Here is a 47735-nt window from a genome sequence, read left to right on the forward strand (position 1 = left end):
GCGAGGGTCGGCAGGAAGTGGGCGGTCGTCGCGCCGTCCCGGCATTAGACGACGGACTCCGTCCTCGCCGGGCCCTGCGGGCGGCCGTCCACCTGCCAGGCGTCCGGCGAGCGGCCGACCCGGTAGCCGAGGCTGCCGAGCCCCTCGGCGAACCCCTCCGTGTCGTCCGAGCGCAGGGGGCGCACGAGGGTCGTGACACCGTCCGCCGCTGCGGCGAGGAAGAGGGCGCGGGCGGTGAGGGACTTGGAACCGGGGATGTCGACGAGGGGCATGCCCCTCATGATCTCGCGGAGGGGGTGTCGAGGGTGGGAGCGTCCAGGGGGTGGAACGAGAGTTTGTCAGGTCAGTGGCCCTCAGGTACGTCGCTCTCAGGTAGGTAGCTCTCAAGGAACCTCCGGGCCCCTCGGGGCATTTGCCCTCATCGTCGCCGGTGCCGCCTGCTGGGGTCTCTCCAACGTCCTGACCCGCAAAGCCGCCCCGCCCGACGCCCTCAACTTCATATGCCCGTGAAGTTGACGCCCCAGACGGCGGCGACGAGGACGGCGAGGAGGAGGAGGAGGAGGTGTGCTGGTCGCATGCGTCGAGGATCCGCTGTACGGACCGTGTAGCACCAGCGATGATTGCTGCACGACAGGATGAAGCAACGCTTACCTTCGGGAGCCCGGTCATGCTCGACCTCCAGCGCCTGCGCGCCCTGCACGCGGTCTCCGTCCACGGCACGGTCGGCGCCGCCGCTGCCGCGCTCGGGTACACCTCCTCGGCGGTGTCGCAGCAGATCGCCAAGTTGGAGCGGGAGACGCGGACGGTCCTGCTGGAGCGGGAGGGCAGGGGGGTGCGGCTGACCGACGAGGCGTGGGAACTCGCCGGTACAGCACAGGAGTTGCTGGCGATCGTCGAGCGCGCGGAGACCGGCCTCGAAGAGCGCCGGGGGCTGCCGGCGGGGCGGCTGACCATCGCCGTGTTCGCGTCGGCGGCGCGCGGGCTGATGCCGTCCGTCCTGGCGGACCTGGCCCGCCGGCACCCCGCCCTGGACGCCCGGCTGACCGAGGTCGACCCCCATCTGTCGGTGGACCTGGTGGCCAAGGGCGCGATCGACCTCGTCGTCGCCCACGACTGGGACATCGCCCCGCTGCCGTCCCCTACGGGTCTGGAGCAGGTGCACCTCGGGGACGACCTGTGCGATCTCCTCGTACCTGAGGACCACCCCCTCGCGGGTCATACGGGGGTGCGGCGCGAGGAGTTGGGCGGTGAGCGGTGGATCTGCCAGCCGCCGGGGCGGGTGTGCCACGAGTGGCTCCTGCGTACCCTGCGCTCTGCGGGCCACGAGCCGGACGTCGTCCATCAGGCGGACGAGAACCCGACGCTGGTGGCGTTGGTCGCGGCGGGGCTGGGGGTGGCCCTGATCCCTCGCCTGGGGCGTGGGCCCCTCCCGCCGGGCGTGGTCGAGGTATCCCTGGACCCGGTACCCGTACGCCATCTGTACGCCTTGTGGCGGAAGGGGGCGGCGCGGCGGCCGGCGATCGCGGAGACGGTGCGGACCCTGCGGGAGCAGTGGCCGAGGGTCACGGCTCGGTGAGGGAGCGGGCGTCGAGGGCGAGGGTCAGGGGCGCCCCCTAGGGGGAACCGCCCGCGCAGGAGGGAACCGCGCGTGCCCTCGCCACGTCCAATCCGAAACTGCCGGACGACACATCGTGGTGCGGTGTCGGAACTCGCGGCTGGCCGTGATCACCGACGCACCCTCTCCGCCGCACCGCAGCCGGCAGCGTGCCGTCATCGGCGTGCCCCCCTCCAAAGCGCCGATGGCGGCCCCCTGGTACGTAACTCCTCATGTCTGTAAGGCCGGTCGGCGGATTCAAGGCCGCAGGGTGGGCCGCTGCGCGCGGGGATCGGGGTGTCGACATCGAGGCGGCCCGGTCCACCGCTCCCCCACTGACGACGCCGGGTGTCGATGCTGGTCGCGGGGCATCGGCTGGTGGTGCGGGAGAGCGGGTGAGGGAGTGGAGGGGGCGGTGCGGGCGTGGAGTTGACGGGGCCGGTTCGGGAATCAGCGCCCCCGATGCCCTCTGGTGCCACGGCCGTCGCTCCGATACGTTCCGCCGACACGTCAACTTCACAGGTATGCAGGGAGGGTGCACGCGCATGCGCAAGGCGCTCAGATGGCTGCTCGCGCTCACGGTGCTGATAAGCACGCTGGGCACGGCGACGGCGGCGACCGCCGCCGGACCGGAGGCCACCGACATCAAGGACCGGCTGCTGGCGATCCCGGGCATGAGCCTGGTCCAGGAGAAGCCGTACCCCGGTTACCGCTTCTTCGTGCTGAACTACACCCAGCCGATCGACCACCGGCACCCCTCCGCCGGGACGTTCGAGCAGCGCATCACGGTGCTGCACAAGGACGTGAGCCGGCCGACCGTCTTTTACACAAGCGGTTACAACGTCTCCACGAACCCGGGCCGCCGCGAGCCCACCCAGATCGTGGACGGCAACCAAGTCTCCTTGGAATACCGGTACTTCACCCCGTCCCGGCCCGCCGAGCCCGCCGACTGGAGCAAACTGACCATCTGGCAGGCCGCGAGCGACCAGCACCGCATCTTCGAGGCGCTGAAGCCGGTCTACTCCAAGAAGTGGCTCTCCACGGGCGGTTCGAAGGGCGGCATGACCGCCACGTACTACGAGCGCTTCTACCCGCGTGACATGGACGGCGTCGTCGCGTACGTGGCCCCCAACGACGTGGTGAACGACGAGGATTCGGCCTACGACCGGTTCTTCGCGACGGTCGGCACCAAGGAGTGCCGTGACCGGCTGAACGGGGTGCAGCGGGAGGCGCTGGTGCGCCGGGAGCCGCTGGAGAAGCGGTACGCGGCGTACGCGGCCGACAACGGGTACACCTTCACCACCGTCGGCAGCCTCGACAAGGCGTACGAGGCCGTCGTCCTGGACTACGTGTGGGGCTTCTGGCAGTACAGCCTGCTGTCCGACTGTGACACGATCCCGGCGGACGCGAAGAACGCGACCGACGACGAGATCTGGAACTCGGTCGACACGATCTCCGGCTTCTCCTTCTACACGGACCAGGGTCTCGACCAGTACACCCCGTACTACTTCCAGGCGGCCTCCCAGCTCGGGGCGCCCACCATCCACTTCCCGCACATCGAGCGGAAGTACGTCCGGTACGGGTACCAGCCGCCGTCGAGCTTCGTGCCGGCGAGCGTGCGCATCCCGAGGTTCGACCGGTTCGCGATGGCCGACGTGGACAACTGGGTGCGGCACAACGCCCGGCAGATGCTCTTCGTGTACGGCCAGAACGACCCCTGGGGCGCGGAGCGGTTCCGGGTCGGCAAGGGCACGAAGGACTCGTACGTGCTGACCGCGCCCGGGCTGAACCACGGCGCGAACGTCGCCGGTCTCGTCCCCGACGAGAAGGAGTTCGCCACGGCCCGCATCCTGGAGTGGGCGGGTGTCCCGGCCGGTGCCGTGGAGGCGGCGAAGCCGCTGGCGAGGTTCGACGCGAAGCTGGATGTACGGGACGTGGAGCGGGAGCCGGCGCTGCGTCCGTGACGGTGAGTACTGGACGGTGAGTACTACGGGATACCCGTAGTACCTGAGAGCCACCCCGACGGCCGACCGGCCCACATTCCGGTCGGCCGTCGTGTGTCGGGACTGACCGTCCGACCCTCTTGAACAACTTGTTCAACATAAGGAGTTGACGTCTCTTTGTTCAACTCCGATGCTGGAGCCATGACTTCGGATCCCTTCACCGCACCCGACCCCGAACAGGCCCGCGCCCAGCGCGTGTACCCCTCGCTCTTCCGGATAGCCGAACGGCATGCCGCCACGGAGGCGCAGCGTGCCCGGCAGACCAACCCCGCGATCCTCGCGCCGCACGAGGCGGTGCGGCTGGTGGCGTTCCTGCTCAGCGGGGCGGCACTGAAGGAGGACGGGGAGGCGGACGTCGACCGGGCCGACATCACCGCCGCGCTGACGCTTCTGCCGCTCGTGCGGGCCGAGTTGGACGAGTTGGAGGCCGGGCTCCTCCAGATGTCCCGGGGACGTGACATGACCTGGCAGGAGATCGCGTTCGGCCTCGGCCTGGGCACACCGCAGGCGGCCCGGCAGCGGTACGAGCGGCTGGCGAGCCGGGCGGAGGACGGGGGCGAGTAGGCGGACGTGAGCCTACCGGCCCGGCACGTCGACACCGTCCCCCCATCCAGCACGCCAACGCCGCCGCCAACTCCCCGTGGATCAGGCTCCGTTGCCCTCAGGGCCCGAAACGCTGCCCTCCGCTCGCCGGGCAACCATCAGGACAGGCACCCGACTTGGCGGCCCGTCAGCACAGGATCCAGCCCGACTTGACCTGGCCGCGCCCCACTTGCCCCTCCACCCGCACGCATCTGTGTCCCGCGTGGACCGTGACGGCCGGGGAGGTGCGGGTGTCGGTCCAGCCGCGGCGCACGGGGGCGTTGCCCCGGGCCTGGACGGTGACGGAGATGCTCTGCTTCACCCCGGGGCGTGCGGCGAGGGTGACCGCGCAGACGTACCCGGGGCGTTTGTAGACGAAGACCGTGCCGGTGGAGAAGGGGAGCGTGCGGACCTTGCGGCCGGAGCAGGCCGTGGGGACGGGTGGCTTCGCGGCCGTGCCGGGGGCCGCCGCCGCGACGGTCGGGGTCGCCAGGGCGAGCAGCCCCGACGCCGTGAGGACGGCCGTCACCAGTGCCAGTCGTCGTCGTGCCGCGCGTTTCTCCATGGTCCCCACCCGCGAGTCGTCCGCCCGTACTGATGTACGGACGCACGGCGTGTGTCGTACGGTTGCACGACCGTCACGAGAACACGGTGTTCCGGTTCCCTCACGTACCCCCTGAGGGGGACACCCGCGGCTCCCTCCGCCGGGGTAGGTCACGGGGACACGGCGTCGGCCGGTTCGCCGACGAACGTCCGCCACAGCACCGCGTACCGTCCGCCCCGGGCGAGGAGTTCCTCGTGCGTGCCGTCCTCCGCGACGCGTCCGTCGGCCATCACGACGACCCGGTCGGCGCGGGCCGCCGTGGTCAGCCGGTGGGCGACGACGAGGGTGGTACGGCGCCCCGCGAGCCGGTCGGTGGCCTGGTTGACCTGCGCTTCCGTGGCCAGGTCGAGGGCCGCCGTCGCCTCGTCGAGGAGCAGGACGTCGGGGTCGACGAGTTCGGCGCGGGCCAGCGCGACGAGCTGCCGCTGCCCGGCGGAGAAGTTGCGTCCGCGTTCGGCGACCTCGTGGAGGTAGCCGTTCTCCAGGGTGGCGATCATCTCGTGCGCCCCGACGGCCCGCGCCGCCGCCTCCACCTCGGCGTCGGTCGCCTCGGGCCGGCCGTACGCGATGGCGTCGCGGATCGTCCCCTGGAAGAGGTACGCCTCCTGGGGGACCACCCCGAGACGGTGGCGGTACGACGTGAGGTCCAGGTCGCGCAGATCGGTGCCGTCGGCCAGGACCCGCCCGGACGTCGGGTCGTAGAACCGGGCGACGAGCTTCACGAGCGTCGACTTCCCGGCGCCGGTCTCGCCGACGAACGCGACGGTCTGGCCCGCCGGGATCCTCAACGTGACGCCACCGAGGGCCTCTTCGTCGTCGGTGTAGGCGAAGTGGACGTCCTCGAAGGCGATTTCACCGCGCAGCGAGCGCACGCCGAGGGGTTCGTCGGCGGACTTCGTGGACGTCGGCTCCTGGAGCAACTCCTGGATGCGGCCCAGCGATACGGATGCCTGCTGGTAGCCGTCGAAGACCTGGGAGAGCTGCTGCACGGGCGCGAAGAACAGGTCGATGTACAGCAGGTAGGCGACGAGCGCGCCGGTCGTCAGCGTCGCCGCCTCCACCCGGCCCGCGCCCGCGACGAGGACGGCAGCGGCGGCGGCGGACGACAGGAGCTGCACGAAGGGGAAGTAGACCGAGATGAGCCACTGTCCGCGCACCCGGGCCTCGCGGTAGGAGGTGCTGCCCGCCGCGAACCGGGCCGCGCCGTCGTCCTCGCGCCGGAACGCCTGGACGATCCTGAGGCCGGCCACCGCCTCCTGGAGGTCGGCGTTGACGGTGGAGATCCGCTCCCGGGCCAGCTCGTAGGCGCGCACGCTCGCCCGCCTGAAGTAGTACGTGGCTACCACCAACGGGGGAAGGGTCGCGAAGACGACCAGCGCGAGCTGCACGTCGATGACGACGAGGGCGACCATGATCCCGAAGAAGGTGACGACGGAGACGAACGCGGTGACGAGCCCGGTCTGCAGGAACGTCGACAGGGCGTCCACGTCCGTCGTCATCCGGGTCATGATCCGGCCGGTCAACTCCCGTTCGTAGTAGTCGAGTCCGAGCCGCTGGAGCTGGGCGAAGATCTTCAGCCGCAGGGTGTAGAGGACGCGTTCGCCGGTCCGCCCGGTCATCCGGGTCTCGCCGATCTGCGCGGCCCACTGCACGAGCACCGCGAGGAGCGCGAGGAGCGACGCCGCCCACACCGCGCCGAGCGCCGCCTCGGTGACGCCGCTGTCGATGCCGTGCCGGATCAGGACCGGCAGCAGCAGGCCGACGCCCGCGTCCGCGGCGACGAGTCCGAGGCTGATGAGCAGCGGCGTGCGGAATCCGCGCAGCAACTGCCGTAGTCCGTAGGACTGTTCGGGGGTGACGGCGCGTGCCTCGTCGATGCCGGGGGTGTCGGTCGCCGGGGGCAACGCCTCGACCTGGGCCAGGAGTTCAGGGGTGGAGGGGGCGCCCGAGAGGGCCGCGTCGGCGGTGCCGCGCTCCCCCGCCCACAGCCGGGGTGTGATGCCGCGCTCGGCGTCGAACTCGGCGTCCAGTTCGTCGCGGACGGTCGTGTCCTCGACGGTCGAGGCGGGCTGGGTGTGGCCGGGGCTGACGCCGCCGAGGCCGTCGGGGTCGGTCAACAGGCGCCGGTACAGCGGGGATCGGCGTTCCAGCTCGTCGTGCGTGCCGATGTCGGCGAGGCGTCCGGCGTCCAGGACCGCGATGCGGTCGGCGAGGTTCAGGGTGGAGCGGCGGTGGGCGATGAGCAGGGTCGTACGGCCGCTCATGACCTGGGCGAGCGCCTCGTGGATCTCGTGTTCGACGCGGGCGTCGACGGCCGACGTCGCGTCGTCGAGGACGAGGAGGCGGGGGTCGGTGAGGATGGCGCGGGCGAGGGCGACGCGCTGGCGCTGGCCGCCGGAGAGGGTGAGGCCGTGTTCGCCGACCTTGGTGTCGTACCCGAGAGGGAGGTCGCTGATGAAGCCGTGGGCCTGGGCGGCGCGGGCGGCGGTCTCGATCTCGGCGTCGGTGGCGTCGGGACGGCCGTAGGCGATGTTGCGGCGGACGGTGTCGGAGAAGAGGAAGGAGTCCTCGGGTACTAGTCCTATGGCGGTACGCAGCGAGTCGTACGTGAGTTCCCGGACGTCGTGGCCGCCGATCAGGACGGCGCCGCGGGTGACGTCGTAGAACCGCGGCAGCAGCAGCGACAGGGTGGATTTCCCGGAGCCTGAGGCGCCGACGATCGCGAGGGTTTCCCCGGGGCGGATCTCGAAGCTGAGGCCGTCGAGAACGGGGCGTTCGTCGTCGTAGCCGAAGGTGACGTCGTCGAACTCGACGGTGGCCGGGGCGTCGGCGGGCAGTTCCTTGGTGCCCTCGCGCATGGTCGGCTCGGTGTCGATGAGTTCGAGGACGCGCTCGGTGCCGGCGCGGGCCTGCTGGCCGACGGTCAGGACCATCGCCAGCATCTTGACGGGGCCGACGAGTTGGGCGAGGTAGGTGGAGAACGCGACGAACGTGCCGAGGGTGATGTGGCCGCGGACGGCGAGCCAGCCGCCGAGGGCCAGCATCGCGACCTGGCCGAGCGCGGGGACGGCCTGAAGGGCGGGCGTGTAAAGGGAGTTGAGGCGGATCGTGCGCAGCCGTCCGGCGAACAGGCGGCGGCCGACCTCGCGCAGTTTGCCGGTCTCCTGGTCCTCCTGCCCGAACCCCTTCACCACGCGGACGCCGCTGACGGCGCCGTCGACGACTCCGGCGACGGCGGCGGCCTGGGCCTGCGCGTACCAGGTCGCCGGGTGCAGCCGGCGGCGGCTGCGGCTCGCGATCCAGATCAGGGCGGGGCCGACGGCGAGGGCGACGAGGGTGAGCGGGACCGACAGCCAGGCCATGATCACGAGGGAGATCACGAACAGGGCGATGTTGCCGATCGTCATCGGCAGCATGAAGAGGAGGCCCTGGATGAGCTGGAGGTCGCTGGTCGCCCGGCCGACGACCTGGCCGGTGGACAGCTCGTCCTGGCGGCGGCCGTCGAGGCGGGTGATCGTCCCGTACATCTCGGTGCGCAGGTCGTGCTGGACGTCGAGGGCCAGGCGGCCCCCGTAGTACCTGCGTATGTACGTGGTGACGTACACCAGGAGAGCTGCCCCGAGCAGGGCGCCCGCCCAGGGGGCCATCGAGCGCGTGTGGTCGCCGATGACGTCGTCGATGATCACCTTCGTGATCAGCGGGACGACCGCCATGACCGCCATACCCGCCAGGGACGAGCCGAGGGCCAGGAGCGTGTCCTTCGGATACCGCCAGGCGTATCCCGCCAGCCGCCGTGCCCATCCCCGTTGCGCTGCCACGCGGTGTCCTCCTGCAAGAAACGAATGCTTTCCCGGAAGGCACCAACGCGGACAGAGCCGGATTTCATCCCGCCGCAACAATTCCAGCGGCGATCTCCTCCTCCTTCACGTTCTCCTCCGCTGTGCGGCCGGACAGGCAGAAGACCGTGCAGCCCGCCGCGATCACGGCGGCGACGTACCAGTTCAGCCCCGGCAAACCGAGCGAGCCCGAGAGGTCGAAGAGCACGCCCGCGAGCAGCGAGCCCGCCATGTTCCCGGCGCTGCGGAAGAAGTGCATGGCGCCCATCGCCTTGGCGAGCCGGTCCTCGGGCACCTTCCGCGCCACCCACATGTCGAACGAAGGCACGAAGAGGATGTCGCCGAGGACGACGACGAGGCACCCGGCGAAGACCCAGGGCACGCCGCGTCCCACACCGAACGCGAGGAAGGCGAGGGTCATGCCGGTCAGCCCGACGGCCATCACGGTGCCCGGCTCCAGGCGCTTGATCAGGACCTTGAACAGGGGGTACTGGAGTACTAGTACCACCAGACCCGTGATCCAGAAGGGCGACGAGGGGGCCCACTCGGAGGCGTACTTCTCCATGTGGAGCGGGATCCCGACGACAAATCCGATCGACAGGAACCAGAACACGGCCGAGAGCAGGAAGTAGCGGGTGGCTCCGCGCACCTCGATGCCCTTGAAGACGGCGGTGCTGAAGACCGGCGGCTTCGGCGTCGTACCCGTAGTACTTTCGTCGCTCTCCGTAGGGGCTGTGGGGGCCGCGAAGCCGTCGCGCGGGATGAACGCGGACGACGCCAGGCAGAAGCCGATGAAGATCGCGAAGACGACGGAGAACAGGGTGCGCAGGTTCAGGTCGACGACGAGGCCGCCGATCAGCGCTCCGCCGAGGAGACCGACCTGGGCGGCCATCTGGAACGTCGAGAACGCCTTGGGTCGCTCGTCGTCCGGGTAGGAGACGAGGATGTTCTTGAGGCCGGGGAAGGCGGTGCCCGAGCCGAAGCCGATGAACAGGGCGAGTGCGCTGTAGGCGGCCACCCCGTCGGCGAAACCCATCGCGCCGAGCGCCGTCGCCTCCAGTGCCGTCCCCGCGAAGACCGCTCCGCGGATGCCGATCCGGGCCGCGGCCCCCTCGTAGAAGAAGGTCGCGGCGAGCCGACCGACGTACGTCATGCACATCACGACACCGGCCCAGATGCCGCTGTCGGTGCCGCCGAGGGAGGCGACGAGCACCGGGAACCAGATGTAGTTGCCGATGTGGGCGAGGAAGATGCCGGCGTTGACGCCGATCAGCGCCCGCCTGCGTTCGGGGGTCACGGGGATGCCTTTCTGCCGGTCTCCGCGGCGGCGCGGAGCGCGGTGATCGCCTCGGCGAGAGCGGGGCGGTGGAGAGCGCCGCGCACGGTCGTGCGCGGCGGCAGGGCCGTCAGGGGTACTAGGGGGTTGATCAGGTTGTACGCGGCGGGCGCGGCGGCCCTTAGGGGATGCGCCCCCGAGGTGTCGCCGCTCAGCTCGTCGAAGCAGCGCCGTCCGGCGACGGTCGCCCGGCTGCGCAGCGGCTCTTCGCGGGGACGGCACTGGAGGCGACGGCGCTCGACGCGGTGACCGCGTACCCGCAGTGGACGATCTCGGGGTGGGGCCGGGGTGAACCCGTACGACCCGCCTCGGTGGTGACGCCGTGGGCGCTGTCGGGGTCCAGGCTCGGGATCGCCACGTCGGCGACGGTCGTACGGGCACGGGCACGGGCACGGGTACGGGTCACCGCGCGACCTCGGCCTTCAAGCGCACTCGAAGTTGCTGCGCGAGAGGCGGGTGACGGCGACGCCGGGCTCTTCTTGTGGGCGAGGTCGCCGCGGAAGCCGGCAGGGTCCCCCCGGCCGCGGGCCGCGCACTCGGTGATCTCGCCCTTTTCCCAATCGGCCTGCATCTCGAATTCGATGCCACGGACGAGGTACTTGGGGGCTGCCACGGCAAGGGGCATCGACAACACTCCTTTGATTTCCGGTAAAACCTGTCGACAGGCATGCGGAATTTTCCATGCGGCGGTAAACGCGCACCGGAAATTCTCCGAATTGGGCGACAGGAACTGCCTTTTGAGGGATCGTCAGCACTCTGCCCCGGCCGACTCGGCACCGGCGGTCACGACGGCGAGGACGCCGAACTGGCTGGCGAGCCCGCGGGCCAGGACGACGTCTTCATTCTCGATCCCCCTGTTGAATTCGGGCGGCCACCCTCGGGTGCCACCCGCTCACAGAAAGACTGCCCTCTGCGACAAGGTTGCCGAAAGACTCGGCAGGGTTCATGATCGTGCGTTGCAGATGCCAGAAGGGGACACGGGGATGTGCGGCAAAACAGGCATGGACGGAGCGGGACTTCAACCGGAACTCTGTTCCGCGGGAATCACGTTCTACCGGAACGCGGTACGGCAGGGCAGGGCCGGCCGGGACGGGGTACCGGAATGTCTGGAGTCCCTCGGCCTGCTGACACCCGCCGTGGACGACCCGGAGGCCGTAGTACCCGTACCCCCTGAGATGGCCACGGTCGCTTTGACCCGGCCGCTGGAGGAGCAAGTCCTCCAGCGGCAGCAGGAGATGGCCGCCATCCGGACGACGATGATGCAGGTGCAGAGTGTCTACCGGGATCTCCAGGGACGTGACGGCGGGTCCGTGCAACCGCTGACCGGGGAGTCGGTGATCATCGCCGCGATCGACGAGGCGGTCCGCCGCACCCGGGTCGAGGCGCTCTCCGCGCACCCCGGCGGCGGCCGTCCGCAGCGCGCTCTCGTCCAGGCGCTGCCGCTCGCGCTGGAGGCCCGCGAGCGGGGTGTCCGGCAGCGCCGGCTGTACCAGCACACCGTCCGCACGCACGGTCCCACCCTCGACTACATCAGGGCCGTCACCGACGTCGGCGTCGAAGTCCGCACCGTGGACGAGGTGTTCGACCGGCTGCTGGTGTACGACCGGTCGGTGGCGTTCATCCCCGACGCCGAGAAGCCGCACCGCGACCACGCGCTGCGCGTGACCGATCCGGGTGTCGTGCACTTCCTGGTCTCGGTGTTCGAGCACGCCTGGGAGCGTGCGCAGGCCGTCGTCTACGCGGACGACCAGCAGCGTCCGCGGCTGCTCACCGACGAGACACGTCTACGCGTGTTGCGCCTGATGGTCGACGGCTGCACGGACGCGGCGATCGCGACCAGGCTGGGCATGAGCACACGCAGCGTCGCCAGCCACCTCAAGAAGGTCTCGGACATACTGGGCAGCAGGAGCAGGGCGCAGTTGGCGTACCTGACGGCGCGGAGCGGGCTGCTGGACGAGCCCGTAGGGGACGAGCCGTAGGGGGCGCGGCCTCAGCACACCCTCACCCTCAGGTAGTAGAACCGCGTCGTCTGAACCGCGTTCTGGTTGTCGTCACTGACCAGCGTCACCCGCAGCCGCCCACCGGCCACGCCGGTGACGGCCATGCCCTCGATGTTGTCGAGCAGCGGGTTCGGCTGGGGCTGCTTCGCGGTGGCACCGAGGCTCGGGCAGTCCGCGATGTCGGCGAGGAGCGTCTTGCGGACGACCCTCACCTCGGGCTGCCCGGTGAGGTACTCCACACCGCTGGTGTCCGTCGCGCGGCGCGGGTCGGCGAGGTAGAGGCGGACCGTGTTGCCGACGCCGGAGGTGAACCCCCGCTCCAGGACGAGGAGTTGTCCGTCGGGCAGCGCCTGCACCTCGGGCACACCGAGGCCGGCGTCGGTCCGGTACGCGTACTGCGCGCCGAGCGCGAAGCCCTTGCCGTGCCGCTTCCAGGTCTGGAACCGGACGGTCCCGGCGGCGTCGCCGCTGAGCGCGTACTCCATGGACGCCAGCAGCGTCCGGCCGCCGTCCGCCCAGGTCAGCCCCTCGAAGGTGCCGTTGGACACGGCACGCCCGGCGGGCGCGACCTGGAGTGCGGCGGGGACGGGCAGCCGGTCGAGGACGCGGCCCGCACGGTCGTAGCGGCGTACCGACGGCTCGGTCTCGGAGGTGATCAGCCGGGTGCCGTCCCGGTCGATGACGAGCCCCTCGGAGTCGAGGGCCGTGCCCTTCTCGTCTGCGAGCTGAACGACTTTGCGGGGCTGGAGAGTTCGCCGGTCGAGGGAGAAGAGGGCCGACCGGTCGGAGAGGGCGGCGAGAGTGCCGTCCGGATCGAGGGCGAGCGCGGAGAAGTTGCCCGCGAAGGTGCCGTCGTACGTCGTCTTGTCGAGGGAGTCGGAGAAGCCGTCGATGGCGACAGCGGGCGAACAGGCTTTGGCGTCCGCCGAGTTGACGGCCGCGGCCGGGCCTGCGGCGGTCAGTGTGGTGGCCGCCGCCAAGCCGGCGGTGAGGGTCGCGAGTACGGTTCTCAGGCGCATGGACGGCACCGTAGGACGAGCCGGTGTCGTCCGGGAGAACGGCACGCCAAGAGCGCCGGTTTCAGGACGCCTTGAGGGCCGCGTGGATCACCTTGGCGACGCCCTGGATGGTCGTGATCCCGTAGTTCATGGTGCTGTTGCCGGTGGTGAGCACGGTCATCGTGTAGTCGTGCCCGCCGCCCGTGAAGGTGCCGACGCTGTGCACGCGCCAGGTGTTGTCGGTCGTCCGCTGGAGCCAGCCGTTCTTGACGCGGACGGCGACACCCGCCGGTGCGCCGTAGGGGGTTCCCCAGCGCTGGGACGAAATCACCTTGCTCATCAGGTCGTTGGCGTAGGCGCGGGAGGCGTCGGTGAGGACGGTGTTCTTCGCGTGCAGCAGCTTCAGGAGCTTCTGCTCGTCGGTGACCGTGATCTGGGTGAGGCCCCAGTAGCCGTTCGCGCCCGGCTTCGTCTGGGTCATCGCGGCGGCCTTGAGGAAGTTGCTCACCTTGGTGACGCCGAGCTGCTTCCACAGGGTGCTGGTGGAGGCGTTGTCCGACTTGGTGATCATCGCGGTCGCGAGGGACTTCTCGCGGGCGGTGAGGGAGCGCTTCGACTTCTGCGCGTCCCAGAGAAGGGTGGAGAGAACGGTTACTTTGACGACGCTCGCCGAGTCGTAGGCCGAGGAGGCGCGCAGGGTGCAGTTGGTGCCGGTCGTACGGTCGTAGAGGCCGACGGCGACGGTGCCCTTGCGGGAGGCGAGCGCGGCGGTGATGTCCTTCTTGAGTTTGGTCGCGAGGGCCGCCTTGGACGACGTGCACGTCACGGCGGGCGCGGCTGCCGAGGCCGGGGCGACGGCGGTTATGAGCAGGCCGGTACCGAGGGCGGCGACGAGGGCCGCTCTGGCACGTCTGGAAGTCGACTGAGTCATACCAGGGTTGACTCATACGTTCGAGTCGACGGTTGCACGGGCGATCGAAACATTTGGACAACGGTTGCACAACGCGTTACCGCCCCCTTGCCCTGAACCGGCCCCGCGCTCCACGGCTCAAGCACCCCACACTCGGTCAACTCGCGTAGATCACCACCGATTTGCCTTTTCTTGACACCGAACAGACATGCCGGATTCATTTACATGACCTCATGTGCATGTCACTCTCGCCCTGTTGCCCCCCACTCAACACGCGTAGACAGGACACTCCTTATGCTGGCGACACGCATACGCCGCCGCTGGAAGCCGGTGGCTCTGACGACCGCAGCGGTTCTGGTGGGCCTCGCCGTCCCCGCCGTGACGGCGACCCCCGCCTCCGCCACGACCACCGCGTACGACTCGACGTACTACAAGAACGCGGTCGGCAAGACGGGTTCGAGCCTGAAGTCCTCGCTGCACACGATCATCAGCAGCCAGACGAAGATCTCGTACTCGGCCGTGTGGAACGCGCTCAAGGCGACCGACCAGGACCCGAACAACAGCGACAACGTGATCCTGCTCTACAGCGGCGTCTCGCGCAGCAAGTCGCTCAGCGGCGGCGACACCGGCGACTGGAACCGTGAGCACGTATGGGCCAAGTCGCACGGCGACTTCGGTGAGGTGACCGGCCCCGGCACCGACCTGCACCACCTGCGCCCGGCGGACGTCAGGGTCAACAGCACCCGGGGGAACCTGGACTTCGACAACGGCGGCAGCGCCGTCACGGGCGGCGGTGGCAGCAAGGTCGATTCGGACTCCTTCGAGCCGCGCGACGCGGACAAGGGCGACGTCGCCCGCATGATCCTCTACATGGCCGTCCGCTACGACGGCGGTGACGGCTTCGCCGACCTGGAGCCGAACGAGAGGGTCAACAACGGCAGCAACCCGTTCATCGGCAAGCTGTCCGTCCTCAAGGCGTGGAACGAGCAGGACCCGCCGAGCGCCTTCGAGGAGCGCCGCAACCAGGTCATCTACGACACGTACCAGCACAACCGGAACCCGTTCATCGACCACCCGGAGTGGGTCGAGGCGATCTGGTAGCAACCGGTACCGGCAACACGGGCCTGGGCCCTCCCTCGTCTCGGGGGAGGGCCCGTCCCATGCGCCGGCCACATCTCAAGAAATCCCCGACTGCCCTTTCAGGAAAGGAAGTTGGCCTTCCGCCACCGGGCAACGGATCATGGGCGGAGCGGCCGAGCGGGAGGGGACGGGACGACGGTGAGCTATGCCCTGGAGATGAGCACGGGGGACATGCGCCAGGTGGTGCGGCTGCTGACGGCGGTGGAGCGGACGCCGGAGCAGGAGGAGCACCTCGGCAAGGTGCGGGAGCGCTGCAAGACCCTGGACGTCAGACTTCAGAGCCAGGGCGTCGACTTCGAGGTGCCGGTGATCCGCGCGCTGGAGGAGCTGATCGACGGCGCCCCGTCCCGGCACATGTGCCCGTCGTACACGTACGCCTTCCACGAGGTCGTGACGTCCTGCTTCTCGTACACCACCGACCTGGGCATCTGGCGCCGTATGTCGTGGTTCCAGACGGTCTCCAACGACCTTGCGCGCAACGGGGTTTCACCCGACCTCCTGCCCGAGGCGTTCCTCTTCTCCGGCCCGCCTCTCCCCCTCCCCCGCACCGGCGACGCCCACCCCCGGATCGGCACCCTCTCCATGCGCCGGGCCGCCGAGGCCGCGACCGCGTACACCGCCGTCCTGGACCGGGTCCACCCCGACTGCCAGGACACGGTCCGCCGCTTCACCGAGGCGTTCCGCTTCGAGGTGGACGACTGGCGGCCCCGCTCGACGGCGGACACCCTCTTCTTCTGGTTCGACTGAACCCCTCCGGTCCGGCCGGGTTCCTCCGGTCCGGCCGGCCAAAGCCCTAGGCTCACTCCATGATCGCCGACCTGGAGTGCGTGGTCCTGGACTGCCCCGCCCCCGCCGAACTCGCCGTCTTCTACCACGCGTTGCTCGGCGGTACGGTCGACCGCCCGGACCCGCGCTGGTCGCTGGACGAGGACTGGTCCACGCTCCACACCCCGTCCGGCCTGGTCCTGTGCTTCCAGCGCGTCCCGGACCACCGCCCCCCGACCTGGCCGGACCCGGACCGCCCCCAGCAGCTCCATCTCGACTTCGGCGTCGACGACTTGGACGAGGCGCAGGCCCAACTCCTCGCCCAGGGAGCCGAGATCCTCGACTCCGGCTCACCGGACCGCAGTTGGCGCGTCTACGCGGACCCGGCGGGTCATCCCGTGTGCCTGGTCCGCCGACGCCACGCCTGACGCCACTCCCGGCGTCATGTCAGGCCGCCACCGCCTCCACCGCCGACAGCACCGTCTCCGTCGGGATCACCCGCGCCAACTTCAGCCCCGCCGCCTCGAACAGCGCCGCGAAGTCACTGGCAGTGCGCTCCCGGCCGCCGAGGGACGCCATCATCATGATGTCGAGGGTCTTGGACTGGTGGGGTGCGTTGCCGGGCGGGACGACGGCGTCGAGGACGAGGACCCGGCCACCCTGGCGCAGGGCGCGGCGGCAGTGGGTGAGCAGGGTGACGCAGTCGTCGTCGGCCCAGTCGTGGGTGATGCGCTTCATCATGATGACGTCGCCGGCGGGCACGCCGGTGAAGAAGTCGCCGTCCTCCAGGGCCCAGCGTCCGGCGATCTCCTCGTCCCCGGCCAGCCGGTGGCCCGCGAGGACGTGCGCGCGGTCGTACAACACCCCTTCCAGTCCTGGATTCTGACGGAGCGTCTCCTGGAGGAGGCCGCCGTGACCGCCACCCACGTCGACGACCGTCCCGGTGGCCGGGAAGTCGTACGCGGCGGCGATGACCGCGTTCTCGGGGTCGGACATCGCGGCCATGCCGACGTGGAAGACGGCGGCCGTCCGCTCGTCCCGCGCGAAGTGCTCGAAGAACGGCATCCCGAACATCACGTCGAACGCGGGCAGTTGACCGGTGAGACAGCCGGCCAGCTCGCCGGCGGGCTGCCACATGCTCCGGTCCGTGATCATCTGGACGGCGCTCCGCGCGGAGCCCGGCACGTCGCCGCGCAGCGCCTGCCCCGCCTCGGTCAGGGTGAACGCGCCGCGCGTGTCCTCCTCGACGATGCCCCGGGTCGCGAGCAGCCGCAGCACACGGTAGAGCCCGCGCTCGTCCGCGCCGGTCGCGACGGCGAGCTGGGCCGGGGTACGGGGGCCGTCGGCGAGGTGGTCGGCGACCCCGGTCTCGGCCGCCGCGCGCAGGGCGGCGGGGTGGAGGAAGCCGAGCGCCTCGTCGATGAGGAAGGCGGCGGAACGGCGCAGGGCCTCGCTCTCCTGGTCCTTGTCCGTTCCGGTTCCCCGACCAGCTTCGCCCTGCCGCATACCGTCCTCCTCATACCGAAAGCCCAAAGTAACCCTCTCGGCACTCAGAGTGACAGATCATGGGGGTGATGCGGAACGCCCGAAAGAGCCAACCTCTCTCGTGTCCCTACAGATGCGTCGGCGCGAACATCCGCAGCACCGCCGGCAGCACCACCACCGAAGGACCGGGCTGCGCAAGGGACTTGGCGAGATCCTCGGCGAGCGTCGCCGGCGTGGTCCGCACCCCGGGCACCCCGAACGACTCGGCCAGCGCCACGAAGTCGGGACGGGCCAGCTCGGTCCCGGTGGCCTCGCCGAACGCGTCGGCCATGTACTCCCGCAGGATGCCGTACCCGCCGTCGTCGACGATGAGCCAGGTCACGTCGTACCCGTACTGCCGGGCCGTGGCCAGCTCGGCGATCGAGTAGAGCGCGCCGCCGTCCCCGGACACCGCGAGGACGGGCCGGGTCGGATCGGCGGCGGCGGCGCCGAGCGCGGCCGGGAACGCGTACCCGAGTCCCCCGGCGCCCTGGGCGGAGTGCATCAGGTTGGGGGCGCCCGCGTCGAACCCGGCCCACGCCCAGTACGCGAGGATCGTCATGTCCCAGAACGACGCGGCCTTCTTCGGCAGCGCGCGCCGGACGGACGCCAACACGTCCTGTTCCAGGCCGAGTTGCTGACCGGCGAGCCGCTCCCCCACCTTCGCGAGCAACTCCCTTACCCGCTCCGGCGCCCCCGGATCGTCCCGGTCGTCGACCGTTTCGAGGAGCGCCTGCACCGCGAGCCGCGCGTCGGCGTGGATGCCGAGCGCCTGGTGGTTCGACTCCAGCTTGCCGAGGTCCGCCTCGACCTGGACGACCCGGCCGCGCGGCCTGAACGTGTGGTAGTTGGAGGAGAGTTCACCGAGCCCGGAACCGATGACGAGCAACACGTCGGCATCTTCGAGGAGTTCGGTGGTGTGCCGGTCCTCCATCCACGACTGGAGGGACAGCGGATGGTTCCAGGGGAACGCGCCCTTGCCGCCGTACGTCGTCACGACCGGCGCCGAGAGCCGCTCGGCGAGCTTCCGAAGCTTCCCGGAGGCGTCCGCGCGGACGACGCCCCCGCCGGCGACGATCACCGGACGCTCGGCGCGGGAGAGCAAGTCGGCGGCGAAAGCGGTGAGTTCGGGCCGTGGCGCCAGCTCCTCCGGGGTCGCGTCGACGCCGGTGACGACGGGGAGCGCGGCCGGGGCGAGCAGGATGTCCTGCGGGATCTCCACCCACACGGGTCCGTGCGGCGCGGTCAGTGCCGACCGCCAGGCGTCCGCGATCGCCGAGGGGATCTGGGACTGGCTGCGGACGGCGTGGACGGACTTCACGACTCCCCTGAACGAGGCTGCCTGGTCCGGGAGTTCGTGGAGGTAGCCGTGGCGTCCGCCGCCGAGGCCGGCACGCGGGACCTGACTACAGACCGCCAGCACGGGAGCCGACGCCGCTGCCGCCTCCTGGAGCGCGGCGAGCGACGTCAGCGCACCCGGACCGGTCGACAGCAGCAGCGGGGCCACCTCGCCCGTGACCCGCCCGTAGGCGTCGGCCGCGAACCCGGCGTTGTTCTCCACCCTGAGACCGACATACCTGAGAGTGGACCGGCGCAGCGCGTCGAACATGCCGAGCGCGTGCTGTCCCGGCAGTCCGAAGACGGTCGTCGCGCCGAGCCCGGAAAGCGTTTCCACAACCAGGTCCCCGCCGATCCGCCCGGCGGGAGGGTTCAGCGCGGCCTCGGTCTGGGCCGCCGTGGGACGCAGGACGAGGTCATGGTCGTGAGTCACTGTGCGCGGGCCTCGGCAATCTGGCGGGACATGAGGGTGACCAGCTCGTACGCCGTGTGGGAGGCGGCGACGGAGGTGATCTCGGCGTGGTCGTAAGCCGGAGCAACCTCTACCACATCGGCGGAAACGAGGTTGCACCCGGACAGCCCGCGCAGAATCTCAAGGAGCTCCCGGGACGTCATACCTCCGGCCTCAGGGGTACCCGTACCCGGCGCGTGCGCGGGGTCGAGGCAGTCGATGTCGATCGACACGTACAGCGGCCGGTTCCCCACCCGCTGCCTCAGCTGGTCGGCGACCTCGTCGACGCCGCGCCGCATGACGTCGGCGGAGGTGACGATGCCGAAGCCCATCTTCTCGTCGTCGGTCAGGTCTTGCTTGCCGTACAGCGGCCCCCGGGTGCCGACGTGGGAGAGCGCCGACGTGTCGAGGATGCCCTCCTCGACGGCGCGGCGGAACGGGGTGCCGTGCGTGTACTCGGCGCCGAAGTAGGTGTCCCAGGTGTCGAGATGGGCGTCGAAGTGCAGCAGGGCGACCGGGCCGTGCTTCTTCGCGACGGCCCGCAGCAGCGGCAGCGCGATGGTGTGGTCGCCGCCCAGGGTCATCAACCGGGCGCCGCTGTCGAGGAGTTGGCCGGCCGCCGCCTCGACCGTCTCGACGGCCTCGTTGATGTCGAACGGGTTGACGGCGATGTCGCCGCCGTCCGCGACCTGCGCGAGCGCGAACGGCGAGGCGTCCTGCGCCGGGTTGTACGGCCGCAGCAGCCGCGACGCCTCCCGGATCGCGTTGCCGCCGAACCGCGCCCCCGGCCGGTAGGAGACGCCGGAGTCGAACGGCACGCCCACGACGGCGACATCGGCCTTGCCGCCGACCTCATCGAGCCTCGGCAGCCGTGCGAACGTCGCGGGTCCGGCGTAGCGGGGGATCCGCGAGGAGTCGACGGGTCCGCGCGGCGTCTCGTGCTCAGCCATGGTCAAGTTCCTTCTTCCTCACGCCTGTCGGCGTTTCCTTCACACGCCTGTCGGCGTTTTCCTGAATGCCTTCTACGACGAGGTCGTCGCCGTACGAAGCTGTCGGTCCGTCAGTTCCGTGCCGTGCCCGGCCAGTCGCTCGCGCCAGGCGGCGAGGACGGCCGCGTCGGTCGGCGGGGTCGCGAGCGAGACGACGGCGTAGGCTGCGAGGGACGCCAACAGGCCGTAGTACACAGGCTCGTTGGCGAGGATCCCGTAGGACGCCATCAGCGCGATCACCGAACCGCCGCCGACCACGACCGAGGCCAGCGCGCCGTGCACGGTCCCCCGCTTCCACAGCAGCCCGCCGAGGATGGGGACGAGAAGACCGCCGACGAGCAGGTTGTAGGCGACGGTGAGCGCCTCCACCACGTTGTTGAGCGCCACCGCCGTACCGATCACGGCGACGCCCATGACCAGGATGAACAGCCGGTTGTCGCGGACCTCGTCACCGCTCTCGCCCTCACCGGCCCGGCCCCGCAGCCGCGCCCAGATGTCGTTGTTCGCCACCGTCGCGCAGGCGATGAGCGCGCCGGACGACGTCGACATCACCGCCGCGAGCGCCGCCGCCAGCACCAATCCGCGTACACCGACGGGGAGTTCGTCCTTCACGATCGTCGCGAAGGCGTCGTCCGCCGAAGTCAGGTTCGGATACAGCACCTTGGCCGCCGTGCCGATGACGGCGCCCGCGACGGCGTACGCGAGGCAGTACGAACCCGCCACCGTGCCGCCCCACTTGGCGGTGCGGTCGCTCTTGGCGGTGAACACGCGCTGCCAGATGTCCTGGCCGATCAGCATGCCGAAGGTATAGATGAGGACGTACGTGAAGACGGTCTCGCCGCCGATGCCCAGCGGGTCGAAGTACGACGTCGGCAACTCGTCGCGCATGGCGGCGAATCCGCCCGCCTTGACGACCGCGATCGGCAGCAGGAGCAGCAGCACGCCGATCGTCTTGACGACGAACTGCACCATGTCCGTCAGGGTGATGGACCACATCCCGCCGAGGGTGGAGTAGGCGACGACGATCGAGCCGCCGAGGACGATCGCGAGGGTGCGGTCCATGTCGAAGAGGACGTCGAAGATCGTGGCGTAGGCGATGGTCGAGGTGACCGCCAGCATCAGGGTGTAGGCCCACATCACCACCCCCGAGACGATCCCGGCCCCGCCGCCCCCGTACCTCAGGTCGAGCATCTCGGAGACGGTGTACACCTTGAGGCGGGCGATACGGGCGGAGAAGAAGACGCTCAGGGCTAGCAGGCCGAGGCCGATGGTGAAGACCATCCACGCGCCGGAGAGGCCGTACTTGTACCCGAGACCTACGCCGCCGATGGTGGACGCGCCGCCGAGGACGATCGCCGCCATCGTCCCGGAGTACATCACAGGGCCGAGCCGGCGCCCGGCGACCAGGAACTCACTCTTGGAGCGGGCGCGGCGCATGCCCCACCAGCCCATGGCCAGCATCCCGGCCAGGTAGACGACGATCACGGTGTAGTCGACGGCCATGGAATCCCTCACTCAGGCTGCGCGCCCGGGGGCGCTCGTTGTCGCCGTGCGGGTGACGGACTACGACATTAGGTGGCCGGAAAGAGACTGCGAAGTGTACGTTTCCCACACCGTCACGGTATGGGATGGAGGAAACGCACATGCATGGCGAACCGTCGGCCACTCCAACGCCTCCCCCGACCCCGGCGCTCCCGCCCACCCCGCCCGTCCCCCTCGCCGCGCTCCTGGCCCGCGAGGACCTCGCCCTGCGCCAGATCGCCGGCCCCACCGACCCGGCGACGGTCCTGTACGGCGCCCTCACCTCCGAGATGGCCGACCCCTACCCGTACCTCCTGGGGGGTGAGCTGCTCCTGACGGCGGGCGTGCACATCTCGGAGGCGGCGGGGGCGGGGACGTACTTCGACGACTACGTCTCCCGGGTGATCGCGGCGGGCGGCGTGGCTCTCGGGTTCGGAGTCGCCCCCGTCCACGACACGGTCCCCCGAGCCCTGGTCGCCGCCTGCGAGTCGTACGGGTTGCCCCTGATCGAGGTCCCTGAGGAGACGACGTTCGCGGCGGTCGCCCGCGCGATGTGGCAGCTCATGGAGCGGGCCCGCACCTCGGAGCTGCGCCGCGTGACGGAGGCCCAGCAGAGTCTCACGGCAGCGGCCTCCCGCCCCGACCCGATCCCGGCGGTGCTGCGGCAGCTCGCCCAGCGGACGGGCGGCCGGGCGGTGCTGTTCGGCCCGGACGGGACGGAGATCGCGGCGGCGGGGTCACTGACCGGAGCCTCCGGAACCGGCGAGGCCTCCAGGACGGGCAGCGCCCCCGGAACCGGCGAGGCCTCCGGAGCCGGCGGAGCCTCCAGCACCCGCATCGACGACGCCCTCTCCGCGCTCGCCCACCTCGTCACCACTCGCACCTCGGCGACAGCCACCGACACGGACCCCGCGACGGGGTTGCACCTGACGGCGTACGCCTTGAGTGCTACGGGTACTACGGGCACCCCGCCCACCCCAGGCACCCCCCACCGCCCCCACGCCCTGACCACCGCCTCCCCCCACCGCACCCCCGCCGACCACACCATCACCTCCGTCGCCGCCGTCCTCCTCACCCTCCTCACCGACGGCCGCCAGACCGCCCCCGAGGCGTCCCGTACGACCTCCCTCGTCCGCCTCCTGCTGGGCGCGAGCCCCGAAGACGTCGCCCCCCTCCTCGCCCCCGGCGCCGCCCCCGCCCGGTGGATCGTGGTGCACGCGCGCCGGGTGAGCCCCGTACCCCGGGAGAGCCACTCCCCCGCCGCCCTGGCCGCAGCCCTCGGCACCCCCCTGATCGACACCGGCGCCGACGTCGTCCGCCTCCTGCTGCCGGCCGGGGAGGACCCGTACCCCACCCCCCAGCCCCAGCCCGGCTGGACCCTGGGGACGAGCGCCCCCGTCACCCCCGCCGACTGGCCGGCGGCCGACGCGCAGGCGGCGCGGGCTCTCGCGCGGGCGGTGGCGACCCGTACCCCCGTGGTCCGGCACACCACCCGTACGACCCTGACCGCGCTGATCGCCCCGCAGGACGCCGAGGCGCACGCGCGGGCGCTGCTCGCGCCGGTCGCGGAGAACCCCGCGCTCACCGAGACGCTGCGCGGCTGGCTCTCGCTGCACGGGAGTTGGGACCGGACGGCGGTGGCGCTCGGCGTGCACCGCAACACCGTGCGCCAACGCATCGCGCGCTGCGCGGTGTTGCTGGGCACGGACCTGGACGATCCGGACGTCCGCATGGAGTTGTGGTTCGCCCTGCGGGAACGCGCGGACGACGAGGGGTGACGGCCTCGCCCGCGCGCCCACGTGATCGACAACGTGACCCACGTCCCAGCGGCTGGAACCATGCGGACGTGCGCAGGCGTCTGGACCAGAATGGGGCTATGCCGATACCCCGGATCCCCACCCGCACCGAGCTCGTCGACCACCTGGTCAAGACCCGCATCGCGGGCCAGGTGGCCACGCCGCGCGAGAACAACCTCTCTCACTACCGTCAACTCGCCAACGGGGTGCGGAACTTCTGGCTCGGTCTGGAGCTGGGCGACCGGTGGGCGGACGAGCAGGACGTGCTGGCCGTGATGGCGGAGCGGGTCGGCGTGAACGACGATCCGGAGTACCGGTACGGACAGGACACGATCGACCCGGAGCTGACGGTCGACGCGCTGGACCGGATGGCGGCGCGGCTGCGGAAGGCGGCGGACGGGCATCAGCGGGTGCTGTTCGCGACGGGGCATCCGGGCGGGCTCCTCGACGTGCACCGGACGGTCGCGGCGGCCCTGCGGACGGCGGGCTGCGACATCGTGGTGATCCCGGACGGCCTCCAGACGGAGGAGGGGTACGTCATGCAGTTCGCGGACGTCGCGGTCCTCGAACACGGCGCGACCCTCTGGCACACGCACTCCGGCGAGCCGATGCGGCAGATCCTCACCGCCCTCGAACGCACCGCCCGCGACCTGCCCGACCTCGTCGTCGCCGACCACGGCTGGGCGGGCTACGCCGGCCAGCACGGCATCGACTCCCTCGGCTACGCCGACTGCAACGACCCGGCCCTGTTCCTCGCGGAGTCGGAGGGCACCGTCCAGGTCGCGGTCCCGCTGGACGACCACGTGGTCAGCCCCAGGTACTACGACCCGATGGTGGCGTACCTGCTGGCGGAGGCGGGCCTGAGATGACCCGTAGTACCCGTAGTGCCTACGGCGCCCCCGCCCTCACGCCGCCCGCCCGCCCCGTAGTACCCGTAATACCTGCGCCGCCCCGCCCCGATACCGGCCCACACGCCCCCGGCGCCGCCCCCTACCCCTCCCGAGGGACCCTGACCACACCCTCCTGTATGACGGAGATCGCCAGCTCCCCCTCCCGCGTATAGATCCGCGCCTGCCCCAGCCCCCGCCCCCCGTGCGCCGACGGCGACTCCTGGTCGTACAGGAGCCACTCGTCGGCCCGGAAGGGCCGGTGGAACCACATCGCGTGGTCCAGCGAGGCTCCTACGACATCCCCTACGGCCCAGCCCCCACGCCCATGGGCGAGCAGGACGGAGTCGAGGAGGGTCATGTCGGACACGTAGGTCGCGAGTACTACGTGGAGCAGAGGGTCGTCCGCGAGCTTGCCGTTGGTGCGGAACCACACCTGGGAGTGCGGCTCACGGGGCTCCCCGTACTGACCGAAGGGCGGCTCGTCGACGTACCGCAGGTCGATCGCCTCGCGGGCCTCGATGAAGCGCTCGACGACGTCGGGGTCGAGATGGCCGTACCCGCGCAGCCGTTCCGGGCTGGTCGGCAGGGTCTCCGGGTCGGGCGCGGGCGGCATCGGGGCCTGGTGTTCGAGGCCGTCCTCGTGCAGTTGGAAGGACGCGGAGAGCGCGAAGATCGGCCGGCCGTGCTGGACGGCGACCGCGCGGCGCGTGGTGAAGGAACGGCCGTCACGCAGCCGCTCGACCGTGTAGACGATCGGCGCACCCGGGTCGCCGGGGCGCAGGAAGTAGGCGTGCAGGGAGTGCGCGAGCCGGTCCTGCGGGACCGTGCGCCCGGCGGCGACCAGCGCCTGCGCGGCGACCTGCCCGCCGAAGACCCGGGGGACGACGGCGGAGCGGGACTGGCCGCGGAAGATGTTCTCCTCGATCTGTTCGAGGTCGAGCAGATCGAGGAGATCCTGAAGTGCCTCGGTCATGGCCCCATTTTCTTGACTCGTGGTTGCACAGGGGCCAGACCGCCGGGGAGGACCGACCGGCCTCAGAGGCCCATGTTCTTCGCGATGATCGACTTCATGATCTCGCTGGTGCCGCCGTAGATGCGGTTGACGCGGTTGTCCGCGTACAGGCGGGCGATCGGGTACTCGTTCATGAAGCCGTAGCCGCCGTGCAGCTGGAGGCAGCGGTCGATGACGCGGTGCGCGACCTCGGTGGTGAAGAGCTTCGCGGAGGCGGCCTCGGCGGGGGTCAGCTCGCCCGCGTCGAGCGCCTCGGTGGCGCGGTCGACGACGGCCTCGGCGGCGTCCACCTCGGCCTGGCAGGCGGCCAGCTCGAACTTGGTGTTCTGGAAGGCGGCGACCGGCTGGCCGAAGACAACGCGGTCCTTGACGTACTGCGTGGCGAACCGGATCGCGGCCTTGGCCTGCGCGTACGCGCCGTAGGCGATGCCCCAGCGCTCGGAGGCGAGGTTGTGGCCGAGGTAGTAGAAGCCCTTGTTCTCCTCGCCCAGCAGGTCCTCGACGGGGATCTTGACGTCGACGAACGCCAGCTCGGCGGTGTCGGAGGTCTTCAGGCCGAGCTTGTCGAGCTTGCGGCCGACGGAGTAGCCCTCGGCCTTCGTGTCGACGACGAAGAGGGAGATGCCGTGGCGGCGGTCCTCGGCGCTCGGCGCGGAGGTGCGGGCGCAGACGATCATGCGGTCGGCGTGCACGCCGCCGGTGATGAAGGTCTTGGCACCGTTGAGGACGTAGTGCGTGCCGTCCTCGGAGAGCTTGGCGGTGGTCTTCATGCCCGCGAGGTCGGAGCCGGTGCCCGGCTCGGTCATCGCGATGGCCCACATCTCCTCGCCGGAGACGAACTTCGGGAGGTAGCGCTTCTTCTGCTCGTCGGTGGCGAGCAGCTTGACGTACGGGAGGCCGAGCAGCGTGTGGACGCCGGAGCCGCCGAACGTGACGCCCGCGCGGGCGGTCTCCTCGTAGATGACCGCCTCGAACTTGTACGAGTCGATGCCGGCGCCGCCGTACTCCTCGGCGACCTGGATGCCGAAGACGCCCAGCTCGGCGAGTTTGTAGTAGAACTCGCGCGGCGCCTGCCCCGCGGCGAACCACTCGTCGTACACCGGCACGACCTCGGCCTCGATGAACGCCCGAAGGGTCTCCCGGAACGCCTCGTGATCCTCGTTGAACACCGTACGGCGCACGCCGCCACCTCCCACTACCTGTCTAAGCGCTTGCTCATACCCCAAGATACCGGTGGGTAGCGAGCACCGTCCAGAGATACAGGTCACTCCGGGGGAACCGGCGCGCACACGCGTGAACCTGAGCCCGAAAACGCGCTCCACGCGCGCGTGCTCAATCCCCCTGGGCCGCCGCGAACGCCCCCCGGGCCATCCGGTGCAGCAGCGACGCCGTGTCCCCCCTCCCGGGCAGCGACCCCGCCCGCCCCAGGTGGGGCGTGGAGTTCAGCAGGCCGAAGACGGAGTGGACGGCGGACCGCGCGGCGGGCTCGGACAGCTCCGGGTACACCTGCCGGACGACCCCCACCCACAGCTCGACGTACTGCCGCTGGAGCTGGCGCACCAGCTTGCGGTCACTGTCGCGCAGGCGGTCGAGTTCGCGGTCGTGGAGGGTGATCAGCGGACGGTCGTCCAGCGCGAAGTCGATGTGCCCCTCGATCAGCGAGTCGAGCACCCGGGACGGCGACACCCCGCCGGACGCCCCCTCGGCCTCCTGGAGGCGCCTGCGCGCGCCGGTGAGGAGCTGCCCGCTGATGCCGACGAGCAGCTCCGCGAGCATCGCGTCCTTGCCCGGGAAGTGGCGGTACAGGCCGGGGCCGCTGATGCCGACGGCCGCGCCTATCTCGTCGACGCCGACGCCGTGGAACCCGCGCTCGGCGAAGAGGCGCGCGGCCTGCCTGAGGATCTGCTCGCGCCGGGTCGGAGCGTCCGTTCTGGTGCCCATGAAATCGATTCTAGACAGGCTTGTTAGCGCTCGTTAACATGAAGGCGTGGGTTAACGCTCATTAACAGCGGAGGGGAGCGCGAAAATGGAGCAGGCACCCGTGCTGACCAGCGCGGCAGACCCCGCGTCGGAGTCCTGGCGGGCCAACGAGGCGGCGCATCAGGCTCTCGTCGAGGAACTGCGCGGCAAGCTCGCCGCGGCCCGTCTCGGCGGCGGCGAGAAGGCCCGCGCCCGGCACACCGCGCGCGGCAAGCTGCTCCCCCGCGACCGCGTGGACACCCTCCTGGACCCCGGCTCCCCGTTCCTGGAGCTGGCCCCGCTCGCCGCGGACGGCCTGTACGACGGCCAGGCGCCGGCCGCCGGGGTCGTCGCCGGCATCGGGCGCGTGAGCGGGCGCGAGTGCGTGATCGTCGCCAACGACGCCACGGTCAAGGGGGGCACGTACTACCCGATGACCGTGAAGAAGCACCTGCGCGCGCAGGAGGTCGCCCTGGAGAACCGCCTCCCCTGCGTGTACCTGGTGGACTCGGGCGGCGCCTTCCTCCCCATGCAGGACGAGGTCTTCCCGGACCGCGACCACTTCGGCCGCATCTTCTACAACCAGGCCCGCATGTCCGGCGCCGGGATCCCGCAGATCGCCGCCGTCATGGGGTCGTGCACGGCGGGCGGCGCGTACGTCCCCGCGATGAGCGACGAGGCGGTGATCGTCCGGAACCAGGGGACGATCTTCCTGGGCGGCCCCCCGCTGGTGAAGGCGGCCACCGGCGAGGTCGTCACGGCCGAGGAGCTGGGCGGCGGCGAGGTCCACGCGCGCGTGTCGGGCGTGACGGACCACCTCGCGCAGGACGACGCGCACGCGCTGCGGATCGTCCGGAACATCGTCGCGACGCTCCCCGCGCGCGGGCCGCTCCCCTGGCAGGTGCGCCCGGCCGCCGAGCCGAAGGTGGACCCCTACGGCCTGTACGGCGCCGTCCCGGTGGACCCCCGCACCCCGTACGACGTCCGGGAGGTCATCGCGCGCGTGGTCGACGGTTCCCGGTTCGCCGAGTTCAAGTCGGAGTTCGGCCAGACCCTGGTCACCGGCTTCGCGCACATCCACGGCCACCCGGTGGGGATCGTCGCCAACAACGGCATCCTGTTCTCCGAGTCGGCCCAGAAGGGCGCCCACTTCATCGAGCTGTGCGACCAGCGCGGCATCCCGCTGGTGTTCCTCCAGAACATCTCGGGGTTCATGGTCGGCAGGGACTACGAGGCGGGCGGCATCGCGAAGCACGGCGCGAAGATGGTGACGGCCGTCGCGTGCACGCGCGTGCCGAAGCTGACGGTCGTGGTGGGCGGCTCGTACGGCGCCGGCAACTACTCGATGTGCGGCCGGGCCTACTCCCCCCGCTTCCTGTGGATGTGGCCCGGCGCCAAGATCTCCGTCATGGGCGGCGAACAGGCCGCCTCGGTCCTCGCGACCGTCAAGCGCGACCAGTTGGAGGCGCGCGGCGAGCAGTGGCCCGCCGAGGCCGAGACCGCCTTCAAGGACCCCATCCGCGCCCAGTACGACCGCCAGGGGAACGCCTACTACGCGACGGCCCGCCTCTGGGACGACGGCGTGATCGACCCCCTGGAGACCCGCCAGGTCCTGGGCCTGGCCTTGACCGCCTGCGCCAACGCACCGCTTCCCCAAAGGGACCCCGCCGCCCCCCAGTTCGGCATCTTCCGGATGTGAGGCTCATGTTCGACACCGTCCTCGTCGCCAACCGGGGCGAGATCGCCGTTCGCGTCATCCGCACGCTCCGCGCGCTGGGCGTCCGCTCGGTCGCCGTCTTCTCGGACGCCGACGCGGACGCGCGGCACGTCCGTGAGGCCGACACGGCTGTCCGGATCGGTCCGGCGCCCGCGTCGGAGAGCTATCTCTCGGCGGAGCGCATCCTGGAGGCCGCCGCCCGCACGGGCGCTCAGGCGGTCCACCCCGGGTACGGGTTCCTCGCGGAGAACGCCTCCTTCGCGCGCGCGTGCGCCGATGCGGGGCTCGTCTTCATCGGGCCGCCCGCCGAGGCGATCGCCCTGATGGGTGACAAGATCCGCGCCAAGGAGACCGTCGAGGCGGCCGGCGTCCCCGTCGTCCCCGGCGGCCGTGACCCCGAACTCGCCGAGGCGGCCCGCGCGTTGGGCGCCCCCGTGCTGCTCAAGCCCAGCGCGGGCGGCGGCGGCAAGGGCATGCGCCTGGTCCGCGACATGACGGCGCTGGACGACGAGATCGCCGCCGCCCGCCGCGAGGCCCGCGCCTCCTTCGGCGACGACACGCTCCTGGTCGAGCGCTGGATCGACCGCCCCCGGCACATCGAGATCCAGGTCCTGGCCGACGGCCACGGCAACGTCGTCCACCTCGGCGAGCGCGAGTGCTCGCTCCAGCGGCGGCACCAGAAGGTGATCGAGGAGGCCCCCTCGGTCTTCCTCGACGCGTCCGCGCGCGCGGCGATGGGCGAGGCGGCGGTGCAGGCGGCGCGCTCGTGCGGGTACGTGGGCGCGGGGACCGTCGAGTTCATCGTCCCCGGCGCGGACGCCTCGCAGTACTGCTTCATGGAGATGAACACCCGCCTCCAGGTGGAGCACCCGGTCACCGAACTCGTCACGGGCATCGACCTCGTGGAGTGGCAGCTGCGGGTGGCCGCCGGGGAGCGGCTCCCGTTCGGCCAGGCGGACATCACCCTCACGGGCCACGCGGTGGAGGCCCGGATCTGCGCCGAGGACCCCGCGCGCGGGTTCCTGCCCTCCGGGGGGACGGTCCTGAGGCTGCGCGAGCCTACGGGTGACGGCGTCCGCACCGACTCCGGGCTCAGCGAGGGCACCGAGGTGGGCAGCCTGTACGACCCGATGCTCGCGAAGGTCATCGCGTACGGACCCGACCGCGCGACGGCGCTGCGCAGACTCCGGCGAGCCCTCGCCGAGACGGTCACGCTCGGGGTGCAGACCAACGCCGGGTTCCTGCGCGGGTTGCTGGCCCATCCGGCGGTCGTCGCAGGCGAGTTGGACACGGGGCTGGTCGAGCGGGTGGTGGCGGAGCTGGTCTCCGACGCGGTGCCGGAGGAGGTGTACGAGGCTGCGGCGGCCGTCCGTCTGGAGGCGCTGCGGCCCGCTGCGGACGGCTGGGTCGACCCGTTCTCCGTGCCGAGCGGCTGGCGGCTGGGCGGCGAGCCGAAGCCGGCCGCGTTCCACCTCCAGGTGCGGGAACCCCGGGAGTACACCCCGCGCGGGACCCACACCGTCACCCCCGGCCAGGTCGCCGTCGTCCTCGACGGCGTCCGCCACACCTTCCACCGCGCGGACGACTGGCTCGGCCGCGACGGCGACACCTGGCACGTCCGCGACCACGACCCGGTCGCCGCCTCCCTCACCTCCACCGCGCACGCGGGCGCCGACGCCCTCACCGCGCCCATGCCCGGCACGGTCACGGTCGTCAAGGTCGCCCTCGGCGACGAAGTCACCGCCGGGCAGAGCCTGTTGGTCGTCGAGGCGATGAAGATGGAGCACGTCGTCGCGGCCCCGCACGCGGGTACGGTCACCGAGCTGGACGTCACCCCCGGCGCGACGGTCGCCATGGACCAGGTCCTCGCCGTCGTGACACCCCGGCCCGGCGAGGAGGCTCCCGATGCCTGAACTCCCCATGACCGTCCCGGCCGAAGGCCTCCCCGCGCGCGTCCGTATCCACGAAGTCGGCGCCAGGGACGGCCTCCAGAACGAGAAGACGACCGTCCCCACCGAGATCAAGGCGGAGTTCATCCGCCGCCTGGCCGGCGCGGGCCTCACGACGATCGAGGCGACGAGCTTCGTCCACCCGAAGTGGGTGCCCCAACTGGCGGACGCGGAGGCCCTGTTCCCGCAGATCAGCCAACTCCCGGTGGATCTGCCGGTGTTGGTCCCCAACGATCGCGGCCTGGACCGGGCTCTGGCCCTCGGCGCCACCCGAATCGCCGTCTTCGCCAGCGCCACGGAGTCCTTCGCCAAGGCCAACCTGAACCGCACGGTCGACGAGTCCCTGGCGATGTTCGCCCCGGTCGTCACCCGCGCCAAGTCCCAAGGCGCCCACGTCCGAGGCTACTTGTCGATGTGCTTCGGCGACCCCTGGGAGGGCCCGGTCCCGGTCCCCCAGGTCGTCGAGGTCACGAAGGCCCTGTACGCCATGGGCTGCGACGAGTTGAGCCTCGGCGACACGATCGGCGTGGCAACTCCGGGCCACGTCACAGCACTTCTCCAGGCACTGAACGACGCCGGCGTCCCCACCTCCGCCCTCGCCGTCCACTTCCACGACACCTACGGCCAGGCCCTCGCCAACACCCTGGCCGCGCTCCGGCACGGCGTCACCACCGTCGACGCCTCCGCGGGCGGCCTCGGCGGCTGCCCGTTCGCCAAGTCGGCCACCGGCAACCTCGCCACCGAAGACCTCGTGTGGATGCTCCAGGGCCTCGGCATCGACACCGGCACCGACCTCGCCCGCCTCGTCGCCACGAGCGAGTGGATGGCGGGTCACCTGGGCCGCCCGAGCCCCTCCAGAACCGTCCGCGCCCTCTCCCACAAGGAACAGTGATGGACTACCGACTCTCCCCCGAGCTGGAAGAACTCCGCCGCACGGTCGAGGAGTTCGCACACGACGTCGTGGCCCCCAAGATCGGCGACTTCTACGAACGGCACGAGTTCCCGTACGAAATCGTCCGCGAGATGGGCCGCATGGGCCTGTTCGGCCTGCCCTTCCCGGAGGAGTACGGCGGGATGGGCGGCGACTACCTGGCGCTCGGCGTCGCACTGGAGGAACTGGCCCGCGTGGACTCCTCGGTGGCGATCACCCTGGAGGCGGGCGTCTCGCTCGGCGCGATGCCGATCCATCTGTTCGGCACCGAGGAGCAGAAGCGGGAGTGGCTGCCGCGCCTGTGCGCGGGCGAACTCCTCGGCGCCTTCGGCCTGACCGAGCCGGACGGCGGCAGCGACGCGGGCGCCACGCGGACGACGGCCCGTCTCGACCCGGAGACGGACGAATGGGTGATCAACGGCACGAAGTGCTTCATCACCAACTCGGGTACGGACATCACGGGGTTGGTGACGGTCACGGCGGTCACCGGCCGCAAGCCGGACGGCAAGCCGCTGATCTCGTCGATCATCGTCCCGTCCGGGACGCCCGGTTTCACGGTCGCAGCCCCGTACTCGAAGGTCGGCTGGAACGCCTCGGACACCCGCGAGCTGTCCTTCGCGGACGTCCGCGTGCCGGCCGCGAACCTGCTCGGTGAACTCGGCCGGGGCTACGCGCAGTTCCTGCGCATCCTGGACGAGGGCCGGATCGCGATCGCCGCGCTGGGGACGGGTCTCGCGCAGGGCTGTGTGGACGAGTCGGTGAAGTACGCGAAGGAACGCGAGGCGTTCGGGCGGCCGATCGGCGCCAACCAGGCCATCCAGTTCAAGATCGCCGACATGGAGCTGAAGGCCCACACCGCGCGCCTGGCGTGGCGGGACGCGGCGGCCCGGCTGGTCGCGGGCGAACCCTTCAAGAAGGAGGCCGCGCTGGCGAAGTTGCACTCCTCCACGGTCGCCGTCGACAACGCGCGCGACGCGACGCAGATCCACGGCGGCTACGGCTTCATGAACGAGTACCCGGTGGCCCGGATGTGGCGCGACTCGAAGATCCTGGAGATCGGGGAAGGCACGAGCGAGGTGCAACGGATGTTGATCGCAAGGGAGTTGGGGATCGCGGGCTGACATCACACGACCCACAGGGCCCGCACGGCTTCCGTCCCGAGGGCCCCACCCCTAGGGAGATCCACTGAGGTTAGGCTAACCTTACTTTCGATCCGTCCAGCGGTGATTCCGCACGTTCGAAAGCAGCCACCCTCATGCCCAACGCCAGAGCCACCCACCTGACCCGCCGCGGCATCCTCGCCGCCGGCGGCGCCCTCGGCCTCGGAGCCGCCCTCGCGGCCTGCGGGGACGGCGACGCGAAAACCGGTGGCTCCGGCTCGTCGGCGAACCCGGGCGCGAGCGCCGCCGAGTCCGGCCCGTGGACGTTCAAGGACGACCGAGGCCGGGCCGTACGGCTCGACAAGACCCCCTCGACGATCGTCGCCTTCATCGGCGTCGCCGCCGCGCTCCACGACTACGGCGTCGACGTCAAGGGCGTCTTCGGCCCGACCAGGACGGCCGACGGCAAGGCCGACGTCCAGGCCGGCGACCTGGACGTCACGAAGGTCGAGGTCCTCGGCAACGTCTGGGACGAGTTCAACGTCGAGAAGTACGCCGCCCTCGCGCCGGACGTCCTGATCTCCACGATGTTCGACGCGGCCGGCACCCTCTGGTACGTCCCCGAGGCGTCCAAGGACAAGATCGCCAAGTTGGCGCCCAGCGTGGGCATTTCGGTGTTCGACCGGCAGCTCACCGCGCCGCTGGAGCGCATGTGGGAGCTGGCGAAGTCGCTCGGCGCGGACCTGACGGCCGCGAAGGCGACCGCCGCGAAGAAGCGGTTCGAGGACGCGGCGGCCTGGCTGCGCGCCGCCGCCAAGGCCAAGCCCGGCATCAGGGTCCTCGCCGGCTCCGCGAGCGCCGAGCTGTTCTACGTCTCCGGCAGCGACCTCTCCGTCGACCTGGAGTACTTCAAGGCCCTCGGCGTGAACTTCGTCGAGCCGCCCGCAGCCGTCCTCAAGGCGAGCGGCGGCTGGTACGAGTCGCTGAGCTGGGAGAACGTCGACAAGTACCCGGCGGACCTGATCCTGATGGACGACCGCACCTCCGCGATCCAGCCCTCGGCGATCACCAAGGAGACCTGGAAGAAACTCCCCGCCGTCAAGGCCGGCCAGGTCGTCCCGCGCTCGACCGAGCCGATCCTGTCCTACGACAAGTGCGCCCCGCTCCTGGAGAACCTCGCGGAGGCGATCGAGAAGGCCAAGAAGGTCGCGTGACCCCTGCTCGATCCATCCGCCGCCCCCTTCCCCCGGAGGACCCCGCATGCGCTCGCACCTGCTCAACGCCACGACCGCGGAGCGGTACCGCCGCTCCGTGACCGACACAGTGGCCCGGGTGGCCGCCAAACTCGCCGCCACCGAACGGCCGTTCACCGGCGTCACGGTCGACACCCTCACCCCCCGCGTCGAACGGATCGACCTCGACAAGCCGTTGCACAACACCTCAGCGGTGCTGGACGAGTTGGAGGACGTCTACCTCCGGGACGCGGTCTACTTCCACCACCCCCGCTACCTCGCCCACCTCAACTGCCCTGTCGTCATACCGGCGTTGCTCGGCGAGGCCGTCCTGAGCGCGGTCAACTCCTCGCTGGACACCTGGGACCAGTCGGCGGGCGGCACGCTGATCGAGCGGAGACTGATCGACTGGACGACGGCCCGCATCGGCCTCGGCCCGGCGGCCGACGGCGTCTTCACCTCCGGCGGCACCCAGTCCAACCTCCAGGCCCTGCTGCTGGCCCGCGAGGAGGCCAAGACCGAGGACCCCGGGACACTGCGCGTCTTTGCCTCCGAGGCCGGCCACTTCAGCGTGCAGAAGTCCGCGAAGCTCCTGGGCCTGGCCGCCGACGCGGTCGTCCCGATCCCCGTCGACCGCGACAAGCGGATGCGGACGGTCGCCCTGGCACGGGAGTTGGAACGCTGCGAGGCCGCCGGACGCACCCCGATGGCCGTCGTCGCCACCGCCGGCACCACCGACTTCGGCTCCATCGACCCGCTCCCCGAGATCGCCGCACTCTGCGCCCGGTACGGCACGTGGCTGCACGTCGACGCTGCATACGGCTGCGGCCTGCTCGCCAGCCGGAAGTACCGGCACCGGATCGACGGCATCGAGCGCGCCGACTCCGTCACCGTCGACTACCACAAGTCCTTCTTCCAGCCGGTGAGTTCGTCGGCGGTGCTGGTCCGGGACGCGGCGACCCTGCGGCACGCGACCTACCACGCCGAGTACCTGAACCCGCGCCGGACGGTGCAGGAGCGCATCCCGAACCAGGTCGACAAGTCCCTCCAGACGACCCGCCGTTTCGACGCGCTCAAGCTGTGGATGACGCTGCGCACGATGGGTGCGGACGGCATCGGTGAACTCTTCGACGAGGTCTGCGACTTGGCGGCGGAGGGCTGGCAACTGCTAGCCGCCGACCCGAGGTTCGACGTCGTCGTGGAGCCGTCGCTCTCCACGCTGGTCTTCCGCTACGTCCCGGCCGCCGTCACCGACCCCGGGGAGATCGACCGCGCCAACCTGTACGCCCGCAAGGCCCTGTTCGCCTCCGGTGCCGCGGTCGTCGCGGGCACGAAGGTCGGCCACCGCCACTACCTGAAGTTCACCCTGCTCAACCCCGAGACCACGACGGCCGACATCACCGCCGTCCTCGGCCTGATCGCCGGCCACGCCGAGCAGTACCTGGGAGAGTCCCTTGACCGCGCGTCCTGACGCCGAGAAGATCCACGACTTCATCGGGATCGGCCTGGGCCCCTTCAACCTCGGCCTCGCCTGCCTGACCGAGCCGATCGCCGAACTCGACGGAATCTTCCTGGAGTCGAAGCCCGACTTCGCGTGGCACGCGGGCATGTTCCTCGACGGCGCCCACCTCCAGACCCCGTTCCTGTCGGACCTGGTCACCCTCGCCGACCCCACCTCGCCCTACTCCTTCCTCAACTACCTGAAGAAGAAAGGCCGGTTGTACCCGTTCTACATCCGCGAGAACTTCTATCCGCTGCGGGTGGAGTACGACGACTACTGCCGCTGGGCCGCGCACCGGCTGAGCAGCGTGCGGTTCTCGACGACGGTCGAAGAGGTCACGTACGACGGTGAGTCGTACGCGGCGAGGACCACCACCGGTGACCTCCACCGCGCCCGCAAGCTGGTCCTCGGCACCGGCACCCAGCCCCACCACCCGGCGGCCGTCGAGGGACTCGGCGGCGACTTCATCCACAACTCCCGGTATGTGCAGAGCCGTTCGGAGCTGGTGAAGAAGGAGTCGATCACGCTGGTCGGCTCGGGGCAGTCGGCCGCCGAGATCTACCTCGACCTGCTGAGCGAGATCGACGTCCACGGCTACCGGCTGAACTGGGTGACGCGCTCGCCGCGCTTCTTCCCGCTCGAATACACCAAGCTGACGCTGGAGATGACCTCCCCGGAGTACATCGACTACTTCCGCGCCCTGCCCGAGGCGACCCGCTACCGGCTCGCGGCGCAGCAGAAGGGCCTGTTCAAGGGCATCGACGGCGAGCTGATCGACGAGATCTTCGATCTGCTCTACCGGAAGAACCTCGGCGGCCCGGTCCCCACCCGCCTGCTCACCAATTCGACTCTGAACAAGGCGAGTCACCAGAACGGCAGCTACACCCTGGGCTTCCGCCAGGAGGAGCAGGGCAAGGACTTCGAGCTGACGACCGAGGGGCTCGTCCTGGCGACCGGATACGCCTACACCGAACCGGAGTTCCTCGCCCCGGTCCGCGACCGTCTGGTCTACGACGGCCACGGCAACTTCGACGTCGCCCGCAACTACGCGATCGACACGACCGGCCGGGGCGTCTTCCTCCAGAACGCCGGCGTGCACACGCACAGCGTCACCTCCCCCGACCTGGGGATGGGCGCGTACCGCAACAGCGTCATCATCGCGGAGCTGCTGGGCCGCGAGTACTACCCGGTGGAGAAGACCATCGCGTTCCAGGAGTTCGCGGCATGAGTCCCGTACGACCCGTAGTACCCGGGGACTTCACCTTCCGCCCCGTAGACCCCTTCACCGACGCCGAACTCCTGCACTCTTGGCTGACCCACCCCAAAGCGGCCTACTGGATGATGCTGGACGCCCGCCTGGAAGACGTGGAACGCGCCTACATGGCCGTTGCCGCCGACGAACACCAGGACGCCTTCCTCGGCCTGGAGAACGGCGTCCCCGCCTTCGTGACGGAGCACTACGACCCCGTCCACCGCGAACTTCCGGGCCTCTACGACCCGTTGCCCGGCGACATCGGCATGCACTTCCTCACCCCGGCGACCGACACCCCCCGCAGCGGCTTCACCCGCGCCGTCCTCACCGCCGTCATGACCCACCTCTTCGAGGACCCGGCGGTGCGGCGGGTCGTCGTCGAACCGGACGTCGCCAACACGGCCGTCCACGCCCTGAACGAAGCCGTCGGTTTCGTGCCCGAACGCGAGATCCAGAAGCCGGAGAAGACAGCGTTGCTGAGTTTCTGCACCCGGGAGCAGTTCTTCGAGAAGCAGGCGGCGGTGACCGCATGAGCCTCGCCGACGCCGTCGCCCACCTCTCCCCCGGACGCTGGGAGCAGGCGAACCGGGCGCTGATCCGCAAGGCACTCGCCGAGTTCACGCACGAACTGCTCCTCAACCCCGAGGAGGAGAACGGCGGTTACGTCGTCCGCAGCGACGACGGCCAGACCGCGTACCGCTTCACGGCCGTCCGCCGCGCCCTCGACCACTGGCAGATCGCCTCGGACTCGATCACCCGCATCCGCGACGGCGCCGAACTCCCCCTCGCCGCCCTGGACTTCTTCATCGAGCTGAAGGACACCCTCGGGCTGAGCGGCGAGGTCCTGCCGGTCTACCTGGAGGAGATCTCCTCCACCCTCTCCGGCACCTGCTACAAGCTCACCAAGCCGCGGCTCACGTCCGCCGAGCTGATCGACGCCGGTTTCCAGGCGATCGAGACCGGCATGACCGAGGGCCACCCCTGCTTCGTCGCGAACAACGGCCGGCTCGGCTTCGGAGTTCACGAGTACCTGTCGTACGCGCCGGAGACCGCGCACCCGGTCCGCCTGGTCTGGCTCGCCGCGCACCGCTCGCGCGCCGCGTTCACGGCGGGCACCGGCATCGAGTACGAGCCGTTCGTCCGGGCCGAGTTGGGCGAGGAGACCGTCGAGCGCTTCCACCGCGGGCTGCGCGAACTGGGCCACGACCCGGCCGAGTTCCTCCTGATCCCCGTCCACCCCTGGCAGTGGTGGAACAAGCTGGCGGTGACGTTCGCGGCCGAGATCGCGCGCGGCACGCTGGTCCCGCTCGGCGAGGGGGACGACGAGTACCTGGCTCAGCAGTCGATCCGGACATTCTTCAACAGCAGCAACCCCGAGAAGCACTACGTCAAAACAGCCCTCTCGGTCCTCAACATGGGTTTCATGCGCGGACTTTCGGCCGCCTACATGGAGGCGACCCCGGCCATCAACGACTGGCTCGCCGAACTCATCGACAACGACCCCGTGTTGAAGGGATCCGGCCTGTCGATCATCCGGGAGCGGGCCGCCGTCGGCTACCGCCACCTGGAGTACGAGGCCGCCACGGACCGCTTCTCCCCGTACCGCAAGATGCTGGCCGCCCTCTGGCGCGAGAGCCCTGTCTCCGCCCTCCAGGACGGTGAACAGCTCGCGACGATGGCCTCGTTGATCCACGTGGACCACGAGGGCCGCTCCTTGGCCGCCGCGCTGATCAAGCGGTCGGGGCTGGAGCCGGTGGAGTGGCTGAGGCGCTATCTGGACGCCTACTACACGCCGTTGCTGCACTCGTTCTACGCCTACGACCTGGTGTTCATGCCGCACGGCGAGAACACGATCCTGGTGCTGAGAGGCGGGGTCGTGCAGCGGGCGGTCTACAAGGACATCGCCGAGGAGATCGCCGTCATGGACCCGGACGCGGTGCTGCCGCCCGAGGTCCGGCGGATCGCCGTCGAGGTCCCCGAGGAGACGAAACTGCTGTCGATCTTCACGGACGTCTTCGACTGCTTCTTCCGCTTCCTGGCCTCCGACCTCGCCGCCGAAGGTGTCCTCACCGAGGACGACTTCTGGCGGACGGTCGCCGAGGCGACCCGCTCCTACCAGGAGGCGCACCCCGAACTCGCCGACAGATTCCGGCAGTACGACATGTTCGCCCCCGAGTTCGCGCGCTCCTGCCTCAACCGGCTCCAACTGCGGAACAACCGGCAGATGGTCGACCTGACCGATCCGGCGGGCGCCCTTCAGCTGATCGGTACCTTGAAGAACCCCGTCGCCGGGTACTGATCACCGGGACGGGCACCCCCGAGTACGGTCCTCGGGGGTGCCCGTCGCCTTCTGGTGGAGAATCATGGCATGGCGGAAATCATCCAGAAGGACGGCACCTGGGTCTTCGACGGCGACCTGCTGAGGCTGACGCCGGGACACGACAAGAACGTGAGTCCCCTCCGCAAGGAGCTGGGTGAACTCGCCGTCCCGATCAGCGCGTTGGCCGGAGTCTCGTTCGAACAGGGCAAGAAGAACGGCCGGTTGAGACTGCGCCTGCGTGACGGCGCGGATCCGCTGCTGCTGGCGACGGCAGGCCGGCTCGCCGAACCCCACGACCCGTATCAACTCGTCGTCGAGTCCGACCGGTACGGCGTCGCCGAGTACCTGGTGGACGAGGTCCGTAACGCGCTGCTCCTCGACGAGGTGCCGGGTACCCCGGTGGACGCGTTCCTGCTGCCGGGGCCCGCCGTGCCGCTCTCGGTGTCCGCCGGGGACGGCAGCGTGAGCTTCGACGGGGACACCGTCCGGCTGGAGTGGAACTGGAAGACCGAGGACGCCAAGTCGGCTTCCGGGACACGCCAGTTGGCGATCGGGGACATTCTCGGCGTGGAGTGGCAGCCGGCCGCCGGGCTGGAGAACGGGCATCTGCGGTTCACGGTCCGGGGCGCGGTCACGAAGGCGCCGCCGAAGTACGACCCCAACGCGGTCGAGCTGTGGGGGTTCAAGAAGGACCCGCTGATGGCGCTGGTCGCGGCGGCGGTGCAGGCGCGGCTGCCGCATCCGGCGAAGGGCGCCGACACCGTCGTCCCCCAGAGCCCCCCGACCGCTCTGCCCGCGACCGGAGACGACCACGACGCGATGTTGCGGAGGCTGCGGGAGCTGGGTGAGCTGCACCGGGACGGGGTGCTGACGGAGGAGGAGTTCACCCTGGCCAAGCAGGCGATCCTCAAACGGCTCTGACGCGTCGTCGGATGGCGACGGCACGTCAGATGCCGTTGGGAATCGCCTACTTGGGTTACGCCCTGCCTTCCAGGCGCACGTGGGGGGCTACTTGGCCCGGCGGGCCACCGTGAAGTGGTCGACCTGCTCGCCGCTCTCGGCGATGCCGCGCACGGTCAGTGTCGCGGTGCGGCCCTTCGCTGCCGGGGTGACGTCGACGCGCAGGAACGAGTAGTCGAGGTAGCGCACGCGCGACCAGGTGACCGTCTCGTCGACCTTGCCGGACTTGGTGTTGATGAACGAGGAGACGGACTCGACCTCGTTCTCGTGGCCCTCGTAGGACAGCGGCGCGGTGAACGCGTACAGGCTGCGGCCCGCCGCGCCCGCCGTCACGTAGACGACGCCCTCGGTCTCGGGGTACGCCGTGCCGCCGATCGGGAGCTTCTTGGTGACCGCGCCCTTCTTGATGACGTCGGTGCGCTCGTACTGGTGGTTGTGGCCGTTGATGACCAGATCCACCGTGTACTTCTCGAACAGCGGCACCCACTCCTGCCGGACCCCGCCCTCGGAGGCGTGCGCGGTGGAGGTGCAGTAGGCGCAGTGGTGGAAGAAGACGACGACGAAGTCGATGTCCTTGGCAGCGCGGTACTTCTTGAGCTGCGCCTCCAGCCATTTGGTCTGAGTGCCCCCGGAAATACCCAAGTTGGCCGGGATCTCGAACGAAATGTCGTTGGCGTCGAGGGAGATGATCGCCGTGTTGCCGTAGGTGAAGGTGTAGACGCCCGGCAGGTTCTTCTTGTCGGGGCCGTTGTCGGGGAGGTTCCAGCGGGCCTCCTCGCCGCCGTACCCGTTGGGCGAGTACCAGGCCTCCATGTCGTGGTTGCCGTAAGCCGGCATCCACGGAACGGACTTGGCGACCGACTCGGTCTGCGCGAGGAACTGGTCCCACACGCGCGAGTCGAAACCGGTGTCGGCGGTCTGGCCGGCACCGGTCGGGTCGGCGTACGCGATGTCGCCCGCGTGCAGGTGGAAGGCCGGGTTCTGGCCGAGCAGCAGGGAGTTGTTGGCGAGGCCGTGATAGCTGACGCCCTCGTCGCCGAACGCGGTGAAGGTGAACGGCGCCTTGTGGGCGGGGGCGGTGGTGAACGTGCCCAGGGTGCCCAGGAGATGGGGCGCGGCCGGGTCGAAGCCGGCGTGGCCGACACCGTAGTAGTACGTCTTGCCGGGGCGCAGGTGCGTCAGCTTGGCGTGCAGGTAGTACTGGGTGTGGTTGCCGCTGGCGCCGACGCCGGCCGGGGTGAACAGGGTGCGGACCTCGGCGTCGATCTTGCGGGAGAGGTCCCAGGGGTGGGCGCCGATGCGGATGAACGGCTTCTTGACGGCGACCGGGACCTGCCACGAGACGGTGATCTCGGTGCGGGGGTCGTTGCCGTAGGCGAGGTGGCGGCCGAAGGGGGCGACGAGGGCGCCGTGCACCTTCTCGGCGGCCGGCTTCGGGGCGGTCGTACGGGGGGCGGCCTGGGCGGTGGCGCCCGGCACGAAGACGCCGCCGGCGACGGCGCCGAGCGTCACGGCGCCGCCTCTGACCATCGTGCGGCGGGAGAACTTGGCGCGCAGGTACTCGTGCTGCTCCGCCATCGTCATGCGGGCGGCGAGCTGCTCGGGTACGCCCATGCGAGGAGTGTCCATGAGGTCTGAAATTCGTCCTTCATGACGACTTCGCGCAAGACGCTGAATGGACGAATCCCGAACAAGGGCTCATGAGACCTTCAACGCCACCCCAAGAATTCGCCTACCGGTCCCCCCTTGGGCTCTTGCCCGAAAGCGGGCAGATTTCTTGCGAAACCGGCTGCGGTACCTCAGGATCTACCGGGTGCACGACGAACTCGTTGATCATCTGATGCGGTCCACGCCCCTCCAGCGGGGCGAGGCGCTGCGGGTGATCCAGGACGTGCTCGCCTACTTCGACGAGACGACGGAGGACTACGTCCGTCGCCGCCACCGCGAGCTCCAGGCCCAGGGCCTGGTGAACACGGAGATCTTCGAGCGGATCGCGGCGGATCTGAAGTACAGGGCGGTCGCACCGCCGGAGCTCTCCCTCCGGCAGCTGCGCCGCATGGTCTACGGCTGAGGGATACCTTTTACATGTGCGGGATCGTCGGATACATCGGCAAGCGTGACGTAGCCCCCCTACTACTTGAGGGGCTCCAGCGGCTGGAGTACCGGGGGTACGACTCGGCGGGCATCGTGGTCTCCTCCCCTAAGTCCTCCGGGCTGAAGGTCGTCAAGGCCAAGGGCCGGGTGCGGGACCTGGAGGCCAAGGTCCCGGCGCGTTTCAAGGGCACCACCGGTATCGCGCACACCCGCTGGGCCACCCACGGCGCCCCCTCCGACCTGAACGCGCATCCGCACCTCTCGGCCGACCTGAAGGTCGCCGTCGTCCACAACGGCATCATCGACAACGCCTCCGACCTGCGGCGCAAGCTGGAGGCGGACGGCGTCGAGTTCCTCTCCGAGACCGACACCGAGGTCCTCACCCACCTGATCGCCCGCTCGCAGGCCGAGAAGCTGGAGGACAAGGTCCGCGACGCGCTGCGCCTCGTCGAGGGCACGTACGGCATCGCCGTCATGCACGCCGACTTCTCCGACCGCATCGTCGTCGCCCGCAACGGCTCCCCGGTCGTCCTCGGCATCGGCGAGAAGGAGATGTTCGTCGCCTCGGACATCGCCGCACTCGTCGCCCACACCCGCCAGGTCGTCACCCTCGACGACGGCGAGATGGCGACCCTGAAGGCGGACGACTTCCGTACGTACACCACGGAGGGGACCCGTACTACTTCGGAGCCGACGACTGTCGAGTGGGAGGCCGCCTCCTACGACATGGGTGGCCATGACACCTACATGCACAAGGAGATCCACGAGCAGGCGGACGCCGTCGACCGCGTCCTGCGCGGCAGGATCGACGACCGCTTCTCCACCGTCCACCTCGGCGGCCTCAACCTCGACGCGCGCGAGGCCCGGCAGATCCGGCGCGTGAAGATCCTCGGCTGCGGCACCTCGTACCACGCGGGCATGATCGGCGCCCAGATGATCGAGGAGCTGGCCCGCATCCCCGCCGACGCCGAGCCGGCCTCCGAGTTCCGCTACCGCAACGCCGTCGTCGACCCCGACACCCTGTACATCGCCGTCTCCCAGTCCGGTGAGACGTACGACGTCCTCGCGGCCGTCCAGGAGCTGAAGCGCAAGGGTGCGCGGGTCCTCGGCGTCGTCAACGTCGTCGGCTCGGCGATCGCCCGCGAGGCGGACGGCGGCATCTACGTGCACGCCGGTCCCGAGGTCTGCGTCGTCTCCACCAAGTGCTTCACGAACACGACGGTGGCGTTCGCGCTGCTGGCCCTGCACCTCGGCCGGACGCGTGACCTGTCGGTGCGGGACGGCAAGCGGATCATCGAGGGACTGCGCAAACTCCCGGGCCAGATCGCGGAGATCATGGCGAACGAGGCCGAATACGAGAAGCTGGCGGCCGAGTTGGCGGAGGCCCGCTCGATGCTGTTCATCGGGCGCGTGCGGGGCTACCCGGTCGCGCGGGAGGCGTCCCTCAAGCTGAAGGAGGTCTCGTACATCCACGCCGAGGCGTACCCCGCCTCGGAGTTGAAGCACGGGCCCCTCGCGCTCATCGAGCCCGCCCTGCCGACCGTCGCGATCGTCCCCGACGACGACCTGCTGGAGAAGAACCGCGCCGCCCTGGAGGAGATCAAGGCCCGCAGCGGCCGGATCGTCGCCGTCGCCCACCGGGAGCAGGAGAAGGCCGACCGCACGATCGTCGTCCCCAAGAACGAGGACGAGCTGGACCCGATCCTGATGGGCATCCCCCTCCAACTCCTCGCGTACTACACGGCGAAGGCCCTGGGCCGGGACATCGACAAGCCGAGGAACCTGGCGAAGTCGGTGACGGTCGAGTAGTCCTCGCCCCTGCCGCACAGGAACGGACCCCTGGTGATGCCACCTTCACCAGGGGTCCGTTCATGAGTGCCGGGGACGCCCGACTCCCCGGCGGCGGCTGCCGCTTAGCCGGTGGCCGTCACCCCCCGGCCGGCAGCGCGTCCACGTCCGGGCAGGGCGGTCGGCCAGTGGGCCAGCGCGGCGGTGGCCGCGTACCAGGCGACGGCGCCCGCCACGACGGCGAACCAACCCCCCACCTTGGCAAGGGAGTCGCTGCCCCCGAACCGCGCGACGGCCATCAGGACCAGCGCGACGAGGAACAACCCGTAGGTCCCCTGCGTGAGTTGGTCTCCGCCGGAGACCGTGAGGGACAGCGCGACGAGGGCGAACAGCAGCAGGAACACCCCCGCCGCGTGGTCGGAGACCTGCGCGCCGGCGGACAGCGCCCAGGTGAACCAGAACGCCCCGACGGTCACGAACCCGGTCCCGTTCAGGGTGTCGTGGCCCCGGAAGGCGAAGAGTCCGGCGACGAAGAGGGTGACTCCGCCGAGGTAGTGGGCGACGGAGACGGCGTCGGCCGCCGAGACTCCGTCGATGACATCGGCGTACCCGAGCCCGAAGGCCAACAGGGTGACGGCGAGGGCGAGTCGGCCGGCGATGACGGAGGTGCCTGTGCTGATTCCCGCAGGGACGTCGTTGGCCACGGCGGGGCTCCCTTCAAGCATGTGCAGTTGTGCGGTGTGCGATATATGCCCTTCACCAAGGCACGAACACCTCTACGCGCCGGTAGATTCATGCCGTAGGGCCACACCTGATCCAGGCCGCGCAGAGAGCCCCGAGTACGCCTGGGGTACTACGGGATGACCACCACGGGCCGCTGCGCCCGCTTCGCGAGCCGCCCCGCGACCGAGCCGAAGATCCGCCCGACGATGCCGTGCGTCGAGCCGACGACGATCGCGTCCGCCTCGTACTCCCGGCCCACCTCTTCGAGTTCGTGGCAGATGTCACCGCCGCGCTCGACCAGGATCCACGGCACCTCGGACAGGTACTCCGCACAGGCGAGTTCGAGGCCGAGGACCTCCGTGCGGTGGTCCGGGACGTCGACGAAGACCGGGGGTTCGCAGCCCGCCCAGACGGTCGTGGGGAGCCGGTTGGCGACGTGGACGATGATCAGACCCGAACGGGAGCGGTGGGCCATGCCGATGGCGTACGCGAGAGCCCGCTCGCTCGACATGGAGCCGTCGAAACCGACGACCACGCCATGCTTGAAGGCGGGATCGCAGGTGGGACGTGCGTCTTCCGCCGCCAGGGGCTCGGCCGCCGTAGGGTCGGCGACGGGCCGCTTGCGGTCTGCGGGTTCGAAGAATTCGTGACCGGCCATGGCTGTCTCGGCGTATCGATCCTTGTGTGGGACGGCGACAGGAGCGGCGGAGCTGTTGTCCGGGAATCATCTTCCCAACCCCATACCCCCAAGGGTACGGCGGCACGCCTCCGCAGCCCATATCCCGCGCCCGTCCGGTGGGGGTTCCAGGGAGCATGCACGAGGTGGCTCCCGTAACGCAATGGTTGCTGCCCCGTACAGGCGGTTTGCACAGGATTCACCGACGCGGCCCCGCCCCGAGTGACCGACCGGTCGAACAGGCGTTGAACCCGGTGACCGACCGCCCCCACCACCGCACCCCGGGAGACAGGGAGACCGCCGTGCCCGTACCCCGTAATACCTCCGAGGGACCGCCAGGGTCCGCCGACGACCGGACGACCGATCTCATCCGTTGGGCGGTCTTCTCCTGTCTCCTCGTACCCGTAGTACTCCTTTGGTACGGCACCTCCCTCGGCGGCACCGCCGGCACCGCCCTGGGGCTGGCCGCGGTGACGGCCGTGTGCCGGGTGCTGCTGCGGCAGTCGGAGCGCTGCGAGGCCCGCGTGCTCGCCGAGGAACGTACGCCGCACGCGCACCACCACAGGCGCCCCCCGCGTGCGGGCGCGGGCGCGCACCGAGGTGGACGCCACACCGGGGGAGGGTCACCGGTCGGCTGACCGGTTTCCGCGCACAACCACATCGCTTTTCAGCCAACTTCCGATACCTGTGTATCAGGTCGGCCAAACACCCCCCACCCCTCGTTTGACCTGCACGGAAAGGGTCTCCAGGGCCCCTCGCACCCTACGCAGATTAGCCACTACTACGAGGCGCACTTCCCTGCACGTCCTCGTAGTGCAACGCTTCGTGATCGAATGCTTTACGCCAAGTTGCCATGTCGACAATGTGCCGGGTGGAGAACTGGCCACCGCGGCACGACGCGACACAGTAGATTCGATCTTGACTGTCTACGGCGGGGGACTCGTGCAGGACCGAGGGGAAACGTGCAGGAGCGACACAACCGAGGAGCCGCGACCACCGAGGGGGGCTTAGCAGGATGAGCCACGACTCCACTGCCGCGCCGGAAGCCGCTGCCCGGAAGCTTTCCGGGCGCCGCCGCAAGGAGATCGTCGCGGTGCTGCTGTTCAGCGGCGGCCCCATATTCGAGAGTTCCATACCGCTGTCGGTGTTCGGCATCGACCGCCAGGACGCCGGCGTTCCGCGCTACCGCCTCCTGGTGTGCGCCGGCGAGGACGGCCCCCTGCGGACCACAGGGGGACTCGAACTCACCGCGCCACACGGCCTGGAGGCGATCTCACGCGCCGGGACGGTCGTCGTACCGGCCTGGCGCTCGATCACCGCGCCACCGCCCGAGGACGCGCTCGACGCGCTGCGCCGGGCACATGAGGAGGGGGCCCGCATCGTCGGGCTCTGCACGGGCGCCTTCGTCCTCGCGGCCGCCGGGCTGCTGGACGGCCGTCCGGCGACCACCCACTGGATGTACGCGCCGACCCTGGCGAAACGTTATCCGTCGGTGCACGTCGATCCCAGAGAACTCTTCGTCGACGACGGCGACGTCCTCACGTCCGCCGGTACGGCGGCCGGGATCGATCTGTGCCTGCACATCGTGCGCACGGACCACGGCAACGAGGCGGCCGGCGCGCTGGCCCGCAGACTCGTCGTGCCGCCGCGCCGCTCGGGCGGTCAGGAGCGCTACCTCGACCGGTCTTTACCAGAGGAGATCGGGGCCGACCCGCTCGCCGAGGTCGTCTCCTGGGCGCTGGAGCACCTCCACGAACAGTTCGACGTGGAGACGCTCGCCGCGCGCGCGTACATGAGCCGGCGCACCTTCGACCGCCGGTTCCGTTCGCTGACGGGCAGCGCGCCGTTGCAGTGGCTGATCACCCAGCGGGTGCTTCAGGCGCAGCGGCTGCTGGAGACGTCCGACTACTCGGTGGACGAGGTCGCGGGCCGCTGCGGCTTCCGGTCGCCGGTGGCGCTGCGCGGGCACTTCCGCCGCCAGCTCGGCTCGTCGCCCGCCGCGTACCGGGCGGCGTACCGGGCCCGTCGTCCGCAGAGTGAGCGCTCGTTGGACAGCGAGCCTCCGTCGGCGCCGCTGGGCCCGTCGTCCTCGGGGCTGCACCCCCAGGCACCGGTCCCCTTGCAGGCCCGCCTCGGGACTGTCACAGGCACCGAGCACATCGGCAGCGGCCCGCCTGATCTCCGGTTCGGGGTCGCCGAGCAGACTCGACAACTCGGGCAGGACCCGTTCCCAAGCCGGCCGCC

Annotated in this window: 39 protein-coding genes and 2 pseudogenes; 24 read left to right on the plus strand and 17 right to left on the minus strand. The window is 70.3% G+C overall.

Going from position 1 to position 47735, the window contains the following annotated elements:
* Window positions 1–47: 47 nt before the first annotated feature.
* A pseudogene (locus ACVNF4_RS04210) lies at window positions 48–272 on the minus strand (3-phosphoshikimate 1-carboxyvinyltransferase); the annotation flags it as partial.
* 112 nt (window positions 273–384) lie between these two features.
* On the opposite strand from ACVNF4_RS04210, the pseudogene ACVNF4_RS04215 reads away from it, so the two are divergent.
* The 4 genes and pseudogenes from ACVNF4_RS04215 to ACVNF4_RS04230 all read left to right on the plus strand — a co-directional run.
* Window positions 385–501, plus strand: a pseudogene (locus tag ACVNF4_RS04215) (EamA family transporter); the annotation flags it as partial.
* 166 nt (window positions 502–667) lie between these two features.
* Entirely contained in the window at window positions 668–1576 is a 909-nt protein-coding gene (locus ACVNF4_RS04220) for a LysR family transcriptional regulator (RefSeq protein WP_461801284.1), read from the plus strand.
* A 563-nt stretch (window positions 1577–2139) separates the two neighbouring features.
* The gene (locus ACVNF4_RS04225) at window positions 2140–3558 is read left to right on the plus strand and encodes a S28 family serine protease (protein WP_461801285.1); all 1419 of its coding nucleotides are present in this window, start codon (window positions 2140–2142) and stop codon (window positions 3556–3558) included.
* 180 nt (window positions 3559–3738) lie between these two features.
* Window positions 3739–4161 carry a DNA-binding protein gene (locus ACVNF4_RS04230; protein WP_461801286.1) on the plus strand — a complete coding sequence of 141 codons (423 nt, stop codon included), beginning with the start codon at window positions 3739–3741 and terminating at the stop codon, window positions 4159–4161.
* A 166-nt stretch (window positions 4162–4327) separates the two neighbouring features.
* Here ACVNF4_RS04230 and ACVNF4_RS04235 read toward each other — a convergent pair whose 3' ends face one another.
* The 4 genes from ACVNF4_RS04235 to ACVNF4_RS04250 all read right to left on the minus strand — a co-directional run bounded on the left by ACVNF4_RS04235 (window position 4328) and on the right by ACVNF4_RS04250 (window position 10361).
* Window positions 4328–4744 carry a hypothetical protein gene (locus ACVNF4_RS04235; protein WP_461801287.1) on the minus strand — a complete coding sequence of 139 codons (417 nt, stop codon included), beginning with the start codon at window positions 4742–4744 and terminating at the stop codon, window positions 4328–4330.
* A 149-nt stretch (window positions 4745–4893) separates the two neighbouring features.
* A complete protein-coding gene (locus ACVNF4_RS04240) occupies window positions 4894–8601 on the minus strand; it encodes an ABC transporter ATP-binding protein (RefSeq protein WP_461801288.1) in 3708 nt (1235 codons plus the stop codon).
* 64 nt (window positions 8602–8665) lie between these two features.
* Complete coding sequence (locus tag ACVNF4_RS04245; protein ID WP_461801289.1) at window positions 8666–9916, minus strand: MFS transporter; 1251 nt, start codon at window positions 9914–9916, stop codon at window positions 8666–8668.
* Between the two features lie 190 nt (window positions 9917–10106).
* On the minus strand, window positions 10107–10361 hold the full coding sequence (locus ACVNF4_RS04250) for a hypothetical protein (protein WP_461801290.1): 255 nt from the start codon (window positions 10359–10361) through the stop codon (window positions 10107–10109).
* Window positions 10362–10938: 577 nt separating this feature from the next.
* Here ACVNF4_RS04250 and ACVNF4_RS04255 point away from each other — a divergent pair.
* On the plus strand, window positions 10939–11934 hold the full coding sequence (locus ACVNF4_RS04255) for a helix-turn-helix transcriptional regulator (protein WP_461801291.1): 996 nt from the start codon (window positions 10939–10941) through the stop codon (window positions 11932–11934).
* 11 nt (window positions 11935–11945) lie between these two features.
* On the opposite strand, the gene ACVNF4_RS04260 is transcribed toward ACVNF4_RS04255, so the two are convergent.
* Complete coding sequence (locus ACVNF4_RS04260) at window positions 11946–12974, minus strand: esterase-like activity of phytase family protein (RefSeq protein ID WP_461801292.1); 1029 nt, start codon at window positions 12972–12974, stop codon at window positions 11946–11948.
* A 61-nt stretch (window positions 12975–13035) separates the two neighbouring features.
* Window positions 13036–13884, minus strand: coding sequence for a serine hydrolase (locus tag ACVNF4_RS04265; protein ID WP_461801293.1), 849 nt, complete (start codon window positions 13882–13884; stop codon window positions 13036–13038).
* A gap of 273 nt (window positions 13885–14157) precedes the next feature.
* On the opposite strand from ACVNF4_RS04265, the gene ACVNF4_RS04270 reads away from it, so the two are divergent.
* The 3 genes from ACVNF4_RS04270 to ACVNF4_RS04280 all read left to right on the plus strand — a co-directional run bounded on the left by ACVNF4_RS04270 (window position 14158) and on the right by ACVNF4_RS04280 (window position 16196).
* On the plus strand, window positions 14158–14964 hold the full coding sequence (locus tag ACVNF4_RS04270; protein WP_461801294.1) for an endonuclease I family protein: 807 nt from the start codon (window positions 14158–14160) through the stop codon (window positions 14962–14964).
* 177 nt (window positions 14965–15141) lie between these two features.
* The gene (locus tag ACVNF4_RS04275) at window positions 15142–15750 is read left to right on the plus strand and encodes a DUF7691 family protein (RefSeq protein WP_461801295.1); all 609 of its coding nucleotides are present in this window, start codon (window positions 15142–15144) and stop codon (window positions 15748–15750) included.
* 59 nt (window positions 15751–15809) lie between these two features.
* Window positions 15810–16196, plus strand: coding sequence for a VOC family protein (locus ACVNF4_RS04280; RefSeq protein WP_461801296.1), 387 nt, complete (start codon window positions 15810–15812; stop codon window positions 16194–16196).
* Window positions 16197–16215: 19 nt separating this feature from the next.
* Here the strand turns inward: ACVNF4_RS04280 and ACVNF4_RS04285 are convergent, their stop codons facing one another.
* The 4 genes from ACVNF4_RS04285 to ACVNF4_RS04300 all read right to left on the minus strand — a co-directional run bounded on the left by ACVNF4_RS04285 (window position 16216) and on the right by ACVNF4_RS04300 (window position 21573).
* Window positions 16216–17274, minus strand: a complete 1059-nt coding sequence (locus tag ACVNF4_RS04285; RefSeq protein WP_461801297.1) for a methyltransferase — start codon at window positions 17272–17274, stop codon at window positions 16216–16218.
* 106 nt (window positions 17275–17380) lie between these two features.
* Window positions 17381–19063, minus strand: coding sequence for a thiamine pyrophosphate-binding protein (locus ACVNF4_RS04290; RefSeq protein WP_461801298.1), 1683 nt, complete (start codon window positions 19061–19063; stop codon window positions 17381–17383).
* Window positions 19060–20031 (minus strand): agmatinase, encoded by a 972-nt coding sequence (gene speB, locus ACVNF4_RS04295; protein ID WP_461801299.1) that lies wholly within the window; start codon window positions 20029–20031, stop codon window positions 19060–19062. Before speB ends, ACVNF4_RS04290 begins: the two co-directional genes overlap by 4 nt.
* Window positions 20032–20103: 72 nt before the next feature.
* On the minus strand, window positions 20104–21573 hold the full coding sequence (locus ACVNF4_RS04300) for a sodium:solute symporter family protein (RefSeq protein WP_461801300.1): 1470 nt from the start codon (window positions 21571–21573) through the stop codon (window positions 20104–20106).
* A gap of 140 nt (window positions 21574–21713) precedes the next feature.
* Here ACVNF4_RS04300 and ACVNF4_RS04305 point away from each other — a divergent pair, with 140 nt between their 5' ends.
* The gene (locus ACVNF4_RS04305; protein ID WP_461801301.1) at window positions 21714–23369 is read left to right on the plus strand and encodes a PucR family transcriptional regulator; all 1656 of its coding nucleotides are present in this window, start codon (window positions 21714–21716) and stop codon (window positions 23367–23369) included.
* Between the two features lie 98 nt (window positions 23370–23467).
* A complete protein-coding gene (locus tag ACVNF4_RS04310) occupies window positions 23468–24256 on the plus strand; it encodes a phosphatase (RefSeq protein WP_055724546.1) in 789 nt (262 codons plus the stop codon).
* 121 nt (window positions 24257–24377) lie between these two features.
* Here the strand turns inward: ACVNF4_RS04310 and ACVNF4_RS04315 are convergent, their stop codons facing one another.
* The 3 genes from ACVNF4_RS04315 to ACVNF4_RS04325 all read right to left on the minus strand — a co-directional run bounded on the left by ACVNF4_RS04315 (window position 24378) and on the right by ACVNF4_RS04325 (window position 27230).
* Complete coding sequence (locus ACVNF4_RS04315; RefSeq protein WP_461801302.1) at window positions 24378–25250, minus strand: acyl-CoA thioesterase; 873 nt, start codon at window positions 25248–25250, stop codon at window positions 24378–24380.
* A gap of 62 nt (window positions 25251–25312) precedes the next feature.
* A complete protein-coding gene (locus ACVNF4_RS04320; protein ID WP_461801303.1) occupies window positions 25313–26470 on the minus strand; it encodes an acyl-CoA dehydrogenase family protein in 1158 nt (385 codons plus the stop codon).
* 151 nt (window positions 26471–26621) lie between these two features.
* Window positions 26622–27230 carry an SACE_7040 family transcriptional regulator gene (locus ACVNF4_RS04325; RefSeq protein WP_461801304.1) on the minus strand — a complete coding sequence of 203 codons (609 nt, stop codon included), beginning with the start codon at window positions 27228–27230 and terminating at the stop codon, window positions 26622–26624.
* Between the two features lie 85 nt (window positions 27231–27315).
* Between ACVNF4_RS04325 and ACVNF4_RS04330 the strand changes: the two genes are divergently transcribed.
* From ACVNF4_RS04330 to ACVNF4_RS04375, 10 genes are all read left to right on the plus strand, one after another.
* Window positions 27316–28947, plus strand: coding sequence for a carboxyl transferase domain-containing protein (locus ACVNF4_RS04330; RefSeq protein ID WP_461801305.1), 1632 nt, complete (start codon window positions 27316–27318; stop codon window positions 28945–28947).
* A 5-nt stretch (window positions 28948–28952) separates the two neighbouring features.
* On the plus strand, window positions 28953–30878 hold the full coding sequence (locus tag ACVNF4_RS04335) for an acetyl/propionyl/methylcrotonyl-CoA carboxylase subunit alpha (protein ID WP_461801306.1): 1926 nt from the start codon (window positions 28953–28955) through the stop codon (window positions 30876–30878).
* Entirely contained in the window at window positions 30871–31806 is a 936-nt protein-coding gene (locus ACVNF4_RS04340) for a hydroxymethylglutaryl-CoA lyase (RefSeq protein ID WP_461801307.1), read from the plus strand. Before ACVNF4_RS04335 ends, ACVNF4_RS04340 begins: the two co-directional genes overlap by 8 nt.
* Window positions 31806–32966 (plus strand): acyl-CoA dehydrogenase family protein, encoded by a 1161-nt coding sequence (locus tag ACVNF4_RS04345; protein ID WP_461801308.1) that lies wholly within the window; start codon window positions 31806–31808, stop codon window positions 32964–32966. The genes ACVNF4_RS04340 and ACVNF4_RS04345 overlap by 1 nt, the downstream gene beginning before the upstream one ends.
* A 134-nt stretch (window positions 32967–33100) precedes the next feature.
* Window positions 33101–34159, plus strand: a complete 1059-nt coding sequence (locus ACVNF4_RS04350) for an ABC transporter substrate-binding protein (RefSeq protein ID WP_461801309.1) — start codon at window positions 33101–33103, stop codon at window positions 34157–34159.
* 46 nt (window positions 34160–34205) lie between these two features.
* On the plus strand, window positions 34206–35648 hold the full coding sequence (gene desA / locus ACVNF4_RS04355; RefSeq protein WP_461801310.1) for a lysine decarboxylase DesA: 1443 nt from the start codon (window positions 34206–34208) through the stop codon (window positions 35646–35648).
* Window positions 35632–36906, plus strand: coding sequence for a lysine N(6)-hydroxylase/L-ornithine N(5)-oxygenase family protein (locus ACVNF4_RS04360; protein ID WP_461801311.1), 1275 nt, complete (start codon window positions 35632–35634; stop codon window positions 36904–36906). The genes desA and ACVNF4_RS04360 overlap by 17 nt, the downstream gene beginning before the upstream one ends.
* Window positions 36903–37463: a GNAT family N-acetyltransferase gene (locus ACVNF4_RS04365; protein ID WP_461801312.1), complete on the plus strand. Its 561-nt coding sequence runs from the start codon at window positions 36903–36905 to the stop codon at window positions 37461–37463. The genes ACVNF4_RS04360 and ACVNF4_RS04365 overlap by 4 nt, the downstream gene beginning before the upstream one ends.
* Window positions 37460–39229 (plus strand): IucA/IucC family protein, encoded by a 1770-nt coding sequence (locus tag ACVNF4_RS04370; RefSeq protein ID WP_461801313.1) that lies wholly within the window; start codon window positions 37460–37462, stop codon window positions 39227–39229. The genes ACVNF4_RS04365 and ACVNF4_RS04370 overlap by 4 nt, the downstream gene beginning before the upstream one ends.
* A gap of 69 nt (window positions 39230–39298) precedes the next feature.
* Window positions 39299–40171, plus strand: a complete 873-nt coding sequence (locus ACVNF4_RS04375; protein ID WP_461801314.1) for a DUF4429 domain-containing protein — start codon at window positions 39299–39301, stop codon at window positions 40169–40171.
* A gap of 87 nt (window positions 40172–40258) precedes the next feature.
* Here the strand turns inward: ACVNF4_RS04375 and ACVNF4_RS04380 are convergent, their stop codons facing one another.
* Window positions 40259–41824, minus strand: coding sequence for a purple acid phosphatase family protein (locus tag ACVNF4_RS04380; RefSeq protein WP_461801315.1), 1566 nt, complete (start codon window positions 41822–41824; stop codon window positions 40259–40261).
* A gap of 199 nt (window positions 41825–42023) precedes the next feature.
* Here ACVNF4_RS04380 and ACVNF4_RS04385 point away from each other — a divergent pair, with 199 nt between their 5' ends.
* Window positions 42024–42281 (plus strand): hypothetical protein, encoded by a 258-nt coding sequence (locus tag ACVNF4_RS04385; RefSeq protein WP_461801316.1) that lies wholly within the window; start codon window positions 42024–42026, stop codon window positions 42279–42281.
* A gap of 14 nt (window positions 42282–42295) precedes the next feature.
* Window positions 42296–44113 (plus strand): glutamine--fructose-6-phosphate transaminase (isomerizing), encoded by a 1818-nt coding sequence (gene glmS, locus ACVNF4_RS04390; protein WP_461801317.1) that lies wholly within the window; start codon window positions 42296–42298, stop codon window positions 44111–44113.
* A 104-nt stretch (window positions 44114–44217) separates the two neighbouring features.
* Here glmS and ACVNF4_RS04395 read toward each other — a convergent pair whose 3' ends face one another.
* Both ACVNF4_RS04395 and ACVNF4_RS04400 read right to left on the minus strand, forming a co-directional pair.
* Window positions 44218–44796: a GPR1/FUN34/YaaH family transporter gene (locus ACVNF4_RS04395; protein WP_461801318.1), complete on the minus strand. Its 579-nt coding sequence runs from the start codon at window positions 44794–44796 to the stop codon at window positions 44218–44220.
* Between the two features lie 149 nt (window positions 44797–44945).
* Entirely contained in the window at window positions 44946–45473 is a 528-nt protein-coding gene (locus ACVNF4_RS04400) for a universal stress protein (RefSeq protein ID WP_461801319.1), read from the minus strand.
* A 320-nt stretch (window positions 45474–45793) separates the two neighbouring features.
* Between ACVNF4_RS04400 and ACVNF4_RS04405 the strand changes: the two genes are divergently transcribed.
* Entirely contained in the window at window positions 45794–46129 is a 336-nt protein-coding gene (locus ACVNF4_RS04405; protein ID WP_461801320.1) for a hypothetical protein, read from the plus strand.
* Between the two features lie 377 nt (window positions 46130–46506).
* Window positions 46507–47735 (plus strand): helix-turn-helix domain-containing protein (locus tag ACVNF4_RS04410; RefSeq protein WP_461801321.1); only part of this gene is annotated, 1229 nt, incomplete at its 3' end.

Source organism: Streptomyces sp. S6 (assembly GCF_054880855.1).

Excerpts from the sequence above, each read along its gene's own strand:
- ACVNF4_RS04330 (WP_461801305.1), top strand. The coding sequence starts at position 27,316 with ATGGAGCAGGCACCCGTGCTGACCAGCGCGGCAGACCCCGCGTCGGAG.
- ACVNF4_RS04235 (WP_461801287.1), bottom strand. The coding sequence starts at position 4,744 with ATGGAGAAACGCGCGGCACGACGACGACTGGCACTGGTGACGGCCGTC.
- ACVNF4_RS04370 (WP_461801313.1), top strand. The coding sequence starts at position 37,460 with ATGAGCCTCGCCGACGCCGTCGCCCACCTCTCCCCCGGACGCTGGGAG.
- ACVNF4_RS04380 (WP_461801315.1), bottom strand. The coding sequence starts at position 41,824 with ATGGGCGTACCCGAGCAGCTCGCCGCCCGCATGACGATGGCGGAGCAG.
- ACVNF4_RS04265 (WP_461801293.1), bottom strand. The coding sequence starts at position 13,884 with ATGACTCAGTCGACTTCCAGACGTGCCAGAGCGGCCCTCGTCGCCGCC.
- ACVNF4_RS04305 (WP_461801301.1), top strand. The coding sequence starts at position 21,714 with ATGCATGGCGAACCGTCGGCCACTCCAACGCCTCCCCCGACCCCGGCG.
- ACVNF4_RS04270 (WP_461801294.1), top strand. The coding sequence starts at position 14,158 with ATGCTGGCGACACGCATACGCCGCCGCTGGAAGCCGGTGGCTCTGACG.
- ACVNF4_RS04300 (WP_461801300.1), bottom strand. The coding sequence starts at position 21,573 with ATGGCCGTCGACTACACCGTGATCGTCGTCTACCTGGCCGGGATGCTG.
- ACVNF4_RS04225 (WP_461801285.1), top strand. The coding sequence starts at position 2,140 with ATGCGCAAGGCGCTCAGATGGCTGCTCGCGCTCACGGTGCTGATAAGC.
- ACVNF4_RS04345 (WP_461801308.1), top strand. The coding sequence starts at position 31,806 with ATGGACTACCGACTCTCCCCCGAGCTGGAAGAACTCCGCCGCACGGTC.
- ACVNF4_RS04310 (WP_055724546.1), top strand. The coding sequence starts at position 23,468 with ATGCCGATACCCCGGATCCCCACCCGCACCGAGCTCGTCGACCACCTG.
- desA (WP_461801310.1), top strand. The coding sequence starts at position 34,206 with ATGCGCTCGCACCTGCTCAACGCCACGACCGCGGAGCGGTACCGCCGC.
- ACVNF4_RS04400 (WP_461801319.1), bottom strand. The coding sequence starts at position 45,473 with ATGGCCGGTCACGAATTCTTCGAACCCGCAGACCGCAAGCGGCCCGTC.
- ACVNF4_RS04285 (WP_461801297.1), bottom strand. The coding sequence starts at position 17,274 with ATGCGGCAGGGCGAAGCTGGTCGGGGAACCGGAACGGACAAGGACCAG.
- ACVNF4_RS04220 (WP_461801284.1), top strand. The coding sequence starts at position 668 with ATGCTCGACCTCCAGCGCCTGCGCGCCCTGCACGCGGTCTCCGTCCAC.
- ACVNF4_RS04375 (WP_461801314.1), top strand. The coding sequence starts at position 39,299 with ATGGCGGAAATCATCCAGAAGGACGGCACCTGGGTCTTCGACGGCGAC.
- ACVNF4_RS04365 (WP_461801312.1), top strand. The coding sequence starts at position 36,903 with ATGAGTCCCGTACGACCCGTAGTACCCGGGGACTTCACCTTCCGCCCC.
- ACVNF4_RS04340 (WP_461801307.1), top strand. The coding sequence starts at position 30,871 with ATGCCTGAACTCCCCATGACCGTCCCGGCCGAAGGCCTCCCCGCGCGC.
- ACVNF4_RS04260 (WP_461801292.1), bottom strand. The coding sequence starts at position 12,974 with ATGCGCCTGAGAACCGTACTCGCGACCCTCACCGCCGGCTTGGCGGCG.
- ACVNF4_RS04315 (WP_461801302.1), bottom strand. The coding sequence starts at position 25,250 with ATGACCGAGGCACTTCAGGATCTCCTCGATCTGCTCGACCTCGAACAG.
- speB (WP_461801299.1), bottom strand. The coding sequence starts at position 20,031 with ATGGCTGAGCACGAGACGCCGCGCGGACCCGTCGACTCCTCGCGGATC.
- ACVNF4_RS04335 (WP_461801306.1), top strand. The coding sequence starts at position 28,953 with ATGTTCGACACCGTCCTCGTCGCCAACCGGGGCGAGATCGCCGTTCGC.
- ACVNF4_RS04325 (WP_461801304.1), bottom strand. The coding sequence starts at position 27,230 with ATGGGCACCAGAACGGACGCTCCGACCCGGCGCGAGCAGATCCTCAGG.
- glmS (WP_461801317.1), top strand. The coding sequence starts at position 42,296 with ATGTGCGGGATCGTCGGATACATCGGCAAGCGTGACGTAGCCCCCCTA.
- ACVNF4_RS04230 (WP_461801286.1), top strand. The coding sequence starts at position 3,739 with ATGACTTCGGATCCCTTCACCGCACCCGACCCCGAACAGGCCCGCGCC.
- ACVNF4_RS04350 (WP_461801309.1), top strand. The coding sequence starts at position 33,101 with ATGCCCAACGCCAGAGCCACCCACCTGACCCGCCGCGGCATCCTCGCC.
- ACVNF4_RS04280 (WP_461801296.1), top strand. The coding sequence starts at position 15,810 with ATGATCGCCGACCTGGAGTGCGTGGTCCTGGACTGCCCCGCCCCCGCC.
- ACVNF4_RS04255 (WP_461801291.1), top strand. The coding sequence starts at position 10,939 with ATGTGCGGCAAAACAGGCATGGACGGAGCGGGACTTCAACCGGAACTC.